Source organism: Wolbachia endosymbiont (group A) of Epagoge grotiana (assembly GCF_947251775.1).
Lineage (GTDB): Bacteria > Pseudomonadota > Alphaproteobacteria > Rickettsiales > Anaplasmataceae > Wolbachia > Wolbachia pipientis.
Genome location: NZ_OX366387.1, coordinates 1,672,469 through 1,730,139 on the forward strand (window position 1 = coordinate 1,672,469; position 57,671 = coordinate 1,730,139).

The 57,671-nt window shown below is 34.8% G+C and carries 52 protein-coding genes, 1 other RNA gene and 10 pseudogenes (2 of these 63 running past the window's edge); 41 read left to right on the top strand and 22 right to left on the bottom strand.

The annotated features are described in order from the left end of the window. The 6 genes and pseudogenes from OPR50_RS07930 to OPR50_RS07955 form a co-directional block, all read left to right on the top strand. Positions 1 to 1,042, top strand: a pseudogene (locus tag OPR50_RS07930) (YifB family Mg chelatase-like AAA ATPase); its annotated part reaches 233 nt to the left of the window's first position; the annotation flags it as partial. Between the two features lie 83 nt (positions 1,043 to 1,125). Next, a complete protein-coding gene (locus OPR50_RS07935; RefSeq protein ID WP_264339467.1) occupies positions 1,126 to 1,590 on the top strand; it encodes a hypothetical protein in 465 nt (154 codons plus the stop codon). A 238-nt stretch (positions 1,591 to 1,828) separates the two neighbouring features. Beyond that, positions 1,829 to 3,025: a cell division protein FtsZ gene (ftsZ, locus tag OPR50_RS07940; RefSeq protein ID WP_010962790.1), complete on the top strand. Its 1,197-nt coding sequence runs from the start codon at positions 1,829 to 1,831 to the stop codon at positions 3,023 to 3,025. Next, positions 3,025 to 3,423 carry an EVE domain-containing protein gene (locus OPR50_RS07945; protein WP_007549395.1) on the top strand — a complete coding sequence of 133 codons (399 nt, stop codon included), beginning with the start codon at positions 3,025 to 3,027 and terminating at the stop codon, positions 3,421 to 3,423. The genes ftsZ and OPR50_RS07945 overlap by 1 nt, the downstream gene beginning before the upstream one ends. A 384-nt stretch (positions 3,424 to 3,807) precedes the next feature. Then, positions 3,808 to 4,260, top strand: a complete 453-nt coding sequence (gene ybeY / locus OPR50_RS07950) for an rRNA maturation RNase YbeY (RefSeq protein ID WP_010082473.1) — start codon at positions 3,808 to 3,810, stop codon at positions 4,258 to 4,260. A gap of 86 nt (positions 4,261 to 4,346) precedes the next feature. Next, positions 4,347 to 5,135 (top strand): succinate dehydrogenase iron-sulfur subunit, encoded by a 789-nt coding sequence (locus OPR50_RS07955; RefSeq protein ID WP_010082472.1) that lies wholly within the window; start codon positions 4,347 to 4,349, stop codon positions 5,133 to 5,135. A 3-nt stretch (positions 5,136 to 5,138) separates the two neighbouring features. Here the strand turns inward: OPR50_RS07955 and OPR50_RS07960 are convergent, their stop codons facing one another. The 4 genes from OPR50_RS07960 to OPR50_RS07975 are packed head-to-tail and all read right to left on the bottom strand — an operon-like array spanning position 5,139 to position 8,572. Then, on the bottom strand, positions 5,139 to 6,275 hold the full coding sequence (locus OPR50_RS07960) for a hypothetical protein (RefSeq protein ID WP_010962793.1): 1,137 nt from the start codon (positions 6,273 to 6,275) through the stop codon (positions 5,139 to 5,141). A 42-nt stretch (positions 6,276 to 6,317) separates the two neighbouring features. Next, the gene (locus OPR50_RS07965; RefSeq protein WP_265024050.1) at positions 6,318 to 7,097 is read right to left on the bottom strand and encodes a GNAT family N-acetyltransferase; all 780 of its coding nucleotides are present in this window, start codon (positions 7,095 to 7,097) and stop codon (positions 6,318 to 6,320) included. After that, positions 7,087 to 7,569, bottom strand: coding sequence for a phosphatidylglycerophosphatase A family protein (locus OPR50_RS07970; RefSeq protein WP_006279290.1), 483 nt, complete (start codon positions 7,567 to 7,569; stop codon positions 7,087 to 7,089). Before OPR50_RS07970 ends, OPR50_RS07965 begins: the two co-directional genes overlap by 11 nt. Positions 7,570 to 7,588: 19 nt before the next feature. Beyond that, a complete protein-coding gene (locus OPR50_RS07975; RefSeq protein ID WP_264339466.1) occupies positions 7,589 to 8,572 on the bottom strand; it encodes an NAD(P)H-dependent glycerol-3-phosphate dehydrogenase in 984 nt (327 codons plus the stop codon). A 325-nt stretch (positions 8,573 to 8,897) separates the two neighbouring features. Between OPR50_RS07975 and OPR50_RS07980 the strand changes: the two genes are divergently transcribed. After that, positions 8,898 to 9,668 carry a response regulator transcription factor gene (locus tag OPR50_RS07980; RefSeq protein ID WP_010962797.1) on the top strand — a complete coding sequence of 257 codons (771 nt, stop codon included), beginning with the start codon at positions 8,898 to 8,900 and terminating at the stop codon, positions 9,666 to 9,668. 51 nt (positions 9,669 to 9,719) lie between these two features. On the opposite strand, the gene rnpB is transcribed toward OPR50_RS07980, so the two are convergent. Continuing rightward, positions 9,720 to 10,069, bottom strand: an RNA gene (rnpB, locus tag OPR50_RS07985) — RNase P RNA component class A. Positions 10,070 to 10,226: 157 nt separating this feature from the next. Then, positions 10,227 to 10,892 carry a hypothetical protein gene (locus OPR50_RS07990; RefSeq protein WP_265024051.1) on the bottom strand — a complete coding sequence of 222 codons (666 nt, stop codon included), beginning with the start codon at positions 10,890 to 10,892 and terminating at the stop codon, positions 10,227 to 10,229. 154 nt (positions 10,893 to 11,046) lie between these two features. Here OPR50_RS07990 and tnpA point away from each other — a divergent pair, with 154 nt between their 5' ends. Then, positions 11,047 to 11,484, top strand: a complete 438-nt coding sequence (gene tnpA / locus OPR50_RS07995) for an IS200/IS605 family transposase (protein WP_006279552.1) — start codon at positions 11,047 to 11,049, stop codon at positions 11,482 to 11,484. 57 nt (positions 11,485 to 11,541) lie between these two features. Here tnpA and OPR50_RS08000 read toward each other — a convergent pair. Next, positions 11,542 to 12,921, bottom strand: a pseudogene (locus OPR50_RS08000) (hypothetical protein); the annotation flags it as partial. A gap of 224 nt (positions 12,922 to 13,145) precedes the next feature. Here OPR50_RS08000 and nuoE point away from each other — a divergent pair. Beyond that, on the top strand, positions 13,146 to 13,646 hold the full coding sequence (gene nuoE / locus OPR50_RS08005; protein WP_265024053.1) for an NADH-quinone oxidoreductase subunit NuoE: 501 nt from the start codon (positions 13,146 to 13,148) through the stop codon (positions 13,644 to 13,646). Further along, complete coding sequence (gene tgt / locus OPR50_RS08010; RefSeq protein ID WP_265024054.1) at positions 13,647 to 14,858, top strand: tRNA guanosine(34) transglycosylase Tgt; 1,212 nt, start codon at positions 13,647 to 13,649, stop codon at positions 14,856 to 14,858. Here the strand turns inward: tgt and OPR50_RS08015 are convergent. Continuing rightward, complete coding sequence (locus OPR50_RS08015; RefSeq protein WP_265023871.1) at positions 14,855 to 16,180, bottom strand: IS4 family transposase; 1,326 nt, start codon at positions 16,178 to 16,180, stop codon at positions 14,855 to 14,857. The two genes, tgt and OPR50_RS08015, sit on opposite strands and share 4 nt — an antisense overlap. Before the next feature lie 93 nt (positions 16,181 to 16,273). On the opposite strand from OPR50_RS08015, the pseudogene OPR50_RS08020 reads away from it, so the two are divergent. The 6 genes and pseudogenes from OPR50_RS08020 to OPR50_RS08035 form a co-directional block, all read left to right on the top strand. Next, positions 16,274 to 16,523: pseudogene (locus OPR50_RS08020) on the top strand (IS4 family transposase); the annotation flags it as partial. 156 nt (positions 16,524 to 16,679) lie between these two features. Then, entirely contained in the window at positions 16,680 to 18,293 is a 1,614-nt protein-coding gene (locus tag OPR50_RS08025; RefSeq protein WP_155969333.1) for a hypothetical protein, read from the top strand. A 177-nt stretch (positions 18,294 to 18,470) separates the two neighbouring features. Then, positions 18,471 to 18,572, top strand: coding sequence for an IS630 transposase-related protein (locus OPR50_RS08030; protein ID WP_213863610.1), 102 nt, complete (start codon positions 18,471 to 18,473; stop codon positions 18,570 to 18,572). A gap of 49 nt (positions 18,573 to 18,621) precedes the next feature. Continuing rightward, a pseudogene (locus OPR50_RS08695) lies at positions 18,622 to 18,810 on the top strand (IS630 transposase-related protein); the annotation flags it as partial. A 183-nt stretch (positions 18,811 to 18,993) separates the two neighbouring features. Next, positions 18,994 to 19,305 (top strand): transposase, encoded by a 312-nt coding sequence (locus OPR50_RS08700; protein ID WP_022626381.1) that lies wholly within the window; start codon positions 18,994 to 18,996, stop codon positions 19,303 to 19,305. A gap of 334 nt (positions 19,306 to 19,639) precedes the next feature. Next, positions 19,640 to 20,965, top strand: a complete 1,326-nt coding sequence (locus OPR50_RS08035) for an IS4 family transposase (RefSeq protein ID WP_265023871.1) — start codon at positions 19,640 to 19,642, stop codon at positions 20,963 to 20,965. A gap of 196 nt (positions 20,966 to 21,161) precedes the next feature. Here the strand turns inward: OPR50_RS08035 and ubiB are convergent, their stop codons facing one another. Next, positions 21,162 to 22,592 carry a 2-polyprenylphenol 6-hydroxylase gene (ubiB, locus tag OPR50_RS08040; RefSeq protein ID WP_264339656.1) on the bottom strand — a complete coding sequence of 477 codons (1,431 nt, stop codon included), beginning with the start codon at positions 22,590 to 22,592 and terminating at the stop codon, positions 21,162 to 21,164. Then, positions 22,589 to 23,329 (bottom strand): metal ABC transporter ATP-binding protein, encoded by a 741-nt coding sequence (locus OPR50_RS08045; RefSeq protein WP_038199232.1) that lies wholly within the window; start codon positions 23,327 to 23,329, stop codon positions 22,589 to 22,591. Before OPR50_RS08045 ends, ubiB begins: the two co-directional genes overlap by 4 nt. Between OPR50_RS08045 and OPR50_RS08050 the strand changes: the two genes are divergently transcribed. Next, complete coding sequence (locus tag OPR50_RS08050; RefSeq protein WP_010962934.1) at positions 23,321 to 24,202, top strand: zinc ABC transporter substrate-binding protein; 882 nt, start codon at positions 23,321 to 23,323, stop codon at positions 24,200 to 24,202. The two genes, OPR50_RS08045 and OPR50_RS08050, sit on opposite strands and share 9 nt — an antisense overlap. 383 nt (positions 24,203 to 24,585) lie before the next feature. On the opposite strand, the gene OPR50_RS08055 is transcribed toward OPR50_RS08050, so the two are convergent. Beyond that, a complete protein-coding gene (locus OPR50_RS08055) occupies positions 24,586 to 24,813 on the bottom strand; it encodes a helix-turn-helix domain-containing protein (RefSeq protein WP_264339655.1) in 228 nt (75 codons plus the stop codon). Between the two features lie 73 nt (positions 24,814 to 24,886). Beyond that, positions 24,887 to 25,087 carry a 50S ribosomal protein L33 gene (gene rpmG / locus OPR50_RS08060; RefSeq protein WP_010082633.1) on the bottom strand — a complete coding sequence of 67 codons (201 nt, stop codon included), beginning with the start codon at positions 25,085 to 25,087 and terminating at the stop codon, positions 24,887 to 24,889. Between the two features lie 149 nt (positions 25,088 to 25,236). Between rpmG and OPR50_RS08065 the strand changes: the two genes are divergently transcribed. From OPR50_RS08065 to OPR50_RS08120, 10 genes and pseudogenes are all read left to right on the top strand, one after another. Further along, positions 25,237 to 27,000 (top strand): Rne/Rng family ribonuclease, encoded by a 1,764-nt coding sequence (locus OPR50_RS08065; protein ID WP_265024055.1) that lies wholly within the window; start codon positions 25,237 to 25,239, stop codon positions 26,998 to 27,000. Positions 27,001 to 27,086: 86 nt separating this feature from the next. After that, positions 27,087 to 29,009 (top strand): molecular chaperone DnaK, encoded by a 1,923-nt coding sequence (dnaK, locus tag OPR50_RS08070; protein ID WP_265024056.1) that lies wholly within the window; start codon positions 27,087 to 27,089, stop codon positions 29,007 to 29,009. Positions 29,010 to 29,079: 70 nt separating this feature from the next. Beyond that, the gene (locus OPR50_RS08075) at positions 29,080 to 29,364 is read left to right on the top strand and encodes a BolA family protein (RefSeq protein WP_077188332.1); all 285 of its coding nucleotides are present in this window, start codon (positions 29,080 to 29,082) and stop codon (positions 29,362 to 29,364) included. A gap of 7 nt (positions 29,365 to 29,371) precedes the next feature. Then, the gene (gene metC / locus OPR50_RS08080) at positions 29,372 to 30,613 is read left to right on the top strand and encodes a cystathionine beta-lyase (RefSeq protein WP_264339653.1); all 1,242 of its coding nucleotides are present in this window, start codon (positions 29,372 to 29,374) and stop codon (positions 30,611 to 30,613) included. Beyond that, positions 30,588 to 32,024 (top strand): Mur ligase family protein, encoded by a 1,437-nt coding sequence (locus tag OPR50_RS08085; RefSeq protein ID WP_264339652.1) that lies wholly within the window; start codon positions 30,588 to 30,590, stop codon positions 32,022 to 32,024. The genes metC and OPR50_RS08085 overlap by 26 nt, the downstream gene beginning before the upstream one ends. A gap of 165 nt (positions 32,025 to 32,189) precedes the next feature. Then, positions 32,190 to 33,130: pseudogene (locus tag OPR50_RS09000) on the top strand (IS5 family transposase). Between the two features lie 85 nt (positions 33,131 to 33,215). Continuing rightward, the gene (locus OPR50_RS08105; RefSeq protein ID WP_012673289.1) at positions 33,216 to 33,476 is read left to right on the top strand and encodes a hypothetical protein; all 261 of its coding nucleotides are present in this window, start codon (positions 33,216 to 33,218) and stop codon (positions 33,474 to 33,476) included. A gap of 12 nt (positions 33,477 to 33,488) precedes the next feature. After that, complete coding sequence (rpsO, locus tag OPR50_RS08110; protein WP_006279944.1) at positions 33,489 to 33,761, top strand: 30S ribosomal protein S15; 273 nt, start codon at positions 33,489 to 33,491, stop codon at positions 33,759 to 33,761. 14 nt (positions 33,762 to 33,775) lie between these two features. Next, positions 33,776 to 36,049: a polyribonucleotide nucleotidyltransferase gene (gene pnp / locus OPR50_RS08115; RefSeq protein WP_264339651.1), complete on the top strand. Its 2,274-nt coding sequence runs from the start codon at positions 33,776 to 33,778 to the stop codon at positions 36,047 to 36,049. 205 nt (positions 36,050 to 36,254) lie between these two features. Beyond that, positions 36,255 to 36,638: pseudogene (locus OPR50_RS08120) on the top strand (IS66 family transposase); the annotation flags it as partial. A gap of 28 nt (positions 36,639 to 36,666) precedes the next feature. Here OPR50_RS08120 and OPR50_RS08125 read toward each other — a convergent pair. Continuing rightward, positions 36,667 to 37,526, bottom strand: a protein-coding gene (locus OPR50_RS08125; RefSeq protein ID WP_265024057.1) for an IS630 family transposase whose coding sequence is annotated in 2 segments (ribosomal slippage) — positions 36,667 to 37,202 and positions 37,202 to 37,526 — 861 coding nt in all. Because the reading frame shifts where the segments join, the coding sequence is not laid out codon by codon here. Positions 37,527 to 37,589: 63 nt separating this feature from the next. Here OPR50_RS08125 and OPR50_RS08130 point away from each other — a divergent pair. Next, positions 37,590 to 38,195 (top strand): annotated as a pseudogene (locus OPR50_RS08130) (transposase); the annotation flags it as partial. 347 nt (positions 38,196 to 38,542) lie between these two features. Here OPR50_RS08130 and OPR50_RS08135 read toward each other — a convergent pair. The 4 genes from OPR50_RS08135 to rlmB all read right to left on the bottom strand — a co-directional run bounded on the left by OPR50_RS08135 (position 38,543) and on the right by rlmB (position 41,785). Next, positions 38,543 to 39,520: a quinone oxidoreductase family protein gene (locus tag OPR50_RS08135; RefSeq protein ID WP_264723920.1), complete on the bottom strand. Its 978-nt coding sequence runs from the start codon at positions 39,518 to 39,520 to the stop codon at positions 38,543 to 38,545. A 170-nt stretch (positions 39,521 to 39,690) separates the two neighbouring features. After that, entirely contained in the window at positions 39,691 to 40,227 is a 537-nt protein-coding gene (locus OPR50_RS08140) for a cytochrome c oxidase assembly protein (protein WP_213863166.1), read from the bottom strand. Further along, positions 40,228 to 40,941: a Bax inhibitor-1/YccA family protein gene (locus tag OPR50_RS08145; RefSeq protein WP_265024335.1), complete on the bottom strand. Its 714-nt coding sequence runs from the start codon at positions 40,939 to 40,941 to the stop codon at positions 40,228 to 40,230. A gap of 79 nt (positions 40,942 to 41,020) precedes the next feature. Then, the gene (rlmB, locus tag OPR50_RS08150) at positions 41,021 to 41,785 is read right to left on the bottom strand and encodes a 23S rRNA (guanosine(2251)-2'-O)-methyltransferase RlmB (RefSeq protein WP_213863167.1); all 765 of its coding nucleotides are present in this window, start codon (positions 41,783 to 41,785) and stop codon (positions 41,021 to 41,023) included. Positions 41,786 to 41,877: 92 nt separating this feature from the next. On the opposite strand from rlmB, the gene OPR50_RS08155 reads away from it, so the two are divergent. Further along, positions 41,878 to 42,378, top strand: coding sequence for a Smr/MutS family protein (locus OPR50_RS08155; protein ID WP_319606719.1), 501 nt, complete (start codon positions 41,878 to 41,880; stop codon positions 42,376 to 42,378). An 812-nt stretch (positions 42,379 to 43,190) separates the two neighbouring features. Here the strand turns inward: OPR50_RS08155 and OPR50_RS08160 are convergent. Next, positions 43,191 to 44,225 carry an aspartate-semialdehyde dehydrogenase gene (locus tag OPR50_RS08160; RefSeq protein WP_265024058.1) on the bottom strand — a complete coding sequence of 345 codons (1,035 nt, stop codon included), beginning with the start codon at positions 44,223 to 44,225 and terminating at the stop codon, positions 43,191 to 43,193. A gap of 140 nt (positions 44,226 to 44,365) precedes the next feature. Between OPR50_RS08160 and OPR50_RS08165 the strand changes: the two genes are divergently transcribed. Further along, on the top strand, positions 44,366 to 44,818 hold the full coding sequence (locus OPR50_RS08165) for a hypothetical protein (protein WP_015589289.1): 453 nt from the start codon (positions 44,366 to 44,368) through the stop codon (positions 44,816 to 44,818). A gap of 320 nt (positions 44,819 to 45,138) precedes the next feature. Beyond that, positions 45,139 to 46,099, top strand: a pseudogene (locus OPR50_RS09005) (IS110 family transposase). Between the two features lie 213 nt (positions 46,100 to 46,312). Here the strand turns inward: OPR50_RS09005 and OPR50_RS08180 are convergent. Continuing rightward, complete coding sequence (locus OPR50_RS08180; RefSeq protein WP_010082345.1) at positions 46,313 to 47,587, bottom strand: APC family permease; 1,275 nt, start codon at positions 47,585 to 47,587, stop codon at positions 46,313 to 46,315. Between the two features lie 135 nt (positions 47,588 to 47,722). Between OPR50_RS08180 and OPR50_RS08185 the strand changes: the two genes are divergently transcribed. The 6 genes from OPR50_RS08185 to OPR50_RS08205 all read left to right on the top strand — a co-directional run bounded on the left by OPR50_RS08185 (position 47,723) and on the right by OPR50_RS08205 (position 51,774). Beyond that, positions 47,723 to 49,168, top strand: a complete 1,446-nt coding sequence (locus tag OPR50_RS08185; protein ID WP_155969030.1) for a hypothetical protein — start codon at positions 47,723 to 47,725, stop codon at positions 49,166 to 49,168. 404 nt (positions 49,169 to 49,572) lie between these two features. Further along, positions 49,573 to 50,739, top strand: a complete 1,167-nt coding sequence (locus OPR50_RS08190; protein WP_265024059.1) for an aspartate kinase — start codon at positions 49,573 to 49,575, stop codon at positions 50,737 to 50,739. A 91-nt stretch (positions 50,740 to 50,830) separates the two neighbouring features. Next, entirely contained in the window at positions 50,831 to 51,034 is a 204-nt protein-coding gene (locus tag OPR50_RS08195) for an IS5 family transposase (protein WP_007549940.1), read from the top strand. A 15-nt stretch (positions 51,035 to 51,049) separates the two neighbouring features. Beyond that, positions 51,050 to 51,196, top strand: coding sequence for an IS5 family transposase (locus OPR50_RS08200; RefSeq protein ID WP_007549942.1), 147 nt, complete (start codon positions 51,050 to 51,052; stop codon positions 51,194 to 51,196). A gap of 17 nt (positions 51,197 to 51,213) precedes the next feature. Beyond that, complete coding sequence (locus OPR50_RS08710) at positions 51,214 to 51,450, top strand: hypothetical protein (RefSeq protein ID WP_238513961.1); 237 nt, start codon at positions 51,214 to 51,216, stop codon at positions 51,448 to 51,450. A 162-nt stretch (positions 51,451 to 51,612) separates the two neighbouring features. Then, positions 51,613 to 51,774: a hypothetical protein gene (locus OPR50_RS08205; RefSeq protein WP_265024060.1), complete on the top strand. Its 162-nt coding sequence runs from the start codon at positions 51,613 to 51,615 to the stop codon at positions 51,772 to 51,774. A 205-nt stretch (positions 51,775 to 51,979) separates the two neighbouring features. Here the strand turns inward: OPR50_RS08205 and OPR50_RS08210 are convergent, their stop codons facing one another. The 3 genes and pseudogenes from OPR50_RS08210 to OPR50_RS08220 all read right to left on the bottom strand — a co-directional run bounded on the left by OPR50_RS08210 (position 51,980) and on the right by OPR50_RS08220 (position 55,415). After that, a complete protein-coding gene (locus OPR50_RS08210; RefSeq protein ID WP_155969319.1) occupies positions 51,980 to 53,896 on the bottom strand; it encodes an ATP-dependent helicase in 1,917 nt (638 codons plus the stop codon). 127 nt (positions 53,897 to 54,023) lie between these two features. Then, positions 54,024 to 54,365 (bottom strand): annotated as a pseudogene (locus OPR50_RS08215) (WD_0964 family protein); the annotation flags it as partial. Between the two features lie 61 nt (positions 54,366 to 54,426). Beyond that, a pseudogene (locus OPR50_RS08220) lies at positions 54,427 to 55,415 on the bottom strand (IS630 family transposase). 322 nt (positions 55,416 to 55,737) lie between these two features. Here OPR50_RS08220 and OPR50_RS08225 point away from each other — a divergent pair. From OPR50_RS08225 to nuoL, 4 genes are all read left to right on the top strand, one after another. Then, positions 55,738 to 56,454 carry a hypothetical protein gene (locus OPR50_RS08225; RefSeq protein ID WP_264339644.1) on the top strand — a complete coding sequence of 239 codons (717 nt, stop codon included), beginning with the start codon at positions 55,738 to 55,740 and terminating at the stop codon, positions 56,452 to 56,454. Positions 56,455 to 56,527: 73 nt separating this feature from the next. Then, positions 56,528 to 57,115 (top strand): NADH-quinone oxidoreductase subunit J, encoded by a 588-nt coding sequence (locus OPR50_RS08230; protein WP_264339643.1) that lies wholly within the window; start codon positions 56,528 to 56,530, stop codon positions 57,113 to 57,115. Further along, positions 57,106 to 57,414: an NADH-quinone oxidoreductase subunit NuoK gene (nuoK, locus tag OPR50_RS08235; RefSeq protein ID WP_006012916.1), complete on the top strand. Its 309-nt coding sequence runs from the start codon at positions 57,106 to 57,108 to the stop codon at positions 57,412 to 57,414. Before OPR50_RS08230 ends, nuoK begins: the two co-directional genes overlap by 10 nt. Positions 57,415 to 57,418: 4 nt before the next feature. Beyond that, positions 57,419 to 57,671, top strand: the 5' portion of a protein-coding gene (gene nuoL, locus OPR50_RS08240) for an NADH-quinone oxidoreductase subunit L (RefSeq protein ID WP_182309334.1). It continues 1,595 nt past the right edge of the window; 253 of the gene's 1,848 nt are visible here — the first part of the coding sequence; its start codon is at positions 57,419 to 57,421; its stop codon lies off the right edge, out of view.

Sequence of the window (57,671 nt, forward strand, 5' to 3'; positions counted from 1 at the left end):
AGAGAAATTAACTGATATTATCAGACACTTTAAGGGTGAGCAATTAATTCAGCCAGTAATTTTTAATTATAGTGATGCACCCAAAGAAAAAAGATTGGTTCCCGATATGAAGGATATCAAAGGCCAAGTTGTTGCAAAAAGAGCAGCTGAAATTGCAGCAGCAGGTGGGCATAATATGCTTCTTGTTGGCCCTCCTGGTACTGGAAAATCAATGCTTGCTAAGCGCTTTATAGGATTGCTGCCTGATTTAACCGAACAGGAGATGATTGATGTTAATATTATTTCCAGCATAACAAAAACTGGTAATGAAATATTCAAAGTAACTCGTCCCTTTCGTGAACCTCATCATTCATGCTCTATGCCAGCGATGATAGGGGGAGGAAAGAATGCAAAACCTGGAGAAATTACCATGGCTCACAATGGCGTGTTATTTCTTGATGAGTTGCCAGAATTTCCAAGACTTGTGCTTGATTCTCTGCGCCAACCACTTGAAGATAGAAAAGTTACCGTTGCAAGGGCAAATGCTCACATAACCTACCCTGCAAATTTTCAACTGATTGCTGCAATGAACCCTTGCAGGTGCGGTTATTTAGGTGATGCAAGCAGATCGTGCAACAAAGCTCCAAAGTGTGGCACAGATTACAAAAACAAAATATCAGGCCCATTGCTTGATAGAATAGACATATGCATTGAAATGCCAAACGTTAGCATACTCTCTCCTGAAATCTCTGTGGAGGGAGAAAGTACTAAAATCATAAGAGAAAGAGTGATAGCAGCAAGAAAAGTTCAAACTGAGCGCTATAGTGAATTAAATATTCGTTGCAATTCAGAAGTAAGCGGTGAAGCATTTAATAAATTTACTGAACCAGATCAGGCAGGGTTAGAATTGCTAAAATACGTACTGAAAGAAAATTACATTTCCAATCGAGGCTACACACGCGTATTAAAAGTTGCAAGAACTATTGCAGATCTTGCAAAAAGTGAAGAAGTAAAAAGAGCACACATTGCTGAAGCGCTCAATTACAGAATAAAGGTATATTAAAAAATTAGTTTACTTGACAGGCAATTTTTTTTACTATATGCTTCCTTAATGAAATTTTAACATTCTATTTAAGGAGTAGAGTTATGGCATTAACAAATTATGAGTATAGAAAAGGGGATGGCATTTTTCATGCTATTTCAGAAGGATATATACGAGCTGAAAAATACTGGGGAATTCCTGGTGGAGCTGGTGGAGCTGGTCAGTACGCTATGCATAATAAAGGGAGAACAGCATTATTTCCGCTTGCAGTTGCAAGTGTTGTCTTTACAGCAATGCATATGAAAGCAGGCTTTGTTAGTGCAGCAGAAGCTTCTGGGTTTCTTGCTAAGACTGCCAGTTACTTTGTTGGAACAAATCAAGCAATAGCTGCTTCATTACCTGGATTTATCGGAACAGGTGTTGCTGGTCAGATAGTTGCGGGTGCCATAATGGCAATTGCTGCAGCTGCTGTTCTTTATGGAACATATCAAATTGCCTCAAAATTAAAAGATGTTGCGGTTGAAGCATTGAAAGGGGAAGAGAAAGATAAGGAAGCTAATAATCTTTAACAAAATAAAAAGGGATAGGTTTCTGTCCCTTTTTATAAACGTTTTCTATTTTTTGCATCGGTTAAGTGATGTCATCTAAGAATCTAGTTATTATAATTAACGGCACTTATTAGTATAAATGTTAAGAATAAGTAAATCCCGTTTACTGTTTACGCCTATAGAAGTGAAAAGTATTTGCATATTATTAAAAAAGCGGTAACTTATTATCAAGTGAATTCGCTAAATTTGAGTAATTTAAATGTCTATTGATCTTAGTCTGCCGGAGTTACCTATATTGCACCCAAGGATTACCGTTGTGGGAGTGGGTGGTGCTGGTGGAAATGCTGTGAATAACATGATCCAATCTAATTTGCAAGGAGTGAATTTTGTTGTCGCAAATACCGATGCTCAAGCACTAGAAAAGTCGTTATGTGATAAAAAAATTCAGCTTGGCATTAATTTAACTAAGGGGCTTGGTGCTGGTGCTTTGCCTGATGTTGGCAAAGGTGCAGCAGAAGAGTCAATTGATGAGATTATGGAGCATATAAAAGATAGTCATATGCTTTTCATCACAGCAGGAATGGGCGGTGGTACTGGAACCGGTGCAGCACCGGTAATTGCAAAAGCAGCCAGAGAAGCAAGAGCCGCAGTTAAGGATAGAGCGCCAAAAGAAAAAAAGATATTGACTGTTGGAGTTGTAACTAAACCGTTCGGTTTTGAAGGTGTGCGCCGTATGCGCATTGCAGAGCTTGGACTTGAAGAACTGCAAAAATACGTGGATACACTTATTGTCATTCCAAATCAGAATTTATTTAGAATTGCAAATGAAAAAACTACATTTTCTGATGCATTTAAACTTGCTGATAATGTTCTGCACATTGGCATCAGAGGAGTAACTGACTTGATGGTCATGCCAGGGCTTATCAATCTTGACTTCGCTGATATAGAAACAGTAATGAGCGAGATGGGCAAAGCGATGATCGGCACCGGAGAGGCAGAAGGAGAAGATAGAGCAATTAGTGCTGCAGAGGCTGCAATATCTAATCCATTGCTTGATAATGTATCAATGAAAGGTGCGCAAGGAATATTAATTAACATTACTGGTGGCGGAGATATGACTCTGTTTGAAGTTGATGCTGCAGCCAATAGAGTGCGTGAAGAAGTAGATGAAAATGCAAATATAATATTTGGTGCTACTTTTGATCAAGCGATGGAGGGAAGAGTTAGAGTTTCTGTTCTTGCAACTGGCATTGATGGTCGCAATAATAAATCAGAAACTTCACCTATAAGTCAGAGCGAAGACTCAGAGAAAGAGAAATTTAAGTGGCCATATAGTCAAAGTGAAAGTACACAAGACAAAACACTGGAAACAAAACCAGCTGAACAGGTAAGCGAAGGAGCTAAGTGGGGCAGCAATATCTATGATATACCAGCTTACTTAAGAAGAAAAAAATAATGCAATTTTGGCTACTTAAGTCAGAGCCAAGTGAATACTCATGGCAAAAAATGGAAAAGGAGCAGGTAGTTGAGTGGGATGGTGTGCGCAATTATCAAGCTCAAAATTACATGAAAATTATGAAAGCAAGCGATCTTGCGTTTTTTTATCATACAGGTAAAGAGAAAGCAATACTTGGAATCGTTGAAGTATTTAAAGAGTATTATCATGTTAATGATCCCAAGTTCGGATTAGTGAATGTAAAGTTTTTGAAACCTTTAAATAACCAAGTAACGTTGAATAATATAAAACAAAACCCACTTTTGAAAAATATGACTATATTAAAACAACCACGTTTATCAATTGCCCCAGTTTCGGAAATTGAATGGAATGAAATAATAAGGATGAGTGATGTGTAATACCTGTCATTTCAGTTCCTAAATGATGTCATCTCAGCACACAACGCACAGCTGTATGAATATTTGTCTCGAAGGCAGTGCATTAAACGTTATAGCCGATTTTGCATCAAACACAAAGGTGTCATTCCAGTGCTTGACACTGGAATCCAGCCTTAATGCAACCACATTAAAGCCGTTGTGTTTTAATATAAGATTAGCTACTTTTATATTCACTAACTTGATGTCTAATCAAAATTCCTGGATCCCAGTGCCTAGACACTGGGATGACATCCTTCTAGTGTACAATATTCGTACAGTTGTGTACATGACACAAGGGTCTATAACTCTTCTTTTTTGGATTCCAGTGTCAGCTATTTGCATGACACCCTTACTGATGTGTCACTCATGTTAGAAGTAAATATTCTTGACAAGAAATGGTGCAGCATTATAGAAAATCCTAAAAATTTTGTATTAGGTGTCATCAATGCTTCTCTAAAAGAATTAAAAATAGACCACTATAAACCAAATATATCAATAGCTCTGGCTGATGATGACTTGCTACATCAACTTAATTTAAAATTTAGAGAAATGGATAAGCCAACTAACGTACTATCATTTCCGTATGAACAATTGTCTAATGAGTGCGATTTAGGAGACATAGCAATTTCAATAGACACAATAAAAAGAGAATCGCATGAGTATTATATACCCATTCTTGCTCACATTGCACACATGTTAGTGCATGGATTACTGCATTTACTTGGTTATGATCACCAAAAAAAAGATGAAGAAATTATAATGAAAAATCTAGAAAGAGAGATTTTAGCTTCGCTTGGCTACAATATGTGTGCGATTTAAAAGGAATTTAATAAAAATATAGTAGATGATAATAAAATATGTTATCTACAAAGGGTTTTAGCTATAAACAATAAAAGGTAAGTGATATGGTTCAGTTTTCTTTGCCAAAGAATTCTAAAATTAATCAAAAGGGCAAAATTTATCCTATTCCTGCTAGAGCAAAAAACATCAGAAGATTTCAAATTTACCGTTGGTCTGCTGATGACGAGAAAAACCCTAGAATAGACACATTTTTTATTGATATGGATAGTTGTGGCCCTATGGTACTTGATGCATTAATAAAAATAAAGGATGAAATAGATTCGACTTTAACTTTCAGACGTTCTTGTAGAGAAGGCATATGTGGATCTTGTGCCATGAATATTGACGGAACCAATACTCTTGCATGTACTAGATCTATACATGATATAAAAGGTGACGTAAAAATATATCCATTACCTCACATGTATGTAATAAAGGACCTAGTCTCGGATTTGAGCCAATTTTATGAGCAATACAAATCAATTAAACCTTGGTTACAAGCAGATAAGCCTGCCCTACCAAATAAAGAATACTCTCAATCTTCTGAAGATAGAAAAAAATTAGATGGCTTGTCCGACTGTATATTATGTGCTTGCTGTTCGACTGGTTGCCCAAGCTACTGGTGGAATAGTGATAAATTTTTAGGACCAGCAATACTATTACAAGCTTACAGATGGATTGCTGATAGCCGTGATAATAAGACAGGTGAAAGACTTGATGTTTTAAACGACCCATTCAAGTTGTATCGTTGTCATACAATAATGAATTGCACAAAAACTTGTCCTAAAGGACTTAATCCAGCAAGAGCAATAGCGAAAGTAAAACAGCTCATGGTAGAGAGAGAAGGAGTTTAAGTATTATCTTTTGCATTCTTCGTAAGAGAACAGCAAACCTTCCGAAGCGTAGGGTATTGTTAATACCCTGAACGCTTTTCCGTTTGTGAAGTGCATCGTATCATCGTACGATTCAAATAATTTTTTGAACAACTCATGTCTTTGGTTACTAATAGTTTGAAAATCCTCTTTTTCTAAAAGCTTTTTAGATTCGAAGAGGTAAAGCATAACTTCGTGATAAGTTGGGTAAGATGCCAAAAATTTTGGGTCAAATTGAAAGGTTTTTATAAAAGCATTATTATAAAATTTTAGCTTTTGATTCTTACTATATATTACTATAGCAACCGGTAACCTCTCAAGCAAATTTTTCTGTGTAGCTAAATAACTGTTTAATTCAGTATATAATTTCTCTGCATCACTAACATCTTTCCCATACATTACTATGCTACCAGAACCTTGTATTGGAATTTTAACAAAATCGAAAACCTTAGGTTCGTTCTTATAAGTTATGACATGTCTTCCTGGTTTTGTGCTATGAGCGCTACCGGTAATAGCAAATTTCTTAGAACCATCTACATATTTATCATAAAACAAGTTATAAAATTCCACCTTTCTACTCTTGTTATATCTTAGTATTGGAAATGGTAAAGAGTTGAAAACGTTTTTATAGCTCTCCACTTCCTGTGTAAGCTTACTATTTTCTAACTCAAGTCCGTTAGCCTTTATCTTACAGTCTGAGACATTCCTTATCCATAACAGCACACCTATCACATTGTTAGAATCATCTATTATGCTTCTACCGTAACATATGCAATAAACCTCACTGTCTTTTGACTTTAAATCTAGAGTAAAAGATTTATTTATTTCCTTTGCCTCAACAAAATTTTTGATTAAGCTTTCTGATTGCTCAAAAAAATTCACAAACTCATTAAATGAGTAAAAAACAGTATTAAGCAAAATTAGTAAATTGGGAGAGAACTTTTCTATACGTTTTTTTGCATCCCAAATATAAAACCCATCATTCACAGTATCAATTAAATTATTTATGATAACATTTTGATGCTGTAAGTTCTTAATCTTATTACTAATTTTTAATTTAGAATAAGAGAGAAAGAATAATATTAGAATCAATATTAAAACCACTTCATACAAAAAAAACATAGCACTTTTAAAACAAATGTAAAAATTTGTAACCGCTCAGAATTATGCTGAAGAGGTATATAAGTAAAGATTGCCTAACATTTGAAAGCCCAATCTCTTATAAAGGTTCACAGAAGATTTCATACAATGTGCTACTATATATTTGCATTCAAGCTGTTTAGCTATCTTTATTCTTTCTAAAACCATTTGGGTACCTATTCCACGATTCCTGTAAATTGGTAAAACTCCATCACTATAAAAACCAGCTACGCTATCTTGAACATAAAGACCGCATGTCCCAATAATTTCATTATTTAGTGTTACAAGAAAAAATCTTAATCTTGAGTTCTTATCATCATAATTTGATAATCCGCGAAAAAATGTGCTGACAATTCCAACGCCATGATAAAAAATTTTAGAAGTGTGTAGATCTAACTGTTCTAAGAGGTTGCTACCATTCACAGCATTTAACCTCAAGTTTGGAATAACATCAGCAGGTAGAAAGTAATTTTTCATATTAAGTAAAGCTTTTTTTGGTGTGCTAACGTGTTTTATTTCACACTTTTCTAAAATATCTCTTATTTTCATATGTGAATTTATTACCCATGTTGCTTCTATATCTCTTATTCTGAGATAATCTAGAGTTTTTTGTATAGAAAGCTCGGTACATTGATCTCCACAGAACACAAAATTAAATAATGACTCCCTGGTACCATTTATTGTAAATATGATGTTATCAAATTCATCGTGTACTTCCCACTCAGATAAATTCGCTGTGTACAGTATATAATCCTTTAGATTTTGAACAATTAAGCTTGAATAATAAATTTTTTTATCCTGCATACACCAACAATAAACAATAAAAGGCTCCTATAAGAACACAGGCTAAAATTGCAGCTATAACGTCATCTAGCATAATACCTAAAGGACCTTTGGTATTTTTATCGATTAAATTTATAGGCCACGTTTTTATTATATCAAAAAACCTAAAAGAAAAAAAGCACAACAACAATGAAGAACAATTCATCTCTTGGCTTAACAATATCGAAACTAAAAGTATCGTCAGCAATTGACCAACCACTTCGTCAATTACTACCTCTTTTGGATCACATGAAGTCTTGTAATGTTTTATATAATTACCTGTAGACCATAATCCAATTAAGAATAAAAAAGAAATAATTGCTGCACCTAAAATTTTGTTGCTCAGGATTACAGGAACAAGCGGAAAAGAAGCCAAACTACCCACAGTACCTGGCATTTTTTTTACTGTTCCAGACAGCCACCACGTTGATATTAATTTATATAAAAATTTCACAATATATCCAAATACAAAATTAACTTATAAGAACAGAAAGAGTATCCTCTATAGAGGCGCTTTCATACAATAATCTATAGACCGCTTCACATATAGGCATTTTTATCTTTAGCTTTCCTGCTAAATTAAATATGGACTCAGCAGTGCTAAAACCTTCAATCACTGACTTGCCTTCTGACAAAATCTGCTGAACATTAAAGCCATTGTCACTATTACCTATTTTAAACCCAAAAGATAAGTTTCTTGAATTCAAGGATGTGCATGTCATAATTAGGTCACCCAGACATGCTGGCCCAAGTAGTGTATTTATATCCACACTACCGTCACCAATTTTTGCTGAGTATAAAGCCTTAATTTCGCTCATACTTTTCGTAATCAATGCTGCATGAGCATTAAACCCAAGTTTACTACCTAGAACAATCCCACACGCTATAGCAAAAACGTTCTTTAACGCTGCACAAATCTGTACTCCTATAATGTCGTTACTAAACTCCAATTTAACATTTTCTTGTTGCAGCTCTGATACTAGCTTTGAACCTAATGTGTTATTTTGGCATGCAAGAACCATTGAATAGGGTAATTTTCTTGCAACTTCTACAGCAAAGCTAGGACCTGAAAAAATAGCAATAGGATTGTTAGGTAAAATTTCATTTACTATTTCACTAGGTAATTTTAATGTAGACTTTTCTATTCCCTTACAAGCTAAAATTATTGCTACATCTTTTTTCAGATTATAATTATGCAATTGCTGACATACCTTCCTCAGAGACTGAGTGGGAACAGCGAGGATTGTTACTGAAGCATTAATTGTGTCTTCAATAGCCAATTTTACTGACACATTATCAGAAATTCGACAACCGGGTAGCTTGTCACTTTCTCTTTTCCCGTTGATTGATTCAAATGTAGTTTCATTGTGAGTCCACAAAATCACATCTTTCTTACTACCTAATGAAATTGCGATTGCTGTACCCCATGCACCAGCACCTAAAATTGATATTGCCACACAATATTCCTGGAAATATTACTTATACTTTAAAATAGTAGGATAAGTAAATTAAAAATATAACACAGACATATAGAATAGTTAAATATTTATTAACCGAAGTATTCTTTTAATAATAGTAACTTTAATTCAATATTTACTAAAAATATTATTACTATCATGGTATGTCTATTATATTTTAGATCTATTTATATAACTTTGGAACAATATATTTACTATTAATTAATAAGTGTAATTTTGATCATTTGTTAATAAAAATTTGATTTATTACTTTCCTTAGTTATATATATTACTAAAATTATAAATTATTTATGGGGTGTAAAATATGCGTATATTATTAATTGAAGATGATCAAGTAAGTGCAAAGACTGTGGTTAACGCCTTAACTTCTGATGGACACTTCTGTGACGTTGTTACTTCTGCACAAGATTATAACAATAATATGGTTTCCTCAAACGGAGATTACTATGACCTGGTTATTTTAGATATACACTTACCTGGTGATATTGACGGATATGATATATTGTTAAGACTAAGAAGTGCAAAAATCAAAGTTCCTGTCTTAATACTTTCATGCATATCCGCTGTCAATCACAAAGCTAAAGGACTCGGGTATGGTGCCGATGATTACTTAACCAAGCCATTTCATAAAAGCGAGTTATTAGCTCGAATTAAGGCCATAGTGCGTCGTACTAAAGGCCATCCTGAATCGGTGATAAAGATTGGTAATATAAATATCAATTTTGATCACAGGGTTGTTGAGGTGAAAGGTAAAACGGTTCACCTTACTAATAAAGAGTATTCTATGATAGAATTGCTAGCACTGCGTAAAGGAACAGTACTAACAAAAGAAATGTTCTTAAATCATCTTTACAATGGCTTGGATGAACCTTCAGATAACAAGATAGTTGATGTTTTTATGTGCAAATTACGTAAGAAACTTGAAAGTGCAAATGATGGAAAAAGCCACATAGAAACCGTTTGGGGCAGAGGGTATGTTCTGAAAGAGTATATTGATGATGATGAATATTCTAATGTTAATGTAGGCGAAAGTAGTGATGGCTATCAAGCAGAACAAGTGAAGGACAACGCATGAAATGCCTACACATTTAAATATAGCATGGCTTATATCGCACGTATCATGTGAACGCCTAGGTGAAATATAAGCCGAGTTCTGTTTATGTAGCTATTTATCTGGAGTAAATGTTACCATTTACCGCATGCGATTTACCCGAGTAGATATGAGGAAAACATAAAATCTACTTCTATTTAATCTTGCTCCTAGTGTTGGTTACTCGACTACCAATGTTGCCATTGCCATGGTGTGCTCTTACCACACCTTTTCACCCTTACCTAAAAATATTTTAGGCGGTAATTTTCTGTAGTCCTATAACTGGAGTTACCTCCGGCGGGCATTACCCGTCACTATTTTTCCTTGGAGCCCGGACTTTCCTCTGCTATGTTTATCACACAACAGCAGCTACTTATTTCACCTAGGAATTATACTTTAACATGAAAATCACAAAAGCAAAAGACAATTTCCTAACAGTCTACATATTAAAAACATTTAGACAAATAGCTAAAGGTGATATTCCGGCACATCATCACTATCCCAAGATAAGCTTTTTTCACTTTTAGACTCCGCTTCAGTTAGTCAAGAGCCTGGTCCACCGCTTGAAGACGATGAGCTACTTCTTGATCGACTACTACTTTCTACTGATATACTATTTAGCACTGTTTCAGATTGATATATAGTTCGCATTCTGTTACCAGTGGTAAAAATTTCTTCATCGCTACTTGAAGATGATCGCCTTCTATAACCCAAATCAGTTAGTTCTAATACAGGAGCAGCATTACGACCCTTAACATATCTATATGCTATGAATCCTATAATTCCAACAATACCTATTGCTCCAACCAAAGATCCCCCTATCATTCCTGCCTTATTAGACCCTATAGCAAGTTGAGTAGGTTGTGGTGAAGAAGTAGACTGAGGAAGTAAAGTCGTGGTGAATATAGGAGTTGTTGACTCTTTTGTTCTAGTACTTGGTATACTAAATACTGTTTGTGTAGTTTTCTCTGAGCTTGTTGTTGGCGCAGTTGGTTCCACTGTTACTGTGCTTGTTTGAGTCGTTGACTCTGTTGAAGGTTTATTCGTTGTAGAAGTAGGTGCAACGGCTTCTGTTGTTGGCTTCACTGTTACTGTACTTGTTTGAGTCGTTGACTCTGTTGAAGGTTTACTCATCGTAGAAGTCGACGCACCATTCGCTGCTGTAGGTTTTACAGTACTTGTCTCAGTCCCTGAAGTTACTATCGGCACACTAGTTGACGTTGTAGCAACCGTGGTCGCTTGTGAAGTAGTAGTTGTTTTTGCTACTGTCGTTGACTTTCCATAAGATGGTACAAGCCTCCACCTTCTAGGTGGAGAAACTTTAGTTTGTCAATGTCATAACTGTACTTTATAAAGTATAGTTATGACGGAATATGACAAAGGAAAACACACTGTATTTTATCATAGGTACCATATAGTCTGGATTACAAAATATCGGTACAGAGTATTAACTAAGGCTATGAAGGAGAGAATACGAACAATCATAGCAGAAGTATCTGAAGAAATGGGGATTAAGATAGAAAACGGAGTAATATCATCAGATCATTTACATTTATTCGTAGTAATACCTCCTCATATAGCTGTGAGTGATTTTGTTCAAAGAGCCAAAGGCAGGTCTTCACGCAAAGTTCAACAAGAATTTCCAGAGCTAAATAAAATGTACTGGGGAAAGCGTTTTTGGGGAAGAGGATACTTTAGTGCTACCAGCGGACATATCACAGATGAAGTCATTAATGAGTACATCAATAAACATACAGATGCACATCAGCCTCATTCTATATCTAGTATAAGATTGGAGTAGCTTTAGCTTCTCACCGCGCTTCCAGCGCTATATCCAACCTTTCGGCTCTCAGCCGATAGTGGTTGAGTCCGTTGAAGGTTTACTTATTGTAGAAGTAGGTGCAACGGCTTCCGTTGTCAATTTAGTAATCTTCACAGCGTCGGTTTCTGCTGTGCTAGTAATTGCAGCAGTCGGCGTTTTCTTAGAAGTCACAACCGTTTCTGCAACAGTTATAGGAGCCACGGTACTACTAGAAATAATATCTGGCGTTAATCGACCGTTAATGATATTAACAAAATCACTGAGAGTTTTGATGCTATTTGCCGGTATTATTGTTGCTTCAGAAGATTTTCCAGAGCCGTTTTGATTAAAAGTTACAATATTTTCTCCACTTACCGCAGTTACGATAAAACCACCCTGACCGTTGCCTTTAATATATAATTGCTCTATAGGATCTGTAAATTGATAGATAGGAAAATCTGACACTGATCCATTTTTAAGTAGAGTTGCTATATGTAACCTCTGCTCATTAGCTGATTGGTCATTTTCAAGAAAAGCAACTAGATCATTTCCTTCCGTTTGTTCAACATACTGCAAAAAGCTTATTTCATGTTCTCTAGAAAGAGATAGTGCTTTATTATCTATTTGACCTTTTCGATTACCAAGTAAAAAGCCATTAACTCCATCCTTCAGACCCTGAATCACTTTAGCCATATCAAATTTAAAAATACGTGTTTTTCTCACCTCTTGATTTTCCTTAGTAATACTTTTGCTCACTTGCGAATAAAGCATCGTGTTTCCATTTAATGCCAATTGCCCCTGATTATCAAAATTGAACAATTTTCTTTCTGTAACACCTTTTTCTCCAGTCAATACCTTAAATTTTCCGCTCTCGCTTGACTTTAAGTACCAAGAAACTAAAGTTTGATCCTTTAAGTTATGGGCGATTACAATTACGTCACCATTACCAACTTTCACTGCTCTTGGTTGAAAGTAACTATTGCCCACATTTGCAAGACTATTATTATCAATATTCTTTTGTAATTTTCTTTTATCTAAATGTTCAACTGAAGGAGTATTAACTGATTGTTTAATTCCGTAAGTGTTAAAAGATAAGCCTTTAACGCATTTTTCTCCTTCTTCGCTAATTCCTTCTTCAGGAAAGATAACTCCAACTTTATCTATTTCAGCTGAATCTTCTATTAATGTGAGAGATAATTGATCTTTAAATTCATTTGCTACGCTGATATTTGTACCACATTCGTATGTTTTTGATTGATATAATGGACTAATAAGTAATTTTACTTTACTGCTCCCATTACCATTATCTTGATAGCTGAGTCCGTAAGCAACTCCATTCCCCTCAATTAATGCTACGTTTGTTGGATTAAAACCTATCGCTTCTTTAATTTCCGGTGTATTTGAGTTGATCCCGAGCAATCTTCTTAATATAGACATAATTTTATTTAAAATATTAATAAAATGCTATTATGATTACTCCTGTGTGTTAATGTCAATGAAAATTTTAACTAAAATTAAAAAATTAATATAATATTTTATACTAAAAGGTAAATATAAGCTTGAAGAGGGCTAAGAAGCTTTATGCTATTTCTCAAAAAACCAACAATTGCAATCATTGGTTCTACAGGTATAATCTGTTAAAGTTTACACGAGTCTCATGAATGATAGAAAAAGAAGAGCAGTTTAGTTTTACATCAGAAAACCTCAAGAAAGCGGGAAAGTTTATAGAGATGTATCCCAAAGGTAGAGAAGGTAGTGCTGTTATGCCTTTACTATATCTGGTTCAAGAGCAATGCGGATGGGTTTCTGAATCTGCTATGCGTTATGTTGCTGATATGCTGCATATTCCACATATTCGTGTATATGAAGTGGCAAATTTTTACACCATGTATAATTTAAAACCAGTAGGCAAATATCTAATACAAATTTGTAGAACAACTCCTTGCTGGTTGTGCAATAGTGAAGAAGTTTTAAATACCTTTAAAAAAAAACTTGGAATCAATATCGGTGAGACTACTAAAGATAATTTGTTCACTTTAAAAGAAGTTGAATGCCTAGGTGCATGCGTTAATGCTCCCGTTGTGCAGATCAATAATGACTTCTATGAAAATCTTACTCCTGAGAAAGTAGAAAACATCATAATAGAACTTTCAGGCAAATAGATGAAAGAAGAATTTTCATTCAAGAGAATCAAGCAATCAGGTTCTGCAAGAGTTGGAACAATTAAAACTCCAAATGGAAGCGTAGAAACCCCCGCTTTTATATTCTGCGCAACAAAAGCTGCAATTAAAGCTGCAGATATTGAAAGAATAAGTGAAGCTGGTACCCAAATCATACTTTCCAACACCTATCACCTAATGCTTCAACCAGGAGAGAATACTGTTGCAAAACTTGGTGGTTTGCGCAAGATGATAGGATGGAATGGGCCAATGCTAACTGACTCAGGTGGATATCAGATATTTAGCTTAGGCCACGGATCAGTTTCGGAAGAGATAAAAGGAATAAGAAAAAAACAAAAAACTTTGATCAAAATTAATGAGGATGGGGCAATTTTTCGTTCTTACATTAATGGTAAAATTTATTGCTTAACTCCTGAAAAATCTGTACAAATTCAACAGAAATTAGGTGCAGATTTAATCCTAGTTTTAGATGAATGCACTCCATTTCACGTAAGCAAAGAATACACAGCAAAATCAATGCTCATGAGCCACAGATGGGCTGAACGTTCTTTAAATGAATTTGAAAAAAACAATAATGGCAAGCAGGCACTGTATGGAATTAGTCAAGGCGGAGTGTATCAAGATTTACGTAGAGAAAGTTGTGATTTTATCAACGATTTGCCATTTTTTGGTCAAGCAATAGGTGGATCACTTGGTCAAAGTAAAGAGCAGATGCATGATGTAGTTTCTTTCACTATGGACCACCTGAAAAAAGACAGGCCTACTCATTTGCTTGGTATTGGTGGAATTGTGGACATCTTTCGCGGAGTAGAGCTTGGAATTGACACGTTTGATTGCGTGCATCCAACCCGCTTAGCAAGGCATGGTGGCGCACTTGTTAAAGTAAAAAACAGAAATTCTATTTCTTCAAAGTGCAAAGAGCATATTAATTTGCGGAATCAACAATTTGAGCTGGACAACAACCCAATTGAAAGTGACTGTTTATGCTTTACCTGCAGAAAACATTCAAGAGCTTATATACACCATTTACTGAAAGCTAAAGAGCTCCTGGCTTACACGCTCGTTACCATTCATAATATTTTCTTTATGAATAAGTTAATGGCATCAATAAGGCAGGCTATATTAGATGATAGGCTAGATCGGGAGAAAAATAATTGGATTAGTGAGATACCACTACCATACGCGTCAAGTTAAGAGATTGTGAGCAAATTTAGAGAGGTTAAAGTGGATACTCTAGCCCTTCTACGTTTGTCTTTTAATGAAAATCGCGACCAAGTTATAGTGAGTTTTTTAAGAAATGCTTTTAAACTATTAATTTTGGTTAATACTAAAAATAACTCTCTAACCCGCCTTTTTAGCTCAATAAATGCCTTTGTTAAGCTAAGTTCTGTATTCTTTTTCACTTCTGTGCAACCAACTATGCCGTGAAATATAAGAATTGCGCACAATTTAGCATATAGTTCACATAATACTCTGCATGGCTTTCCTTTTAGCTTATCAAGCCTGATATGGCTTTTATACAATTTAAATAATAACTCAATTTGCCACCTTACTCTGTAAATCGTTAATACTTGCTCAGCACTAATTTTATTTTCTGGAACATTAGTTATAAATATTGACCAGTTCAACAATTTTTGATTTCTTTTAGAGGATGTATATCCCTGCGATCTTGCTAATCTATTAGCTTTCCTTCTTCTGGCCATAGACTGTTCTTCAGTTAGTTTCTGACATATAATTCTTACTCTAATTTTTGCTTCTTTTCCTAACAATACCTCGTTTTCTAAAAATAACTTATCCTCTAAACATTCTAATAACTCCATTTTTTGATTTGTTTCTACATCATATATGTTGGTATCGGATTTATAACGACTTATGAAATAAGCTCCTATTTCATTGATTTGTTTAAAAGAACTTGGCACAAAATAACCGAGATCAGATATTAGCAAATCATTGCTTAATATATTACTTAAATGTTTCCTATATCCCTGGTCTGATCTTACCCCCTCCGTTAAATTAAGTTGGTCTATTATCTGATTCATGTAGTCGAAAACTAATTGTAACTTTATTCCAGACTTAGTATTGCTTTCATAGCCACTGTAGCTAGTACCATAACCTTTATACATCTCTTCCATACTGTTAGGTAGAGTAATATAGCTACTGTCCAATAATTTAACACTATTAAATTGCTGTAAGATTTTGCAATCAACTTGCAAGATATTTTTAAAGAGAATCACAGATTCATTATACATCCTTTTCATAAATTCCACTGCTTCTTCAGTAAATCTAAAATCCAAACCTTGTTTTGTTATATCTATCGAGTCCTCGTTTAGTAATTGACACATTGTTTCTACGCTACAATTATCAACTCCTATATTACCCAAGACCATGGCTTTTACGAATGATGAACCTTTTAGCTTTCTCTTTCTTTTTATAAACCTTGTTGTAATTGAGATTTTCTCTGCTTTTTCATTAAAAATTTCTTTGAGCTTTTTTGATAAGCAAGTTATTTTATTCATTGGTTCTCTCACTAAAAGTATATCTGGGAGAACTTATACCTTATTATTCTATCTCTTTCATACCTTTATTTCCTTAACTTGACGCGTATGGCTAACCCAACATTACCATGTACTACCTTATTAGCTGAAGAGGAATGGAAAGTTTTATACGTTAAAATACACAGAAAACCATGTCCAAGTGTAGTTCCCAACATAAAAGAAGCTGTTTCATGAACTTGGAGGCCATTTAGCAAGAAAAAATGACCCAGAACCAGGACCTTATGTTCTTTGGAAAGGATATAAACGTCTCTTTGATTTAGCAGAAGGATGGCGACTTGCTCACGAACCTCATATTTGTGGGTAATAGTAAGTTGTTAGCGGGATCTGGAGATACCGCGGCGGTATGACGTAGGGAATCTTACTTATTATAGCTATAGTTCTACATGAATTACAAAAGTAATATTTACTAGATCTTAATATTTTAGATCTATATTTTAATAAATAATGAGCTGTAATTAGTATGAATAATCCATTTAAAAGTGAGAACTATAAAAAAAATCTCGATTCTCTGATCAAAGCTGTAAAGCTAGGAAATGCAGAGAAACAATATAACAAAACGTTAAGGGATTTATCTCATGCATTAGAAGGTTTTACAGGTGAGGCAAAAGGTATAGCTGAGTTTGTTATATATACTGACTTGAACAATTATGTAGAACAGCCATTAGGTCTTTTTAAAACATTAATGAATAGAATTTTGGGAAAAAATTTTCCAACCAAGAACAGTAGTATAAGTAATTTTGTAAATGATGAGTTGTCAAGTTTCACTTTAGAAACAGCAGCTAAGTATACAAGAATTTTAAAAAAAATTGATCTCTTGGAACAATTAGAAAAAGATTTCAGAAAAAATAATATTTTAAAAGATTCTTTAAATTTAGAACAAAGTGAAAAGAGTCAAGGAAAAGATAGATCACACGAAGTGAGTTTGGAAGGTAGAAAGCAAAAGGAAGGTACTTTTGAGCTGCGAAAAGAAGAACAGCCGAAAGAAAAATTAGGTGGTAATCGCATGAGGCAAATAAAGCGACCAACAACAGCACCTCCGGCTGCTCCAGATTCGAGGAAGGTACGCTTTAAATCAGAAATATCCTCAGATGGAGAAAGCAAGGCAAAGTCTACATCTTCTTTACTAAAAGGAGCTAATAGTTTTAGTATGCCTGATGCTAAGGAAAATCCTTCTGAGGATTCAGGCTATGAAAGTTCATTAGATCAGGGGTCTGAATATGAAGACATATCAAATTATCAAGAGAAAAAGCAAAAGGAAAATCCTTTATATGAGCAGAGAGAAGATTCAGGCTATGGAAGTTCATTAAATGAAGAGTCTGTATACAAAGAGATATCAAATTATCAAGAGAAGAAGAGTAAAATTTTAATAGAAAATTCGCAGAGTTCAAAATCGCCCAAAGAAGAGCCAATTTATGCAACAGTTCCTAAAGAACATATAGAAGCAAAAAGAGAACGTAAGCAGAAACAACAACCTCAATCCCTCGTACCACCAAAACCACCGCAAGTGCCAAAAAAAATGTTTACTACTGGTCAAGAAGTTAGACAAGAATCGAAAGTGGTAATCAAAGATAAACCTGCAGTACCGCCAAAGCCTAAAAATCTAAGCCGTGCTAATCAAAAAGTAAGCACAGAGCCAAAAGTAGTAGGAGTAATTCTTAAAAAATCAGCTGAAAGAGTACCACTAAAATCTGAAAATCAAGACAATAGGAAATCAGCACAAAAAGCTGCTGGTAAGGCGATACCAAAAGTAGCAGCAGCTACTATGAAAGGAGGAGCTAATCGCGAGATGGGCAGTAAAGTAAAGGCATTAAAAGAAAAATTTGAGCAAAATCAAGCAAAAGGAAATGCTAATGTACAGCTTGCTGAAAGCAAAACCACTCCAGCAGCACAAGCGGATATCGGTGTGAAGAAAAAACAATCTCATTCATTTCTAACAGAGAATAAAAGATCTGCAACGAAACACGTAACAGCAAAATCTGATCCAAAATCTCATATCAGCAAAAATTCCCTTCTCACGCATGCAAATGTAAAGGAAATGGTTGCACAAATTGAGAAAGGAAAAGGAGGAAGATAGTAACATTTGGGAAAAAAACATATGTGTCAAGTCAAGAGATTGTGAGCAAATTTAGGAAATTATAGCTAAACTGACTTAGATTTACCGACAATTTGAAAAACCGTCATTCCGCTAACTATAGTATTTTCAAAAGCGAATGATAAAGGTATAATATGTTTTTTTAAAGTAGGGAAAGCGATGGTATATAGTGTAGATTTAAGGGAAAAAGCAGTGTCTTTGGTAGAAAAAGGAAAGTCAAAGGTTGAAGTTGCAGAGGTTTTTGAGATAGACACTATATAGATGGCTAAAAAAGAAAGCTACTGGCCAAGGTCTCAAAGCGGTAAAAAGTACTGGTTTTATTCGAAAAATAGATCCAGAAATACTCAAAGAATATGTCAAAAAACACCCAGATCACACACTAGCAGAAATGAAACAAAACCTTGGCTTTGGGATAAGTGCAATTTGGTATAGATTAAGACAGCTAAAAATAACCTTTAAAAAAAGTCACATTCTATCAAGAGCGCAATCAAGAAGATAGGCAGCAATTTATCGATAAAGTCTCAAAAATAGACCACTGTAGCATTTTATATATAGATGAAGCAGGAGTGACTATACCGAGAATATGCACGAGCTCCAAGAGGAGAAAAAATATATGCTGATGTTCCAGGAAAAAAGCGGGAAAGAGTGAGTATAATAGGTGGATGAGAAGTTTATTGCACCAATGACCTTCACAGGAGGGTGTAATAAAGATATATTTAATGTATGGTTAGAGCGAAGATTACTTCCACAATTACAGCGTGATACAACCATAGTTATGGATAATGCTACATTCCATAAAACTCCCAAAACAAAGTCATTAATAGAGTCTTTTGGCTGTCATTTGCTTTATCTTCCAACATATTCACCTGATCTAAATCCGATAGAGCATTGTTGGCACACCATCAAAAGTTGCCTCAGACCTCTAATGCATCAATGTACAGACTTACACCTTTTAGTTGGTAATACCATTTTAGACGTTTATCATTCGTTTTAGAAAATACTATAGTTGAAATAGCGCAGTTACTCACCCCATAAATTTGGTGCTCTCTTTCAATCAAAGGTGTCTTGCTGCTTGAAATGTTTTCTTTGTAAAAATTTGGCTTATCTTTATATCATCTCATTCAAACAGCATTAACATAACTTATGCCTTTTTTGGATGTAGAAATTTTCTAGGAATTGTCTTTTTGAATTCTATGGTATTTTGTTTAACATTGAAACAAGAGGCCAGTGTCACGCACCATACGCGTCAAGTTAAGGAAATAAAGGTATGAAAGAGATAGAATAATAAGGTATAAGTTCTCCCAGATATACTTTTAGTGAGAGAACCAATGAATAAAATAACTTGCTTATCAAAAAAGCTCAAAGAAATTTTTAATGAAAAAGCAGAGAAAATCTCAATTACAACAAGGTTTATAAAAAGAAAGAGAAAGCTAAAAGGTTCATCATTCGTAAAAGCCATGGTCTTGGGTAATATAGGAGTTGATAATTGTAGCGTAGAAACAATGTGTCAATTACTAAACGAGGACTCGATAGATATAACAAAACAAGGTTTGGATTTTAGATTTACTGAAGAAGCAGTGGAATTTATGAAAAGGATGTATAATGAATCTGTGATTCTCTTTAAAAATATCTTGCAAGTTGATTGCAAAATCTTACAGCAATTTAATAGTGTTAAATTATTGGACAGTAGCTATATTACTCTACCTAACAGTATGGAAGAGATGTATAAAGGTTATGGTACTAGCTACAGTGGCTATGAAAGCAATACTAAGTCTGGAATAAAGTTACAATTAGTTTTCGACTACATGAATCAGATAATAGACCAACTTAATTTAACGGAGGGGGTAAGATCAGACCAGGGATATAGGAAACATTTAAGTAATATATTAAGCAATGATTTGCTAATATCTGATCTCGGTTATTTTGTGCCAAGTTCTTTTAAACAAATCAATGAAATAGGAGCTTATTTCATAAGTCGTTATAAATCCGATACCAACATATATGATGTAGAAACAAATCAAAAAATGGAGTTATTAGAATGTTTAGAGGATAAGTTATTTTTAGAAAACGAGGTATTGTTAGGAAAAGAAGCAAAAATTAGAGTAAGAATTATATGTCAGAAACTAACTGAAGAACAGTCTATGGCCAGAAGAAGGAAAGCTAATAGATTAGCAAGATCGCAGGGATATACATCCTCTAAAAGAAATCAAAAATTGTTGAACTGGTCAATATTTATAACTAATGTTCCAGAAAATAAAATTAGTGCTGAGCAAGTATTAACGATTTACAGAGTAAGGTGGCAAATTGAGTTATTATTTAAATTGTATAAAAGCCATATCAGGCTTGATAAGCTAAAAGGAAAGCCATGCAGAGTATTATGTGAACTATATGCTAAATTGTGCGCAATTCTTATATTTCACGGCATAGTTGGTTGCACAGAAGTGAAAAAGAATACAGAACTTAGCTTAACAAAGGCATTTATTGAGCTAAAAAGGCGGGTTAGAGAGTTATTTTTAGTATTAACCAAAATTAATAGTTTAAAAGCATTTCTTAAAAAACTCACTATAACTTGGTCGCGATTTTCATTAAAAGACAAACGTAGAAGGGCTAGAGTATCCACTTTAACCTCTCTAAATTTGCTCACAATCTCTTAACTTGACGCGTATGGTGTCACGCACTGGCATGACACCCATTTGTTCCTATAGTTGTCTTTTCTCGTCTACCTTATTTTGCCACTCTGCTGAACAGATACATAAAGAAAGTGGAAAATTGGACATTCTCAACTCGGCTCCTGCAGATTAAAAATTAAGTTGAATAAAAATTGGATTTGACGCAGTTTTTTCCCATAGTTTAAGAAATTAAAAGTTTAACGATTAGAATTATAATTACAAACCACAGCAAAAAATAGACTTTTCCATTTGATTTATTTTTAATTTGGATGTTTTCTAATTTTTTATCAGCTATTAGGTTCAATTTTTCTATAAGGCTAAATATTCCTTGGATTGTTTTTATGGGATAAGAACTTCTAATTTTTTCCCTATACCCTATTTTATTTTCATGTTGACTGCTTATCCACGCTTCAACTACTTTCCACATATTGATTTCTGGGTAGATCTTTCTACATGTCCCTTCCAGTAAAATCATAGTTTTCTGCAGCAATAACAATTGTGTTTGAACTTTCATATCAAAATCACCAGTTATTTTTAATAGCTGAGCAAGTAAACTAGCAAATGAAATCTTCTGTATAGGCTGCCCAATAATGGGTTCACCTATTGCCCTGCAAGCTGTGACAAAATTTCTATGCTGTGATGAAACGTAACCAGCTTTAAAGTGCATTTTTGCAACGTGATCATAATCCCGATTTAAAAAGCCTTTGAGTATCTCTATAACGTAATAGCATGTCTCACGATCTATTCTACCCATGATTCCACAATCCAGAGCAATAATATTGTTATTACTATCAACCATTAGATTTCCAGGATGCATATCAGCATGAAAAAAACAATCCCTGTATACCTGATTACAAAACGATTCTATAAGATTGATAGCTATTTGCTTATGATTATTCAGTTTTTCAACTTCGTATATTGGCGTTGCTTCTATCCATTCTAATGTTAAAACCTTTTTCGAAGTTCTATTCCAATCTACTTCAGGTACGTAAAAACCTCTGTCATTTTTTGTGTTTTCCTTTAGTTCCGAAGAGTGAGCAGCTTCAAAACGTAGATCTAACTCTAATCGGCAAATTTCAGCAAAAGTTTTAACTAATTCAATTGGCCTCAGCCTTTTTGATTGTTCGCTAAATTTTTCTGCAATTTCTGCGAGCCAAGAAAGCATTTTTATATCCCTTGAGAATGTTTTCTCAATATTTGGCCTTAAAACCTTCACAGCAACTTCCTTACCCTCAGTTGTAACCGCTCTATGCACCTGAGAAATCGATGCTGCTGCAATTGGCTTTTCAGAAAAGCTTGAAAAAATGTCGCTCAATTTACAATTAAACTCACTTTCTATAGTTTTAACTGCTATTTTATGTGAAAACGATGGCAATCTATCACATATCAATAACAAGTTATTTGTTATATCTTCATTTAAAACATCAGTACGTGATGAGATAGACTGCCCAAACTTAATGAACACCGGACCTAATTTTTCAAGAGCACACTTTAGCTTGTGGCCTTGTATTTTATTTATTGATTTTTTTGATGGTGGAAGTAAATAAGGTAATATATTGTAACGCGTCAGCACCGTAGTTATGTGCAGAAGACGCAAAATATTTTGAATCATTTCGCTGCGTAACTGCTAAATATTTCATTTAGGGTTCTATTTTTCATAATCTCATCAGGCTTGCCTTGGCAATAGATAGTATTATTTATACAAATTATGTAATCTGAGGATGGTAGAGCAGAGTTAAGATCATGAGAAGTCATAAGAATCGATACCAATCGTTTTTTTGCTATTTTATTTATAATATCATAAAATTTAGCCCGTGCGTTAATATCCATTGCACTAACTGGCTCATCTAGAATGATCAAGTCAGGCTCTGCAATTAAACAACGTGCAAGCAGTAATAATTGTGTTTGCCCTGCAGAAATTTCTAATACTTGATTTTTCAAAATGTTACCGATACCAGCCAACTCTATCGTTTCTGTAATAATGGATTGATTTTTCTTTAGTCTTTTCAAGGAGCTATTTAAAAGAAAATATTCAACTGTTATTGGCATCAAATTACTAATACTAAAATTTTGCGGCATGTAGCTAATTTTTGTGTTCTCAGCTAACACAATATTTCCAGTATAATTTTTATTTATACCAGCAATTGCTTTCACTAAAGAGGTTTTACCTCCACCATTTGGACCAAGTATTGTAATTATGTCTCCTCTTTCCATGAACATATTGATATTGTCAAGGATTCTTTTACCATCATATGCGAGAGCAAGATTTTCTATTTTTAGAACACGATTATTGACATTATTCAATTTATTGACAAAATTTAACTTCTTCTCAACGTTTATATGAGACATTTACTGGCTTTTTTTCTATTACTTTCACTTACACTATACTATAATATTGCCTTTTCATCCAATTTAAAAGTTGTAGCTACAATCAAACCTATCCACTCACTTGTAGCTTCTGTTACAGAAGGGATTTTAGAACCGGAATTGCTTGGCTATGCAACATCTGCACATAATTATATATTAAAGCCATCTGATGCGAGTAATTTAGAATCAAGTGACGTTATATTTTATGTTGACGATAACTTAGAGACGTTTGTTCAAACTTTCGCCAAAAATAATAAAGAACTAGTGCAATTGTCAAAGGCAATCAACCTACTTCCTACTCGGCCACATTCATTTTCTAGAAAAATCACTCACATTCAAGATGAAAAAGATTTACACATGTGGCTGAGTCCCGAAAATGCAAAGAGCATGATACTTTCTATAAGTGCAACATTGTCTGACATAGATAAAGGAAATTCCCATCGATACAGTTCTAATGCAACAAAAGCTATAAAAAAAATAGACCAAGAAGTAAAAGAAATCATGAAAGAACTGAATGATTTTAAAAATCAAAAATACATCGTTACTCATGATGCTTATCAATATTTTGAAAAATATTTCGGTCTAAATCATCCAAGCGCTATTCTTTCCATAGAAGAGGATTCTTACATAGGTATGAAGAGTTTAATGAAGCTAAAAAAGATAATGAAGGAAGAAAACGTTAAATGTATATTTGCTCATTCACAGGAAGATAGCATAAAGCCTAACGCCCTTTCTAATGACGCAAAAATGGTAGTTCTTGATCCTATTGGATCAGACATAGAGCCTGGAAAAGATGCATATCTAGCTATAATCAATAGCATTGCACAAAATTTTAAGTCTTGTTTTGTTGAGTAATAAGTTCCCTTTTAGCTTACTGTTTTATTGTTCTACAAATCAAGAAGAAGTGAGTTTACAACAAATGGTGTCATTCCAGTCTGGAATCCAGCTTTTTCATAATCATCAAAACGTTGTATTTTAACATAAAACGGCTACTTTTATGCTTACTAACTTAATAAAATTCCTGGATCCCAGACTGGGATGACATCGTAGGGGTGCTGGCCTGATAACCGTCATCCCGCTACTTGTTAGCGGGATCTAGAGATACCGCGAATGAATCGCGGTATGACGGTTCGCGGCGGCATGACGATAAGGTTTATACCTTGTCATCCCAGTGCTTGACACCGGGGTTGATTTATCTTGTCTACCTTATTTTGCCACTCCGCTGAACGGATACCATATTATGCAGGTTTAGAATTATGCTTTATTCTTACGTTTATGTCTTGGCCCAATACAATCAATAAGTTAAGCAAGTATTCTAAGGAGAACCCTTCGATTTTTGACCTATTGATTTGAGATACTTTAGGTTGATCAATCTTTAGAGCGTTTGCTGCTTTTTTCTGTGTTGTGTACTTCTTACTTATTAATTGTGCAATGACCTTTATTAATTTCAGTTTTGTATCTTTCACATCCCCCAACTCTACTATTATAGGATAACTTAATTGTAAATTTTGCATAATAATAAAATTCCTTATAAAAAAATTACTTTAGTTTTTCTTCTTTAAATAACACATGCCTTCTGACTACTGGGTCATACTTCCTAAACTCCAGTTTTTTGGTGAGCTTTTTTGGATTACGCTTTTTTACATAAAAATAGCCAGTTGATTTTTCTTCACCAGTTTTTGTTATCTTGATTGCAGTGCTGACTAACTTAACGAGCAAAGAAGCATTTTTTTTCGCCATACTTATAATGATATAATAAATTCTATGCGAGTTTATTACGCAAAATACTAAAAGTCAATCGAATAATGCAGATTGCAAAATCCTTGACAATCAACAGTGCATTAAGTAGCATAAAGTTAACTTCAGAATAAAAAGCAAACGGTAAATAAGTGACAAATAGTGGTAAAAGGGTATTGTTGATAGAAAATTCTATCTGTTCTAATGAGGTAAGAGTTGCCTTGTCAATTAATAACAAGGTTGTAGAATTTGAACAAGAATTCAAGGAAAAAAAACAATTAAGAGGTAATATATACGTTGCTTATATAAAGCGTATAGAGCCTTCTTTGCAAGCCGTATTTATTGAATATGGGAAAAATAAGCAAGGTTTTTTGTCTTTTTCCGAGATATCTCTAGATTACTTCAACATTCCAGAAAAAGAAAAGGAAACTATCTTTGAGGGCTACTCAAATGACGATTGTATAGAAGAAGCCTCAGCAAATGTTTCTTCAGATTCTGCAGCTAGTAAGAATGTCAACGGATCAGGTAGTGGTTTTGTAAGAGAGGTACCTTTATATAAAAAATACAAATTACAAGATGTTATTTCAGTAAATCAAAAAGTATTGGTCCAGCTAACTAAAGAGGAACGAGGCAATAAAGGAGCTTCATTTACAACATACATAACTTTAGTGGGTAGATACTGTGTTTTCATGCCAAATTCCATGAGTAAAGGTGGAGTGTCTCGCAGAATTGAAGATGCTAATGTCAGAAAGCAGTTAAAGGAGATACTGAGTTCAATAAACTTGCCAAAAAGATCAGGTTTAATAGTAAGAACTGTTGGTTCAGGAAAAAATAAGAAAGAAATTGAGCAGGATTACAATTACTTATCCTCATTATGGCAGAGCATTCAAAAAAATGCCTTCTCTGTAAACGTTCCATCATTAATTTACAATGAAGCAGATGTAATTATGAGATCTGTTCGTGATTTTTGTAGCGATGGTATAGAAGTTATAGTGTCTGGAAAGGAAGCTTTTGAGGCAGTTAGGCAATATGCTAACAATGCACTAAAAGGTAGTAAGTTGCGCTATAGATTGTATAGAGGTTATGCTCCGATCTTTACTTACTACGGAATCGAAGATCAAATTTCTGAGTTATATAGCAATAGAGTAGAATTGCCATCTGGTGGGTCTTTGATAATAACTTTAACTGAGGCGTTTGTTTCAATAGACGTAAATTCAGGAAAGATGACAGGAGAAGATAGCGTAGAAGAAACAGCTTATAGAACCAACATGGAAGCAGTACCTGAAATATCAAGACAGGTGAATCTTAGGGGCCTATCAGGATTAATAGTAGTCGATTTTATTGATATGTTGAAATATCAGTATTGCAGAGCTGTTGAGTCTGCTATAAAGCAAGCGTTTAAAGATGATAAAGCTAAAGTTCAATTTAGCTACATAAATGACTTTGGTTTAATGGTATTTTCAAGACAAAGAATTAAACCAAACATACAAGAAATTAATACTACAGAGTGTTTACACTGCAAAGGTACTGGAAGAGTAAAATCAAACGAAGTAATTGTTTCATCAATACTAAGGGATTTACAACATATTGCTAACAAGAATCGAAATAAGTCTTTTGATTTAGTAGCACACAGTGCAGTTATAGCGCACATTTTTAATAACAAACGCAATACAGTTTCTACAATCGAAAAAGAGTTTAATATTACATTGAACGTTAGTATTGATAACAGTTTAGATGTAAATACATTTGTTTTAAAACAAGGAGATGATGTTAATTTAAACGGTTATAAGCCATTACAGAACTCTGGATACCAAATTGGGGATAGCAGCAATGAAGAAGCTGATAATTCAAATAAACTACGAGGCAATTTTTGGCTGACTAAGTGGCTTTCGCGCCTTTTAAGTTCTAATAACTAATTAGAAACCTAAATTGGGCTTGTAATTAATGAGCCCTATACTTATATATTCTTATATCAGATAATATTTACAATGGGGTACTCATTATGGGAAGAGCAATAGGCATAGATCTCGGAACAACAAATTCTTGTGTTGCAATAATGCAGGGCAAGGATACAAAGGTAATAGAAAATAAAGAAGGGGCAAGAACTACTCCATCTATAGTTGCATTGACTTCTTCAGGAGAAAGGTTGATTGGTGCTCCAGCAAAAAGGCAAGCAACCACCAATGCAAGTAATACCTTTTTTGCTACTAAGAGATTAATAGGCCGTCAATATAGTGATCCTGAGATGAAAAATCTAAGTGTACCATACAAAGTATTTGCAGCAAAAAGTGGTGATGCATGGGTTAAAACAACTGATAATAAAGAATATTCTCCTAGTCAAATTGGTGCATTTATACTACAAAACATGAAAGAGGCAGCAGAAGCTTATCTTGGAGAGGAAGTAAAAGATGCTGTGATAACAGTGCCAGCATACTTCAACGACTCTCAACGTCAAGCAACAAAAGATGCAGGAAAAATTGCCGGATTAAATGTACTCAGAATAGTAAATGAACCGACTGCTGCAGCACTTACTTATGGTCTTGATAAGAAACATGGGCACACAATAGTAGTATATGACCTTGGTGGTGGTACATTTGACGTTTCAATACTTGAAATAGGTGATGGAGTTTTCGAAGTGAAAGCAACAAACGGTGATACCTATCTTGGAGGTGAAGACTTTGATAATCGAGTAGTGAGTTATTTACTAGATGAATTCAAGAAAAGTAATGGCATTGATTTGAAAAATGATCCAATGGCTATGCAAAGAATCAAAGAAGCTGCTGAAAAAGCGAAAATTGAATTATCAAGTGCAATGGAAACGGAAATAAATCTACCGTTTATTACAGCTGATGCAAGTGGTCCAAAACACTTAAATATGAAATTAACGAGAGCAAAACTTGAAAGCTTAGTGAATGATTTAATCGAAAGAACTATGGCTCCTTGTAAAAAAGCTCTTGAGGATGCTGGTTTATCTGCTAGTCAAATTGGCGAAGTGGTTCTTGTTGGTGGCATGACTCGTATGCCAAAAGTCATAGAGAAAGTTAAAGAATTCTTTGGCAAAGATCCACATAGAGGAGTTAACCCTGATGAAGTTGTAGCAATTGGAGCTGCAATACAGGCGGGGATCATTCAAGGTGATGTAAGAGATGTGTTACTACTTGATGTGACCCCACTTTCTCTTGGTATTGAAACTCTAGGAGGAGTATTCACTCCACTTATTGAGCGTAATACTACAATTCCTACTAAAAAATCTCAGGTGTTTTCAACTGCAGAAGATAACCAAACAGCTGTTACAATTAAGGTGCATCAGGGTGAAAGAAAACTGGCAGTTGATAATAAGCTACTCGGTCAGTTTAGTTTGGAAGGGATACCTCCTGCTCCGCGCGGAAGGCCACAAATTGAAGTGACATTTGATATAGATGCAAATGGAATAGCACACGTTTCTGCAAAAGATAAAGCTACTGGAAAAGAGCAAAAAATACGCATTCAATCTTCAGGTGGTTTATCTGATGATGAAATAAATCGCATGGTAAAAGAAGCTGAAGAAAAAGCGCAAGAAGATGAAAAGCGCAAAAAGTTTATTGAAGTGAAGAATCAAGCGGATAGCTTAGTCCATTCTACAGAAAAGTCTCTGACAGAGTATGGTGATAAAGTTTCACCAGAAGATAGATCTGCTATTGAAAATGCAGTTAACGAATTAAAAGAAGTTAGTAAATCTGATAACATTGATGACGCTGATTCAATACAGCAGAAAGTCACTAATCTTTCTCAATTATCTATGAAACTTGGAGAAGCTATGTATCAAGCATCTCAACAAAATAGTGCTGAAAATGGCTTTTCATCAGAAGGAAATCCAAATGATAAAGAGGAAAAAGTAGTAGATTCTGATTATCAAGACATAGATAATAAAGAAGAGAATAAGTAATTGCGATTGTCATCCAAGTAGCTGATACTGGGATGACAAGAGGAGCATATTGTTGCTTAAAGAAACCATTATGGATATTATTAAAACAATAGAAGAAAAGATACGCGATTCGATAGATGTAATTGATATCAACATTATCGATGAATCAGCAAAGCATGCTGATCATTATTTTGCTTCATCTTCAACATTACCTTCGCACATTAAATTAATATTAATATCTGACGGCTTTATTGGAATGAGCGTTCTAAAAAGACACAAGTTGATTTATGAGTTATTGAAGGGTGAGATAGAGCTAATACATGCAATTTCTCTTCACTTGTATACGCAAGATGAGTACAATTTAAAAAATAAATAATAAAAATGTGAAGGAAGAGTCTATATTAGTTAAAGCAGGAAGAAAATTTAATGACTATAAAGGTTCTATGAACCCGCCAGTTTATCATTCTTCTACCATATTATTCCCTACTTACAAGGACTACTTAAATGCAGCAAATGGAGAAAGTATATACGATGTAATCAACGATGATGTTGCAAGAGATTACAGCTATAGTAATGTTGGTACTCCCACTGTTCATTATTTTTCAAATGCACTGGCTGAAATTGAAGGGAGTGGACAAGCGCTTATTTTTCCTTCCGGACTATTTGCACTTACTTTTGCTATTTTGACTTTCACTAAAGCAGGTTCTCATGTTTTAATTCAGGATAACAGTTATTACCGACTCAAGAGATTTGCCGAAAATGAGTTACCAAACAGGGGAATAGAAGTAACTTTTTATGATCCAACACAGGATATAACTGATTTAATTCAGAGTAATACTTCATTGATAATGATCGAGACTCCTGGTTCTGTAACGTTTGAGATTTCGAATATAGAGCATATAGTAAAAGTTGCTAAAGAACGTGGAATCGTAACCGTTTGCGACAATTCATGGGCCACTCCTTTGTTATTTAAGCCGCTTGATTATGGAATTGATGTTGCACTATATGCGGTAACAAAGTATCTAGCCGGTCACTCAGATTTAGTGATGGGAGCTATGGTTGCTGAAGGTGAAACTTTTAAATTGCTTTATGAGAGCCATAAAAATTATGGGGTAACCATTCAATCGCACGACTGCTACCTTGCACATAGGGGACTAAGAACACTGCACACACGTATAAAAAGGCACCAAAATACAGCAATGGAAGTGGCAAAGTGGCTAGAAAAACATTTAAAAATCAAAAAAGTTTTGTACCCAGCACTTCCCTCCCATCCTCAACACGAATTATGGAAAAGTTACTTTAAAGGAGCAAGCGGCGTATTCAGTATAGTATTGGGTAGAGAATATTCATGTGAAGAACTAAGCTGCATGGTTGATCACATGAAAATTTTTGGTATCGGTGCTTCTTGGGGAGGGTGCGACAGTTTGATATTACCAATAGATCGTAGATCTATGTCAAGATCTGTAATGAATTCAGATTATGGTGGAAGTTTTATACGGATATTTTGTGGACTGGAAGATCCTGAAGATTTGATCTTTGACCTTAATGACGCACTAAAAAGGTTACCATGTTTAGACTTTCAAAACGATGAAGTAGGACATGAAACTGAGAGAATTACTGCATAACATTATTGATGTTAACTTTGATATTGAAATCAAAGGCGTCACATGTAATCCCAAGAAAATCAAGGAAGGTTATCTTTTTGTTTGTGTGTCAGAAAGGGATAGGATTTACATAGATCAGATATTATCTTGTGGAGCTAAAGCGATAATTGCAAGTGATTGCATAACAGAAGCTTCAAGCCTTGGTATCATTCCAACGCGTGATGCTGGAATCTGTATCTTCCACCCAAACCCTCAAGAAATATACAGCGAAATAGTCAGCAGGTTTTATCAATTCAAACAGCCAAAATATGTTGCTGCTGTAACAGGCACAAATGGCAAGACTTCAGTAGTAGAATTTTGCCGCCAGATCTGGCAAAACGCTGGCTATAATGCTGCGTCTATTGGAACACTTGGAACATGCATCAATAATGGTAGAAAAGGTAATAGCAACAGTCTTACCACTCCAGGTGCAGATGACCTTTACGCAGCATTACGTGATATAGATAATAAAAACGTAGAGCACTTAGTGTTAGAAGCATCAAGTCATGGGATTGATCAATATAGAATCCATGGATTAAAGTTGAGTGCTGCAGCTTTTACTAATTTCTCGCAAGATCATTTAGATTACCATAAAAGTCTTGGTGGATATTTAGAAACTAAAAAAAGGTTATTTTACGAAGTATTACCAGAAGGAAAAACAGCGATTTTAAATGCGGATATAGATGAATACGGCGCATTGCTTAAAATAGCTGAAAAACGCAGTAATAAAGTTGTGACTTATGGAAAAAAAGGCTCTGATATTACTTTATTAGAGCAAACATCAACCCCTAATGGTCAACATCTTACAGTAAAAATTGATAACCAAATTTACAATACATTTTTCCCAGTTTTAGGAAAATTTCAAGCATATAATCTGCTATGTGCAATTGGTATATCTGGATTAAATTACAGAGAAATATGCGTAGAAAAACTCGTTTCTCCACCAGGAAGAATGGAAAAAGTGAAACCTTTTGCATTCGTGGATTACGCTCATACTCCAAGTGCGCTTAAACAAGCCCTATTGTCTTTAAAATGGCATATCAACAAAAAAATAATTCTAGTTTTTGGATGCGGTGGAAATCGCGATCAGACGAAACGTTCAGAAATGGGCAAAATAGCACAAATGTATGCAGATAAAGTAATAATTACAGATGATAATTCGCGTGATGAAGATCCGGCAAAAATTCGCCACGATATTTTGCTACATTGCCCTGATGCACTGGAGATAGGAGGTAGGAGAGAAGCTATAGAGAAAGGCGTAGATATTGCCTATAACGAGGGTATGATTCTGCTAGTTGCAGGAAAGGGAAATGAGAAATTTCAAATTATAGGCAACCAAACTTTTGAATTTAGCGATGTTGAGGTTATTAAAAATCATGCCTTAACATACTGATTTTCGCAATGGGCTTACCTCCGCTAATGTGCGAATATTGAAGCAAAAGTGATGTCATCCCAGTGCTTGACACTGGGATGGCTTTGTTGCATAGCAACTGAAAAAATTTGGTGGCTACTGACAAAATTCATTATAAAATAGCCATTTAACCTTGAAAGAAAAAATATGCCACAAAAAATGAGGGTCAGTAACCATAGCGAATATAACAAATTTCTAGAAAAAAGAGGAAATATTTTTCATTATATCAACGAAGCCATAGAAAAGTGGTACGAGAATGGTCCAAAAATACCAGTTGGCAACAATATTTATAGCGATAAAGTTGTAATTTTGGTGCACATAATAACTTGTTTATTTAGAATAGGCCTGAGGCAAACAGTTGGGTTTATAGCAGGATACCTTGAGCAAATTGGGAAAAATTTGCAAGTTATCAGCTATTCACAATCATCAAGAAGGTTTAAGAAACTCAATATTAAGATCAATGATTGCAGAAAATAATATGGAAGATATCGAAATTGCTATAGACAGTACAGGAATTAGTATATACAACAACACTCCTGGTCATAGCAAAGAAAATAGCGAAGATAGAAAGTATCGCAGCTATGAACAGACAAGAAAATTGCATGTAATGTTGAATACAAACAGCAAAAAAGCCATAGCTGTAAAATACAGTAACGGCTGATCACTATGGAGCTTGTGATTTGCTAAAAGAAGTCGATTTTCAGTATGTCATAAAAGTACTATATGCAGATAGGGCATATGACAGAGAAAAGCTCTATAAGCTGTGTAATCAATATGGTATAAAAACGAAAATTCCTCCGAAAAACAACGCAGCAGAGCATCCAAAGTTAGACTATATGGCTGAGAGAAATGCTGCAATTAGACTAATAAAATCATGCAGCGAAGATGGAATGAAGAGGTGGAAAAGGCAAACAAACTACGGAAAAAGATCTTATATAGAAAGTTTTTTCTCGCGACTGAAACAAACATTCGGGTTTAGTTTTAGGAATAAATCTGAGACAAATAGAGAGAAGGAACTACTTGTTAAATGCTATTTGCTCAATAAGTTCACTGATATTGGTATGGCTAAATTTGAGATAGCTTCATAAATTTATTGTGCGTTACCTACTATCCGAAGAGCGATGCAACAAAGCCATCCCAGTGTCAGCTACTTGGATGACAGAGGGGGGTGGGATGACAGAAGATGATGGAGTGACAGGGAGTAATACAAAAAGTTTCGTCATCCCCATTGAATCGGCTTTAAAATCGATGTTCAAAGTTGAAATTTCCCTAGAAGATGCGGGGAAAATCAGAAAAGGTCAGGAAGTTGTATTAAATAACTTGCGTAATTTAAAGAATCATGATATTTGTTGTACGGTGGTGGGTAGTGTACCTATTGCAATCTGCAGTTTTATTTATGGTTGTGTGAAACCTATTCGTGTTTTTAATATTTAAAATGAGGTTTAGATGTCGATAACATCCGAAAAGAAAAAGAGTTTGATAAATATATATGCAATTAAAGAAGATGATACAGGTTCATCTTTTGTACAATGTGCAATTTTGACCGAGAGGATCAGTAATTTAACTGAGCACTTTAAAGTGCACAAGCATGACCATCACTCTAAGCGTGGTTTACTTATATTGATAGGTAGAAGACGCAAGCACTTAAATTATATAAAGCGTAAATTTGGTAATGAAGCCTATCAGGAATTAATAGAGAAGTTAGGCATTAGAAAATAATCGAGGAATTTAGTATGTTTAAAATTATAAAAAAATCTATAGAGTGGGGTGGTCGTACCTTATCTTTAGAAACAGGAAAAATAGCACGCCAAGCTCATGGTTCAGTAGTTGTAAATTACGGTGATACTTCTGTTTTAGTAACTGTTGTAAGTAAAAAGAAGGAAGAAAATGTTGATTTTCTTCCTTTAAATGTACAGTTTATCGCAAAAAGCTATGCCATGGGTAAGATCCCTGGCGGCTTTTTTAAAAGAGAAGGCAAGCCATCTGATAGAGAAACTTTAATCTCAAGGGTAATAGATAGAAGTATAAGACCACTATTTCCAGAAGGATTTAATGATGAAGTTAGTGTGGTGTGCAATCTATTAACTTATGATACAGTCAATCCTCCTGAAGTGCCAGCATTGATTGGTGCTGTTGCAGCTCTTGCAATTTCTGGTGTTCCTTTTCACTTTACTATAGCTGGAGTGATGGTTGGTTGTGATGAAAATAATAACTATATACTCAACCCTTCTGTTCAAGAGATGAAAGCAAGCAGCTTGGATCTGTTTTTGTCCGGTGATGAAAATTCAATTTTAATGGTTGAATCAGAAGTGAAAGAGCTCTCTGAAGAAAATGTTTTTAATGCAATAAAATTTGGCCATGAACACCTTAAACCTGTCATTAAGCTCATAAAAGAGTTTGCTGATACAATTGGCAATAAACCTAAGAGCTTTGCTCCTATTGATACATCAGATATAACACAAGAGCTCGAAAAATACGGTAAAGATTTTGAAAAAGCATATTCGCAAACAGTAAAACAAGAGCGAGTTCAAGCTTTAGAAGCGATCAGAGAGAATATATTGAATACTCTTAAAGAAACTGGAAAAGACGAAAAGTTAATTATGTATGCAGTAAAAAACTTTGAAAGATCTTTAGTACGTGAAATAATTAGGAAGAAAAGTGTAAGGATAGACGGTCGTAAGCATGATGAGATACGTCAGATAGAAGTTGAAGTTGATATTCTGTCCAAAACTCACGGTTCTGCACTATTTACAAGAGGCAATACTCAGGCACTGGTTGTTACTGCTCTTGGCACCACTCAAGATGAGCAAATTGTGGATGATATTGAAGGGGATAGACGTGAGCATTTCATGTTGCATTATAACTTTCCCTCATTTGCTGTTGGAGAAACTTCTGCTGCGCGTGCACCAGGAAGAAGAGAAATCGGTCATGGCAAACTTGCTTGGAAAGCAATTCATCCTGTTTTACCCGATAAGTCTGAATTTCCTTATACAATAAGAGTAGTGTCCGAAATTTTGGAGTCTGATGGTTCTTCTTCTATGGCAACAGTTTGTGGGACTTCTCTTGCTTTAATGGATACGGGTGTGCCAATAAAGGCCCCTGTTGCTGGAATTGCTATGGGTCTCATCAAAGATAAAGACGAGTATGTAATACTTTCCGATATACTTGGTGATGAAGATTATCTTGGTGATATGGACTTTAAAGTAGCAGGAACTAGTGAAGGGGTTACGGCGCTACAAATGGACATGAAAATTTCTGGTATAAGCTTTGAAATTGTTGAAAAATCTTTAGAACAGGCAAAAGCTGGAAGATTACATATTTTAGAAAAAATGAATGCAGTGATTTCAGAACACAGTGATGATGTCAAAGACCATGCACCAAGGATGTTATCATTTTACATAGATAAAGACAAAATTTCTGCTGCTATAGGTTCTAAGGGGAAAAATATACGCAGTGTGTGTGAAAGAAGTAATGCAAAAATTGAAATAGGAGATGATGGTAAAGTTTCTGTTTTTGCTACGAGTGGCACTGAAGCTGAAATTGCAAAGAGTATGATGATTGATTCAATAACAAAACTAGAACAAGGTTCTATAGTTGATGTCAAGGTTGTAAGAATAGAGAAGTCTATTGTAGAGCTTGAATTTCTTAATGGCAGAAAAGGAAAAATGCACATAAGTGAAGTAGCTAATGAACATATAGATTCTATAGAGAGCGTACTTAAACAAGATGATACTTTCAAAGCACTAGTAATTGACTTCGAAAAAGGTGGGTGTCCAAAGTTGTCAAGACGTCGGGTTGACCAAGAGACGGGAGAGTTTTTTGAAGGTGAGCTTTACAACGAGGAAAGGAAAGATGGTCCAAATGACAGGGATAATTATTACAATAATTCATTTAGTAGAAAACCTGGAGGAAGTCACCATAAGAGGCCTCCTCGTCCTCGTTCTGGTTTCAGCAACAGAAATAGGCCGAAATTTGGTAATAATGATTCATCATCAGGTTTTTATTAAGAGTAAACTTCTTGCGTTACCTCTCGTCATTCCAGTGCTTAATACTGGAATGACACCCTTTCTGGTGAAGGTTGTTCTCAAATCACAATGTTAGTACAATTGTGGTGTTAGCTATAGCTAACCCAAGGTATCCGTTCAGCGGAGTGGTAGAATAAGGTAGACAAAGTGATCTAAAAAGATAATCATAGAGCAAAAGTGAGGTAATGTGGTAAACCTTTTAGAACTTTGCAAAAATTTACAGCAAAAAATAGAAAAACTGAAAGCAGAGATAGAAAACTTAAAAGCAGAAAATAAAGCTTTAAAGATAGAGAACGCTGAATTAAAGGAAAGGCTTGGTTTAAACTCGAAAAATTCATCTCTACCGAGCTCTAAAGAATTGTACAAAACAAAAAAGGACAAGCCAAAAAGCGAAAGGAATGTTGGCGATCAGGTTGGGCATAAAGGAAATTTTCATGCTACAATGGAAGCGGATAAAGTAGTAAAAATAGAGTTGCCTAATATTTGCGAATGCGGAGGAGAGCTTGTAATATGCGAAAAACCTTATGTTCACCAAAAAGTTGATCTTCCGGAAATTAGGCCTTATGTAGTATAGCATTTCTCATAATAGTCCGAACAGGTCATAGGAAGGCAGAATCAACAGCACGACGAAAGGATTCGAATAGAGGAATGTTTTTCCTGGCTCTGTTTTTTATAGCAAACCAATGATGCTCAATTTTGTTGAAATCTGGAGAATAAGGCGGCAGATACAAAATTTCTGCACCAACCCCTTTAGCAAGCTCGATAATCTTATCAGACTTATGAAAAGTAGCATTGTCAAGAATGACAGTCTGTCCAGGTTCCAAGATCGGTGTCAAAAATTGCTCAAACCATCCATTAAAAACATCCATATTACAGTGGCCTTCAAAGGTTAACGGAACAACTATCTTTCTTCCACTTAAGGCTGCAACCATACTGATTCGTTGAGTTTTCTTTCCAGATTTTAAGGCATAAAACCGCTGTCCTTTCTGGCAATATCCGTAGGGGTAGTCTTCGGTGTTATCAATGCCAGACTCATCTATATACACTAAGTTTTTAGGTTCTTTTGTCGCTATAATTTTCAAAAATTCAGCACGTTTTTCTTCGTTTCTTTCCTTGTATCCATATGTCTTTTTTTGCGCGTAAATCCAATTTTTTTAAGGGCTCGATAGATCGTTTGGATACTAACGTTGTTCCAAAGTTTAGCCATTTCCGATAGAGTCTTTCCTCCGTGTTCTCTGGCAAATTTGGCAAGGGTATCCCAGTCGGTAATTTTGTGATTGTAACCCCCATTTCCAAGTTTTTTTGATTGAAAGTCTCCTGTTTCTTTTCTTCTTTGCTGCCACTCCCATAAAGTAGTTCGTCCAATCTTAAATCTTGCTGCCACTGTTTCTCTGCTTTCTCCTTCGTCTAGCGCTTCCATTGCTTTTTTTCTTAAATCATAACTATATGCTGCTGGCATTCAACCTCCTTATCATCATCTACCCTTATCCTATCACATCCGGACTTTTATGGAAAGAGCTATAATATGGAAGATATCGAAATTGCTATAGACAGTACAGGAATTAGTATATACAACAACACACAGCAAGGAAAATAGCACTGACAGAAAATATCGTGGCTATGAGCAAACGAGAAAATTGCACGTAATGTTGAATATAAACAACAAAAAAGCCATAGCTGTAAAATACAGTAACGGTGTCTACTCTGATCACTATGGAGCTTGTGATTTGCTAAAAGAAGTTGATTTTCAGCATGCTATAAAAGCACTATATGCAGATAGAGCGTGTGATAGGCGCAAGTTTTATAAGTTGTGTAACGAATATGATATAAAGACAAAAATTCCACCAATAAACAATGCGGCAGAACATCCAGAAATAGATTATATGTCTAACAGGAATGCTGCTATTAGGTTAATAAAATTATACGGTGAAGATGGCATGAAAGAATGGAAAAAAGAAGTAAATTATGGGAAAAGATCTTATATTGAAGGGTTTTTCTCAAGATTAAAGCAAATATTCGGATTTAGTTTTAGGAATAAATCTGAGATAAATCGAGAAAAAGAACTAAATGCTATTTGCTTAATAAATTCACTGATATTGGTATGGCTAAATTTGAGATAGTTACATGAATTTACCATAAATCACCATCTCATAAAGTGTGATGCAACAAAGCCATCCCAGTGTCAAGCACTGGGATGACAAGAAGAGAGCACTGGAATGACAGGAGAAGGAGGGCTACTACCGTCATAAAGGAACCAGTGTCAGTTACTCGGATGATACCTTTTTCTACTTAATTTGGGTTATGCAAGAAGTCTATTCGCGGTATAGATTCCGCTAACACGTAGCGGGATGACGGTTGTCGGTAAATCTAAGTCAGTTTAGCTATATGCTTTTAATTCCCCCAAAAGGAGAATTAAATATGTGAAGTTCTAGTTGATATGACTTAATGAATGGTTAGTTTAAATTACTAATTTATTTAAGAGATTTTGATAATATTTAACCCACTCGCTTTTCTATTTTCCATATCACGATGTGCTTGAATTATTTCATCAAATTTATATTTTTTATTGATCCGTACAGTTAAAAGTTTTTTTCTTATCATCTCGAAGATTTCCATTGTGGTAAGCACTAATGTGAATCTATCATGCTTATAATGGTATATTGAGGTTCCAGTTGCAAATAACGAACGTGAACTAAGTAAAGAAAAACTAATAGGAGCGTTACCTGATATCTGCCCATAGGAAACGTATATGCCGAACCTGCCTAAAGATTCAAAAGAGAGCTTGCTTGTAGCGTAACCTATGGGGTCATATACTGCACCTACTCCTCTGTTTTGCGTAATCTCCATAATTTTAGAAACGAAGTCTTTATCATTGTAGTTTATTGCGTATGTGCAGCCACTTTGTAAAGCTATCTTCATTTTTTCATCAGAGCTTACAGAACCTATCACTACACCTTTTTTATCCTTTGCCCATTGGCATATTATTTGTCCTAAGCCACCATTAGCCCCATGAACTAGCACGAAAGCACCAGGCCTGATTTTATAAGATTGATTAACTAAATAGTGAGCTGTCATACCTTTAAACAGCACTGCAGCAGCAACTTCATCAGATATGTCATCTGGAATTTTTATCAGATATTTCTGGTGTATAATGCGCTTTTCACAATATGCCCCTGGAGGAGCTGTGCAATATCCAACTCTATCTCCGACCTTCAACCCATCACTGATTTTTTTACCAAGCTTTTCAATAACTCCCACTGCTTCCACTCCAAGCACTGATGGTAAATTTTTAATTTTGCGTGTACCTTTTCTGTGCTCTAAATCATAACGATTTAAGCCGATAGTTGTGTGACGCACTAAGACTTCCTCGCCTTTTGGCTCACCTATGCTCTTATCTACAAATTCTAATACTTCTGGTCCCCCAGTTTTTTTAATTTGTATAGCTCTAACCATGATGAATATTAAGACAAAAACTTTGATTATGTTATCTAACAATTAATATTTTGCAAAGTTATTGTTTTCACAATCAATAGACTTCTTGCGTTACCTCTTGTCATCCCAGTGTCAGCTACTCGGATGACACCCTATTGATTACTGAAATGACACGGTTTGCAAACATTCTGTTACTTAAGCTTAAAAAACGTGTATGATAGCGTTATTTCACTTAAATCTTTTGTATTACTATCAAGCATTATCTCAGGATCTATATAGAAAGATACGGGCATAGCTGCTTTTTGTTTTGGTAGCAACATTTGCTCTTCAAAACAAAAGCATGCAATTTTATTGAAATACTTACCTGCTTTGAAAGGCGTAACATTATACACCGCCATTCCAAATGAAGGCTGATCAGATAGATTTTTTGCGTAATAAAAAGCTAAACTTTGTTCTCCTATGTTTACATCAACATAGTTAGTTTCTGATTTAAATTCCCAAGGTAGATCGGACATTATATCAGCATTGAAATGGACCCTGATCTTTTGGTTAGTTATATTTGTTGTTGTGTTAGTTACTTTTCTTATTGTGCCACCATACCCAGTAGCTTTACAAAAAATGCTATATAGAGGCACCGATGCATATGTAAGACATATCATCGACACAACTAAAGATATTAAAAAGAAGACTATAGAATTTTTATCATTTCTCCTTAAAAAGGAGAACATTTAGTCCCTGTTATTAAGTAACCTGAGCAAACTGAGAAATATATTGATAAAGTCTAGGTAAAGACTAGTTGCACCAAGTATTGCCAGCTTAGTAGTAGCAGCTTCTGAACCATCATTATACTTGTAATAAACATCCTTGATTCTCTGAGCGTCAGATGCAGTTTTTAAAGTAAACACTATTACCGATATGAATGATATTGCAAAATCGAGTGGACCACTTCCAAGGAACAAATTCACTACAGATGCTATAATTAATCCCCAGACTCCCATTCTCAAAAAAGAGCCCATACTTGTTAGATCTCTTTTTGTGATGTTACCATACAAAGCGATAGAGCCGAACATGATTGATGTAATGAAAAATGCTCTTGCTATACTTTCTGCAGTATAAATTATGAAAATATAGGATGAAGACATTCCAATTAATACTGCAAACGCAAAAAATATGGTGAATGCAGACTGAACACTAAGATGTAGAATTTTAGGGTATACAAAAAACACTAGTACAAGTGGAGAAAATATTACTGTATACAACAGGACTGGATTAGAATGAATTACCTGAAAAAGACCTGAAAACACCGTTAGGAACGCGACAAGCCCTGTAACGCCTAAAGCTAAAGCCATATAATTATATACTTTAGTTAGGTAACTTCTAAGCCCAGCACTGTAGTAAGCGCCTTGAGAGCGAATATCCTGTTCATTTCTCATGTAAGACATAATATAACTCCTTTTATCCATTACTTAACACATTATAATATAAAACCATATTTTTATCAAGTGTTTTTATTATAAACAGCTATGCGCTGGCATTTGTTTTAATATAAATAGAATATAGGCCTATTGCTGCTGCATTTGAAACATTTAAACTGTTAATTGCATTTGACATTGGTATTTTTAAAAGATAATCACAGTTTTCTTTAACTAACCTCCGCATTCCTTTCTCTTCGGAACCAAAAATAATTACTCTTTTTTTCTCAAAACTCTTTATTTCATCTATATTTTCTTTAGTATTGCAATCAAACCCATAACACCAGTAACCGACCTTTTTTAAATACTGCATAGTTTTTACTATATTTGTAACGTATATTAGTGGGACAATATCCAATGCTCCACTTGCTGCTTTTGCAATAGATGCATTTTCACTTGGTGAATGGTTATGTGGTAAAACCAATGCGTCGACATTAAAACAAGCTGAAGTTCTTAAAATCGACCCAATATTGTGCGTGTCAGTGACTTGATCTAAAATGACTATAGTAGAGCTATCGTTCGAGCTTTCAGCTATTTCTTCAATGCTTAAGTTATAAAGAATAGGGGCAACATTTAAAGCAATTCCCTGATGGTTAGCACCTTTGGGTAAAACGTCATTAAGTATTTTGCTTTCTACTAATCGAACTTTAATGCCCTTACTGTCTACACATTGCCTAATTTCTTTTTTGTGCTCTCTATAGAAATTTTCTGTTGCTAACAGTTCTATACACCGCCTATTTTTATTCTTCAGTGCTGACATGCAGGTGTGCTTTCCATACAGCCAAAAATTCTCATTAGTTTTTGACGATTTCATCGTATTATTGAAAATCGGGTTTTTATAGAATAAGCAACATTTTACTATGTTTGGATATTGTTGTAAAATTATACAATTCGATTAATGCGTTTATGTCGGACAATGAGTTGGATTGGCAAAAAAATGTTAAGCCAATAGAATGTGGAAAAGTTACTTTGAAAGTTGATCATAAAGTAAATATAAAGTCTATGGTTGATAAAGGTACCTCCGACTTACAAGGGAATTTTCTTAATACCAATAATAGTAACTCATCATTTTGTCTTGACCAAAACACAAAATCAAAAGTTGATAGGGGTAAATATTTTATAAGCGATAAGCTCGATTTGCATGGCTATAATATAGAGGATGCTTACTGTAAATTGATAGATTTTATTATCAAAAATTATCGAGCAGGAAATAGATGTTTATTGGTAATTACGGGATACGGCAGTGCAACAAACAAAACAGACACTATAAAGAGTAACTTAAATAAATGGTTAAATGACACTAAAATCCAGCATATGGTTCTATACTACCAACAAGCTACGAAAAAACATGGTGGTAAAGGGGCTTTTTATGTTTTATTAAGAAGGAATAAAAACCTTGAGTCCTGATACTTAAAATTCCTTTTAAGCCTTAATTTTTCTTGTATAACCATACAGTGTTCGGCAGCGCGTGACGCACAACTGTGCGAACATTGTGATTTGGGTCTACCAGGAAGGATGTCTCCCAGTACCTCTTTTCCCGTCATCCCGCTACGTGTTAGCGGGATCTCATTTCACTTTATGAGGGTGTCATCCGAATAGCTTGACTACTTGGATCCAGATTGGATACTGAGTTGGTGAGTATAAAAGTATAGCTTCTACGTCATACCGCCGCGGTATCTCAGCCGCTAACAAGTAGCGGGGTGACGAGTTACTATACCGCTGCGAACCGTCATACCGCGATTTATTCCATAGCTGTACGAACATTCATTTTTGAAGGTAAACTGCACAGCAAATGGTGTCATTCCAGTGCTTGACACTGGAATCCAGCCGGCTTTGTTGCATCGCTAGCTATGATGGATTAAAGATAAAAAAGGTGGAGAATATCAGTAGCTTATTATTCTGGTATTTATAACAAGAACGGTCAGTGAATACCTAAATTTGAGTAAAAGAAATTTCACTACCACTCACTAATCCGGCTAAAATTCAAGAATTTCAATGCTTTAGCTATTTTCAATAGAATTAAATTTATTAATATAAATAACAAGTTACTATTCTTAAATTTGATCAGATTGATTGCAAAAAAAACAAGATTTTCAATAAGTTGCTTATAATCCTAATTATAGTTAGCCTTTCATAAGTAGCGATGCAACAAAGCCATTCCAGCGTCACGCGCTGCCATGTGATATACAATTTCCTTCGAATTACAACGTACGTGCGCTCTATATGCACTTGATTGACAAATGCTCTCTTATCAAAATCTCAAGAATCTGCACTATATTTAATGCTGCGCCTTTGCGCAGGTTGTCAGCCACTATCCACATATTTAATCCGTGCTCAACAGTATTGTCTCTTCTAATACGCGATACATATACAGCATTCTCCTGTACAACATCAATTTGAGTTATGTATTCACTATCTTCACGCCTGTTGTACACTAAAACTCCACTATCTTCGGCTTCACTTAGCACTTCACGAGCTTGTTCTTCAGTGATATGTTGATCAAATTCCACATTTACTGCCATAGCGTGACCGATAAAGACGGGTACCCTTACACAAGTTGCAGTAACTTTTATATCTTCCTCTAAAATTTTTTTTGTCTCCTCTTGCATTTTCCATTCCTCTTCTGTAGAGCCATTTTCCATGAATTCTCCTACATGGGGAATGCAATTGAATGCTATTTGCTTAGAGAATATCTTGGGTTTTTTAGCTTCGTTCATAAAGATTTTTTTTGTCTGGTCATAGAGCTCATCCATTGCTGCTTTGCCTGCACCAGAAGTTGATTGATAAGTTGAAGCAACGATTCTCTTTATTTTTGCTTTTTGGTGTAATAGATGTAGTATTAGCAGCATCTGTATTGTAGTACAGTTTGGATTGGATATTATGTTGTGGTTTTTATATTCCATAATTTTTTCTTTATTAATCTCTGGAATAATGAGTGGCACACCCTCTTTCATTCTAAAATGGGAACTGTTATCTATCACGATGCATCCAGCCTGTGTTGCAATTGGTACATACTCTTCAGAAACATGAGATCCAGCACAGAAAATGGCTACATTAGTTCCAACGAAGTCATAATCCTCAAGGCATAAAACTGTTAACTCTTTGTCACCAAAGCTCACCTTCTTCCCTTCTGATTTTTTCGATGCAAGTGCAATAACGCAATCTATCGCCTCATCTTGAAATTCAGCAAGCGTGCTTAATACCTCACGCCCTACTCTTCCGGTTGCTCCAATAACAGCAATTTTGTATCTCATATAGATGAACCTCTAATTTTAAAGTTCTATTATATTTTTACTGACAAAATTTACAATTGTTTTAATATTTTTATCTTGCAATTAATTGTAATTTAGCTATTATTATGCAATATTAGTAATGTTACATAATGAAATGAAAGATGAGTAAGGAATACGATGAAACTAAGGTTAAACCTGCAATGTCTACACCTCAAGGGCCTGAAGGAACCAATGGATCAAAGGCCCAAAGTGTTCTTTCGAATAAAAGAAAGCCTACAATAAATTTTGATGATAAAAAGTATGGTGTAAAAACCTCTAAAATAGACCAACAGTCTCTAAACAAAAGACAAGAATCTTCAAAGCTAAGAGATCTCTTAAGGTCAATACCAATAATAAGGAGATTTTTAGCAAGGATTTTCACACCTGAAAAAATAGAAATCATCAGTAACCCTATATATGACAACATGGAAGCATATAAAAAATCGCAGGAAGATTACCCTAGTAAGATAAAAGATGAAACTAGTATAGATGATGAACACACAAAAGAAGTAGATAGTAAACTTGAGAAGGGTAATGTTGAACAAGTGGACAACAAGAAAAGTCGTAGTTCATAAATATCAATCATTTAAAAATTATCTCTAGTTATAACATTGTATCTGTTCAGATGCATGGCTCATGTACAAATATTGAAACAAAAATTCCAGTGCTCCTTTCTCGTCATCCCAGTGCGTGACACTTGTATCTTTATGATGTGAGGCATTAGAGCTAAAATACCTCACAGAGAGGGTGAAGCTGATGCGACACTAATGCCATTAAGCCAGATTTTGCTTCCCTCCCATAGAGTTAAAGACTGAACAGTATCTTTTGGAATTATATCCCGTATTACAAGGTTAGTCTAAACTCTCAGTTTATTTATAGTCTTGGAGGCAATTTTATGCAAGTAAATGCTATTTTGGGTGTGGATATTTCAAAAAAGAAATTTGATGTTTGTTTGTTAGTGGACAGTAAAAAACGACACAAAGTCTTTCAAAATAATCAAGATGGTTTTGCAAAACTTGTAGTTTGGTGCAATGGCCATGGAGCAAATCTTACTCATTTATGTCTTGAAGCAACTAGTTGGTATGGAGAAGATTTGGCTACTTTTATGCACGATTTAGGGCATAATGTCAGTATAGTAAACCCAGAAAGCTTTTGGCAAAAGTGAGCTGCTCAGAAATAAGACAGATAAATCAGATGCAGCTATGATAGCTAGATTTTGTATCGCCAACAAACCTGCTCTTTGGAAGCCCATTGCACCTGAAATGAGGCATTTGAGGGAGCTTTACCGTTGCATGCAATCGCTAAAAGATGATAAGGTGCAACAGACAAATCGCTTGGAAAACAAAAATATGCATTCCAGTTGCAAAGAAGCTATATCTAAAGTAATTTTGGCAATAGAGGAGCAAATTATTGTTCTCGAAAAAGAAATTAATGAGCATATAAATAACTATCCACATCTAAAAAATATGGTGGAAAACCTTAAGACTATAAAAGGTATAGGATATCTTACTGCTGTTGCTGTTGTCGCAGAAATGCCATCAGTTGATAACTTTGACAATGCTAAACAATTTACAGCTTTTGCTGGTCTAAATCCAGGACATTATCAATCGGGATCGTCAGTAAGTAAGAGAAGTTGCATATGCAAAATAGGATCTGAGCGTATTCGAAAAGCTCTTTATATGCCAGCTATAGTAGTCAAAAACCATAATAATCATTTTCAAAAGTTTTGTCAGCGTCTAGCAAGTAAAGGCAAATGTCCAAAAGTCATAGTTCTTGCGTTAATGCGAAAATTAATGCATGTCTTTTTTGGTATTCTTAAAAATAATCAACCATTTAATTGTAATTTTGTTGGATAATTTGTTTGACAGCAGAGACAGTATCTGGGATCCAGATTGGGCACTAAGTTGGTAAACACGAAAGCGATTAATCCTTTACAACGTTTTTGATGGAACTGCGCGAAAGAACTGGATGCCAGTGTCACGCACTGGCATGACACCCATTTCTTCCTATAGTTGTCTTTTCTCCTCTACCTTATTTTGCCACTCTGCTGAACAGATACATAACATTTGCTATACAGAAACTCTGCGATACCAAAATAAATAAAGAGGTACGCCACTTGCAGTGAATAAGCTTGCGATCAGCAAGGTATTCACAGAAGTTTCAAATATTACCCAGCAGCAAAAGGTTGTTGCTATACTGCCAATTAAAAATTTGTAACAACTCTTTTCTTGCACAATAACTTTGAGAAAAGCAAGACTGCATGCAAGGTAAACAAATAAAAATGAAACTACAGAAAAGTCGATAATTGATGTGATCTGCTTAGCAAAATTGTTGCTTGAAGTGAGGATTAGTAAAGTTGCAGTTCCAACTGAGCTAGTTGTTATGCCCCAGAAAGGAGAACCGTGCTTGTTTCTTTGAGCAAAAAACTGTGGCATCAGTTTATCTTTTGCAAGGCCAAGGGCCACTTGTCCACTAGCTAGTACCCAAGCGTTTAAAGTACCAACACAAAAAATGAACGCAGTTATAGAAATAATCAAGTGCCAATTGCCAGAGGCCATAATTTTTATTGCGTCAACATATGGTGCTCTTGAACTTGCTAAATCATTGCCATTTATTAATCCCATAATTGCAAGATTGTTGATAAAATACACAACAGCAACAGAGATTGTTCCAAGTACCACAGCTCTTGGTATTGTTCTAGCTGGATTATCAACTGACCCTGCAGGTGCTGTTGCCAATTCAACTCCAATAAAACCCCATAGAGTAATAAGTGTAGAACGGGCAAGAATCTGCGATGTTGTAAGATTTGATATTTCTTCACTTATGATGAAGTTATTTCTATCAAAAAAAAACAATGCTGCTATAGGTATTACAAGCAATACAGAAATTTTTATCACCGTCAATAAAAACTCAACACGTCCAGCAGTAGCTACTCCTCTAAAATTTATTAGTGTAATAATTGTAAGTAATAACATCTCTAAAAACAGATGTACGTTTTGAATATCTTCATGGAAAAATGGTGTAAGATAACCAACACCCACAACTATTACAGCTGTTGTGCTAACCCATGAGATCACCCAATACGTCCAACCAACAAAAAAAGCTGCAGCAGGGCCAAAAGCATGCTTTACATAGACGTGAGGGCCACCCGTTTCCGGAAATTTTGCGCAGAGTGAGGCAAAAACTAAAGCAAGAGATATAGCACCAAGCCCTGATATTATCCAGCTTATAAGGCTATACATGCCATATGGAGCAAGGCTAATTGGAAGCATAAAAATTCCAGAGCCAATTTGGCTGCTAATCACTAAGGCAAAAATAGCCCAAAAACCTATTTTATTTGACACAATAATTCTTATCTAAATAGATTAACAATATACCCTAAACTCAGAAATTTCAATTGATCTTTTAACATAAAAACTTGCATTTTTTTCAATTTATTCCTAAAATAGATTATATTAACAGATTATTAAGAGGGGGTTATGAATCCGAGATTAAAAGCATTTTTGGTTGTTTGTAGTATTATTGCATTTTTGATTGCACTTTTGTTTCTCGTGTATTATTTAAATCTTCTTGTTAACTATATCCTTGACCCGATTCTAGTTCGTCCCTTTGAAAGATTATACAAAAACTTAATTGTTGATGGTCTTTATGCCTATTTATCTACAAGCACTTCTAGCCCTGCACTAGCATTTTTGGCTACAGGTTTTATTGTTATTGCTGCGTTTATTTGCCTGAATAAAATGCTTCTTCCCTTGCAAGAGAAGATCATAAACAACTATACCTCCTTTAAAAACAACAATATTGATAGCAATAGCATGTTGTTTGAGGTTTATAAAGATCCAACAATAAAATTAAAGGACAAAATCTTATTCTTCAGTATACACTTGATATATTACCTACAGCTTCCATTTTTGTATATTGCATCAAAGGTATCAGCTCTACGTGGGTTTCTTATATTTAATTTTGGTTTATTATTGTTAAATTATGCACTGCTAATTCCAGTAGCACTTCTTGAGTTAATAAAATATCCATCAGTAAAACTCTTTTCACCTTTGGGTTTGAATGTAAAGCAGCTAAGCTTTTTGTTTAATGTAAGTGATGTGGGCACTGGTAGTCAAAGTGTTCATACTAGAAGTTTTGAGGAAAGTGTCATAAACTGCGCTGAAGAACTAAAACAGAAATTTGGAACTCAACCAAATGTACTCAATAAAGAGTTTGAAGACTACATAAATAATTCAGATGAGCTTACAACTGAGCAAAAAGAGCAATTAAAACTTTATCTTAACTTTAATGGTTCCAATGAAGCAGCTTGGCAAGAATCAAAAACTGGACTAACTCTCACACAAGCTGCAAACTTAGTTTCAACTGCTGCTAAGAATCAAAAATCAGATGTGAATTCACTATTACTAATGAATTTAAAGGATGGACTTGGTTTATGTACTCTGGGAATGTTCGATCGTATTATTTATTCGCTTAGTTGTCTTGAAGCGAAAAATAATTTCTTGGTTCAAATAAATGGAGCAGTGAACGTATTAACACCTAAATTTACTGAAAGATTTTTAAAAGAATATTGCAATTATAAAAAATTAAAAATTTTGGTAGACAAGTTTGAAGATTTTTACTCCGAAGATTATGCGGATAAAAATAATATAAGCGATGAGGTGAAGAGCAACATTAACCAATCAATAATAGAAATAAGAGAATTTGTCTTTAAAGAGCTTTACATAAAATTTTACGAAGAGTATGGAAAAAGTATTCAAAGAGGTGCCATAAAGCAAAAATTAAGGGAATTAGTTACAGATGATAGTATAAAGGAAGCAGTGTATTATTCAATGTATAATATAGAAATCCCTGCAGAACCACCTACTTATCTTGAAAGAGTAAAAGCATTTTTTGGAGGTCATGCAAGGTCTCCTGCTGCTTAGTGGTGGGCTCATGTCATGGTAGAAAATTTTGACTTTAGCTAAAAAAATTACTTCCGCATACTTGAAACCTCATTATAATGACAATTAGAGATGTTTCTCGAGCTCAAAATTTGTCTCCGTCTGCAGACTTTTCATTTAAATTTCAGTTAAAAATGTGGCGTATCTTCTTCAGTGTATGTGGGTGCACACGCATACTTAATCTCTGCCCAATGTGCGTTGCATTTTTTCTGAATCTTGTTCATATGGGGGATTCTATGCCTAAAATTCCAGACACTTGACTTTAGCTAAAAACCAACTGGCGCCTATGGTTTTTTATAGTTTTATCTTCCCTTTTCTGAATGGCTTGCAAGCTGCTATCTCTACAAAAACTATGTTTTTCTTCAGAAGAGAGTTATATTGTAACTATGGACAAAATAATCATAAAAAAATTTGGTGGGACTTCGCTAACTGATTTAAACCGAGTTGCAAATTTGATAAAAAACGATATTGAGAAAGGTTGTAATGTAATCGTTGTTGTATCTGCTGTTGCAGGATTTACTGACCAAATGGCTTTTCAGGCTAGGCAAATCTCAAATTTAAGTTGCAGACAAGAGTTATCAGAGTATGACGTTATGCTTTCAGCAGGAGAACAAATCTCTTGCGGTCTATTAGCTATCACTCTCCAATCGATCGGAGTTAATGCTAAATCGTGGCTTGCCTGGCAGTTACCAATTGTAACTGATGATTTTTATTCTGAGTCTAAAATAAAAACAATAAAGATTGACCGTGTGAAAAGATCTTTTGCTGAGGGTTATACTGCTGCGATCATTGCTGGTTTTCAGGGTATAAATGATGATAGAATCACTACTTTTGGAAGAGGAGGCTCTGATATATCAGCAGTTGCCTTCGCGGTAGCCTTTGGTGTTAGAATTTGCGAAATTTTTACTGATATTGATGGAATATATACAGCAGACCCGAGAATTGTTCCAAAGGCACGCAAGCTCAAATTTATCTCTTACGATGAAATGTTGGAAATGTCGTCATCTGGTGCTAAAATACTGCATAATCGTTCAGTACAACTTGCAATGAAACATAACATTAAAGTGCAAGTGCTATCCACTTTTAAGGAAGTAGAAGGCACCACAGTGCTACACAAAAGGGATGTACTAGAGAGATACTTAATTACTGGAATAACTTATAGCACTAATGAAGCTCTTGTAACTTTCACTAACCTTGCAAATAACTTGCGTACTTTAAGAGATATAGCAGGAGCAAACGTTAAAATTGATATGATACATGGGTCAAGTTTTGTTATCTCCAAATTTGATATTGATTTAATGGAAAAGTTACTGAATAAGAATGAAAATTATGCTATAAACGATAATGTAGCTAAAATTTCAATAATTGGTATTGGTGTTATGTCTAACACTGAAGTGATGCACCGCACACTCAAGGTTTTAAGCGAAAAAAAGATAGAAATACTTGCTATCACAACATCTGAAATCAAAATCAGTATAATTGTTCAAAAAGAATGCGCTGTAGCTTTAGTCAAAGATTTACATACTGAGTATGAGCTTGATATCCAGCACTAGGATAGGCTTGACGTCCAGTTGTCTAAGAGTATGTCTTGAAAAGGAATGAGGAAAAAAATATGATAGTGTAAGTAAAAAATAGGAGGGAAAATTGTATCCAAGTGATATAAGTGATAAGGAATGGGAAATTTTGGAGCCACATGTTGCACAAGGAAAGATAGGGAGGCCAAGAAAGCACAATATCAGAACAATTATTAATGCAATAAGGTATATAATGAGAGGTGGTTGTCAATGGAGAATGCTGCCGAAAGATTTTCCTCCATGGAAGACGGTGTATGACTATTTTCTCAGGTGACGTAGTAATGGCAAATTGGAAAAAATACATAATATGCTAGTAAAAGAGGTAAGAAAAATGTTTGGTAAAAATGAAACACCTTCAGTAGGAATAATTGACAGTCAATCAGTAAAAACCACTCAAAAAGGGGATCCAGAGGATATGATGCTGAAAAAAAAATAAAGGGTAGAAAACGTCATATTGTTGTAGATACAGTGGGCTTAATTATTGCGGCTGATGTTCATAGTGCAAGTGTTCAAGATCGTGATGGTGCTCTAAATCTTTTCACTCAAGCTAAATACAAGGCTCCAACTTTACGTAAGTTTTTTGCTGATCAAGGATACATAGCAAAACCGCTGTTTATTGGAGACAGGATACGATTACCAAGAAAGCTGTTGATGTTACAGGATTTTTCGACAATCTGGACCACAATTTAGCACTGCAGGCTATCAAGAAGCACACAGACTGCAAATGGGTCATACTGTATGTTGAAAGGTGGATGAAATCCCCTATTCAGCAAGCAGATGGCAGTAAGGTAGTTAGGGAAAAAAGGAGTTCCGCAAGGAGGTTCAATAAGCCCAATCATTTCAAACATATTTATGCACCATGCATTTGATATATGGATGAAACAAAATCACCCAACAGTACCATTTGAAAGATATGTGGATGATGCGATAGTGCACTGCAGAACTAAAAGACAGGCAGAATTTATGCGAGCAGCAATTGAAGAAAGATTGGCACAATGTAAGCTAAAATTCTAACCTGATACCAATGCCATTCCAAAACTCCATCATTATACTGCCTTAGTATAACCTTCTCACTTCTATTGTCTATTTGTTTGTTATGTAATAGAAATTGGTATGAGATTGAAGAATTAAGTGTGAACGGTTACAGAATTTTTGCCAGGAGAAACATATAGTTAAAGTAATTCAGATTTGTAAGATATGTTTATCTGCAATTATAGCTTCAACAGTAGGCAATGTTGCTTTTAATTACCTCAACATTTTCTCTTGGCAATTCTTTAATGAACCGAGAAGTGCGCATCGGTTGCCACTGGTTGTTAATTTCCCTCCTATCTGCACATGAAATGATTAACCTTTCTTTGGCTCTGGTTATGCCAACATATGCGAGTCTCCTTTCTTCTTCTAAAGCTTTACCACTTTTGTCATCAAAAGATCTTTGATGAGGAAATAATCCCTCTTCCCAACCAGGTAGAAACACGCACGGGAATTCAAGTCCTTTGGCTGCATGAAGAGTCATAACATATACGGTGTCATCGTTATTCATATTATCCACTTCCATCACCAAACTTATGTGCTCCAAGAAAGTTGTGGCATTATCAAAATTTTTTAAAGATGAGATGAGCTCCTTGACATTTTCTATTCGTGCTAAGCCTGTTACCTCCTCATTTTCAAGCATTTCAATATACCCTGATTGGTTTGCTACGATTTTAACGAATTCATGCAGTGGTTTTACGCTTACTATTTCTTCCCAAGCTTTAATTTTATTTAAAAAATCATTTAGTGAGAGTTTAATTCTTTCGGTTACTTGATTACTATTAACTAATATTTTTGCTGCCTCAAAAAAAGAAATTTTGTTATCCTGAGCAGTCGTGTATATTTTCTTTAGAGTTGTAGCTCCTATGCTTCTTTTTGGCCGGTTTACGATCCTTTCGAAAGCTAAGTCATCGTTATTGTTTGTAACGAGTCTTAAATATGCAATTATATCCCTGACTTCCTGACGTTCGTAGAATTTTACGCCACTTATAATCTTGTAGGGAATTGAATATTTTATAAAATACTCTTCGAGAACTCTAGTTTGAAAAGTGGCCCTTACCAGCACTGCAATGTCACTAAATCTGTATTTATTGAGCTTTAATATCTGTTCGCTTATGAACCTTGCTTCAGCTTTTCCGTCCCATAATTTTATTAGATTTACCTTTTCCCCTTCAATGTTTGTTGTCCACAATTTTTTTTCTAAGCGAGTCTTATTGTGATTGATAACATATGACGCAGTTGCAAGTATGTGGGATGTTGACCTGTAGTTACACTCTAGTTTAACGGTTTTTGCATTTTTAAAATCATCAGAAAACTTCAAAATATTTTCAACTTCTGCACCACGCCAACTATATATCGACTGGTCATCATCTCCTACACAGCAAATATTTGAGTGCTCTTTTGCAAGGTATTTTAGCCAAAGATATTGTATCGCATTTGTATCTTGATATTCATCTACCATGACATATTTAAACTTGTTTTGGTAGTAGGACAGAACTTCGGTCTTTTGATTAAAGAGTTGTATGTTATATAGCAATAAGTCACCAAAATCGACAGAGTTAAGGAATCTCAACCTTTCCTGATACTGGTGATAGACTTTGAGTGCAGTTACGTACACTGGCCTAAATGATTGAATATCTTCCACTTCAGATGGCAATAAGCACTTCTCTTTCCATTGCTGAATAATATTCATAATGGTCTTACATTTTTCTGATAGGTAATCAGGGCTTATTTCATTGATAATATTTTTTATTACCTGTAATTGGTCATCCACACCAATGATTGTAAAATTGGGGTTTAAGCCCACAATTTCTGCGTGCAGGCGCAAAATTTTTGCTGCAATTGCATGGAAAGTGCCAAGCCATGGTATGTTTGTGCCCGTTAGCTCAAGTACCCTTGATACCATCTCATTTGCTGCTTTATTTGTGAATGTAACAGCTAATATTTCATCAGAATAAGCGTGACCATTTCTAATTATGTGTGCTATTCTTGAAGTAATCGTTCTTGTTTTTCCGGTTCCGGCTCCTGCCAATATTAAAACCGGTCCATCTATGTTAGTTACAGCTGATTGTTGTTCTGGATTTAGCAGTGAGAGATAATCGTTCATCGTAGCCCTATAGATTATAACTTCGTAAAGTTAAACCTATGATTGAAATATTGTAAAGGTTTTATTGAATAGAACAGTTAAAGAATGCTTCACTCAAGTACTACATATTTAAACGTAGGTTTTACATCTATTTTGTTTTAGTAGTTTCAGGTGTATGTCGAGTAACAACAACTTGATTTGAGGTATTGGCACCAGAACTTCTGCTTGTTGGGTGGATAAGTGGAGTTTGGAATGGCTTATATGTACGGTTTAGTTCCTTCATTTCTATTTCTTCAACTTCAACAAGGGGTTTTTCTTTTGGGGTATAGCGATTATGCGTTGCAGGTCGTTCAGTGAGATTTTCATATGTTTCTTTCAACCAAGTTCCGATATCATACATAAATCCATACGCTTTTTCTTTAAATTCTCTCAATGATCTACTGAAACTTGCTAGTGTGTTATTAAAGTAAATTGTCATATAGTCTCTTGTGGTGTATTGATAACTTTCTCCATCTAGTCTGCTACTTTGTGCGTTATACCAATTCTCATTACTAGTGAATCAAATAAGCGGCATTGCAGAGTTTTTTAATTGTGGAGTGAGAAAGAGAGGTAATAAATTTGCACAAAGCGCTCTCAAGCAAAGCAATTGTGTCGTAGATTTTGTTACGCAAAATGTTCTGTTTTATATATAACCAAAACCTCTCAACAGGATTGAGGTCAGGTGAGTATGGTGGTAGGTATATAATGTCGATATTTTTAGGTACTTTTAAATTTTTTGACTTATGCCAACTAGCACAATCCATGATAAGAAATGCCTCCCTTGTTCCTAAATATTGTGACATCTGCTCAAGGAATATATTCATACAATCAGTATTGACGTTTGAGCTAGAACTTTCTCCATTTCTGGGATTAACTGCACTATAGAGATAAAAATTTTGCCTACCTAGTTTTACCTTAACCTGTGTCCTAATGCCTTTTTTAAACCACCCGTGTCCAATCTTTGAATGTGTGCCAAACCGCGATTCATCGAAGAAAAATAGCTCTTTTTCAGGATACATGACAATAGTTTCATTAAGATTTTTTTTTAAATTCCTCTTGTTTACTTTTATCTTGTCCGTTATGCACTGGTCTTGGTGTGATATATGAGAATTTCATTCTTTGCATATTACGGTGTACTGTAGATTTGCTGATATTCAAACCAAACTTTTCTTGAATTCTTATTTTCATTTCTTTTATAGTAATATTGGGGTTTTCCTCTATCCACACCTCAACTTGTTCACGTTGACTTTGATTCAATATAGTTTTTCTACGGCGTTGAGGCGGAGCAAATAATTTTTCTTCTCTGCCAAATTTTAGGTCATGCAGTAAGTGCCTTTCTTGAAATGCAGCATATCTTTGCTACGGCTGTTATACTGTGCTTTTTTGCTGCAATTACAGCATTTAGTTTTTTTGCAACATATGCGTTATTTCTTACTTTCTTCAGCATTTCTTTTGCTGATTCCACCACTTTTTCATCCAATAATTTTGATCTTAATGCCATTTAAACCTCGCTACTTTACTTACTTCAGTATGGCTTTTTTTCTATTATTGTCTATCCGTTACTTGTGTAGCGGGAATTGGTATTAGAACTATTGTTGCTTTTGAAATAACCAAATATGTTGTACATTTTGAGCTACCGCTGATTATTAATATACATATATTATGCATTAATAAATTAAAGTTGTCGAGAATTTTACTACTTGCACTCTGTAAAGTTTTTGTTGTGTACTTTGAACTTTGAGAAAAATGGACGCCTAAATTTGACAATTGTGAAAATATTAGTTAAAATTATTGTATGTTAAGTATAGTAAATAGGAGAAAATATGCCTACTAATTCTGATGAGCAAAGAAAACTTTCACTTGAAGAACGGATAGTTATTACGTCTTTAACATCTGTGGAAAATTTAAGAATCCATAATGTTGAATCAGTTAAAAAAACGACTGACATAATAAGTTATTATGTTGAACAAATAAAGGAGCCCTTTGAGGAATTTATTAAGCAAATCAATGAGATACATACTTCATTTATGTGGGAACTTGATCGTCTTGATCATGATACTTTGAGAGAACACTTTAATGAAGGAGTAACAATAGATGCACTAAAAGAACATGTGCAATCTGTTGGACAATACTTAGAATGCACTTCAAAGATTTTATATAAATTTGGTAAGTTAAATGATGAAGAAAAACAACAAGGTAGTGATTTAGTAGCAGAAAAACTTAAAATAATAGAAGAGATTTCAAATCCTAAAAGCAATCCAAACGCTTGTAGAACTTGTTGTGCTTTAAGTGGTGGTGCAATTATTGGAGCAGCTATAGCATACCTTGCAGGAGCTGCCACTTTAGCTCCTGCTATTGTTGCTGTTGCAGTATTTATTGCAGCCACTGTTGTTGGTGCACTGGTGGGTTATGGTATTGGAAAATCTTGTGAAAAGGTCAGTGAAGAAAGGCAAAAGGATCGCCATATGAGCATAGGTACTGTGATTAAGAATGTCCTTACTCCTGAGTGTTTAAAATCACAATCGCAAGTTCATCCATAAGGTAGGCATTTAGTATTGACTTTACAACAATAGTCACTTTAAATTAGTAACTATTGTTGCAGTTAAAGTATCAATGCCTTTTTTCTTTTATTTTTTTGCAATTCTAAGCATTTTATCTGCTGTATGCGTGATTAGCGTAAGAAATCCTGTGCATGCAGTATTATTTTTAATTTTCACCTTCGTTAACTCTGCAGTGCTTTTCATTCTTCTTGGAGCTGAATTCATTGCTATGATGGTACTGATAGTATACATCGGTGCAGTTGCAGTGTTATTCCTCTTTGTAGTTATGATGCTCGATATTGACTACATAAGGTTGCGCCAGGGTTTTGCAAAGCATTTCACTCTTGGTGCTATATTATGTGTTGTGTTTTTTCTAATCATCAGCTTTGTAATCCGCAGCTCAGCACCGAATATAAGCAATGTTATAAACTATAATACTAATAACGTGAAAGCTATTGGTAATTTGCTATATACTGACTATATGTATGCTTTTCATCTTTCTGGAATTTTGCTGCTTGTTGCAATTGTCGGTGCAATTGCTCTTACTTTGCAGGATAAGAAAAAAGGAGTTAAAAAACAGAATGTGTTAAAGCAATTGACGCAATCTTCATCTGTAAAATTGATTAAGGCTAAATTTGGAAAAGGAGTAGAATGGAAATAGGATTAAATCATTTTCTGATAGTTGCTGCTGTTTTGTTCACTATTGGAGTGTGCGGTATTTTCATCAACCGTAAGAGCATAATCAATATATTGTTATCAATAGAAATATTATTGCTGGCAATTAATATCAACTTAGTTGCTTTTTCTGCCTTTATGAATGATATAGTTGGGCAAATTTTTGTGATGTTTGTGTTGACTGTTGCGGCAGCAGAGTCAGGAGTTGGGCTTGCAATATTGGTTGTATATTATAGAAGCCGTGGCAATATAGACGTTGAACAAGCGAACTTAATGAAAGAATAAAAGTATGACGTATATACTGAAATTAATAGTATTTTTGCCACTTTTTGGTTCGCTATTTGCAGCACTTTTTAGAAAAAGTCAGTTAGTTACAACGGCAGGGATTGGAATATCTGCAGTTTTATCTTGGTATGTTTTTCTCACCTTCTCTGAAAATTATCACTTGAGTTTATTTCCTTTGTTTTCATTGAGCATCTTAAAAGTAAATTGGGCAATTAGTGTGGATGCTCTCTCATCCTTAATGCTTATTGTTATTACCA

Excerpts from the sequence above, each read along its gene's own strand:
- OPR50_RS07935 (WP_264339467.1), top strand. The coding sequence starts at position 1,126 with ATGGCATTAACAAATTATGAGTATAGAAAAGGGGATGGCATTTTTCAT.
- ftsZ (WP_010962790.1), top strand. The coding sequence starts at position 1,829 with ATGTCTATTGATCTTAGTCTGCCGGAGTTACCTATATTGCACCCAAGG.
- OPR50_RS07945 (WP_007549395.1), top strand. The coding sequence starts at position 3,025 with ATGCAATTTTGGCTACTTAAGTCAGAGCCAAGTGAATACTCATGGCAA.
- ybeY (WP_010082473.1), top strand. The coding sequence starts at position 3,808 with ATGTTAGAAGTAAATATTCTTGACAAGAAATGGTGCAGCATTATAGAA.
- OPR50_RS07955 (WP_010082472.1), top strand. The coding sequence starts at position 4,347 with ATGGTTCAGTTTTCTTTGCCAAAGAATTCTAAAATTAATCAAAAGGGC.
- OPR50_RS07960 (WP_010962793.1), bottom strand. The coding sequence starts at position 6,275 with ATGTTTTTTTTGTATGAAGTGGTTTTAATATTGATTCTAATATTATTC.
- OPR50_RS07965 (WP_265024050.1), bottom strand. The coding sequence starts at position 7,097 with ATGCAGGATAAAAAAATTTATTATTCAAGCTTAATTGTTCAAAATCTA.
- OPR50_RS07980 (WP_010962797.1), top strand. The coding sequence starts at position 8,898 with ATGCGTATATTATTAATTGAAGATGATCAAGTAAGTGCAAAGACTGTG.
- tnpA (WP_006279552.1), top strand. The coding sequence starts at position 11,047 with ATGACGGAATATGACAAAGGAAAACACACTGTATTTTATCATAGGTAC.
- nuoE (WP_265024053.1), top strand. The coding sequence starts at position 13,146 with ATGATAGAAAAAGAAGAGCAGTTTAGTTTTACATCAGAAAACCTCAAG.
- tgt (WP_265024054.1), top strand. The coding sequence starts at position 13,647 with ATGAAAGAAGAATTTTCATTCAAGAGAATCAAGCAATCAGGTTCTGCA.
- OPR50_RS08015 (WP_265023871.1), bottom strand. The coding sequence starts at position 16,180 with ATGAATAAAATAACTTGCTTATCAAAAAAGCTCAAAGAAATTTTTAAT.
- OPR50_RS08025 (WP_155969333.1), top strand. The coding sequence starts at position 16,680 with ATGAATAATCCATTTAAAAGTGAGAACTATAAAAAAAATCTCGATTCT.
- OPR50_RS08030 (WP_213863610.1), top strand. The coding sequence starts at position 18,471 with ATGGTATATAGTGTAGATTTAAGGGAAAAAGCAGTGTCTTTGGTAGAA.
- OPR50_RS08700 (WP_022626381.1), top strand. The coding sequence starts at position 18,994 with ATGACCTTCACAGGAGGGTGTAATAAAGATATATTTAATGTATGGTTA.
- OPR50_RS08035 (WP_265023871.1), top strand. The coding sequence starts at position 19,640 with ATGAATAAAATAACTTGCTTATCAAAAAAGCTCAAAGAAATTTTTAAT.
- ubiB (WP_264339656.1), bottom strand. The coding sequence starts at position 22,592 with ATGATTCAAAATATTTTGCGTCTTCTGCACATAACTACGGTGCTGACG.
- OPR50_RS08050 (WP_010962934.1), top strand. The coding sequence starts at position 23,321 with ATGAGACATTTACTGGCTTTTTTTCTATTACTTTCACTTACACTATAC.
- OPR50_RS08045 (WP_038199232.1), bottom strand. The coding sequence starts at position 23,329 with ATGTCTCATATAAACGTTGAGAAGAAGTTAAATTTTGTCAATAAATTG.
- rpmG (WP_010082633.1), bottom strand. The coding sequence starts at position 25,087 with ATGGCGAAAAAAAATGCTTCTTTGCTCGTTAAGTTAGTCAGCACTGCA.
- dnaK (WP_265024056.1), top strand. The coding sequence starts at position 27,087 with ATGGGAAGAGCAATAGGCATAGATCTCGGAACAACAAATTCTTGTGTT.
- OPR50_RS08075 (WP_077188332.1), top strand. The coding sequence starts at position 29,080 with ATGGATATTATTAAAACAATAGAAGAAAAGATACGCGATTCGATAGAT.
- OPR50_RS08085 (WP_264339652.1), top strand. The coding sequence starts at position 30,588 with ATGAAACTGAGAGAATTACTGCATAACATTATTGATGTTAACTTTGAT.
- OPR50_RS08105 (WP_012673289.1), top strand. The coding sequence starts at position 33,216 with ATGACAGAAGATGATGGAGTGACAGGGAGTAATACAAAAAGTTTCGTC.
- rpsO (WP_006279944.1), top strand. The coding sequence starts at position 33,489 with ATGTCGATAACATCCGAAAAGAAAAAGAGTTTGATAAATATATATGCA.
- pnp (WP_264339651.1), top strand. The coding sequence starts at position 33,776 with ATGTTTAAAATTATAAAAAAATCTATAGAGTGGGGTGGTCGTACCTTA.
- OPR50_RS08135 (WP_264723920.1), bottom strand. The coding sequence starts at position 39,520 with ATGGTTAGAGCTATACAAATTAAAAAAACTGGGGGACCAGAAGTATTA.
- OPR50_RS08140 (WP_213863166.1), bottom strand. The coding sequence starts at position 40,227 with ATGTTCTCCTTTTTAAGGAGAAATGATAAAAATTCTATAGTCTTCTTT.
- OPR50_RS08145 (WP_265024335.1), bottom strand. The coding sequence starts at position 40,941 with ATGTCTTACATGAGAAATGAACAGGATATTCGCTCTCAAGGCGCTTAC.
- rlmB (WP_213863167.1), bottom strand. The coding sequence starts at position 41,785 with ATGAAATCGTCAAAAACTAATGAGAATTTTTGGCTGTATGGAAAGCAC.
- OPR50_RS08155 (WP_319606719.1), top strand. The coding sequence starts at position 41,878 with ATGTCGGACAATGAGTTGGATTGGCAAAAAAATGTTAAGCCAATAGAA.
- OPR50_RS08160 (WP_265024058.1), bottom strand. The coding sequence starts at position 44,225 with ATGAGATACAAAATTGCTGTTATTGGAGCAACCGGAAGAGTAGGGCGT.
- OPR50_RS08165 (WP_015589289.1), top strand. The coding sequence starts at position 44,366 with ATGAGTAAGGAATACGATGAAACTAAGGTTAAACCTGCAATGTCTACA.
- OPR50_RS08185 (WP_155969030.1), top strand. The coding sequence starts at position 47,723 with ATGAATCCGAGATTAAAAGCATTTTTGGTTGTTTGTAGTATTATTGCA.
- OPR50_RS08190 (WP_265024059.1), top strand. The coding sequence starts at position 49,573 with ATGGACAAAATAATCATAAAAAAATTTGGTGGGACTTCGCTAACTGAT.
- OPR50_RS08205 (WP_265024060.1), top strand. The coding sequence starts at position 51,613 with ATGCACCATGCATTTGATATATGGATGAAACAAAATCACCCAACAGTA.
- OPR50_RS08210 (WP_155969319.1), bottom strand. The coding sequence starts at position 53,896 with ATGAACGATTATCTCTCACTGCTAAATCCAGAACAACAATCAGCTGTA.
- OPR50_RS08225 (WP_264339644.1), top strand. The coding sequence starts at position 55,738 with ATGCCTACTAATTCTGATGAGCAAAGAAAACTTTCACTTGAAGAACGG.
- OPR50_RS08230 (WP_264339643.1), top strand. The coding sequence starts at position 56,528 with ATGCCTTTTTTCTTTTATTTTTTTGCAATTCTAAGCATTTTATCTGCT.
- nuoK (WP_006012916.1), top strand. The coding sequence starts at position 57,106 with ATGGAAATAGGATTAAATCATTTTCTGATAGTTGCTGCTGTTTTGTTC.